50 protein-coding genes and 1 riboswitch are annotated in these 47,856 nt (G+C 67.4%); of the genes, 23 read left to right on the forward strand and 27 right to left on the reverse strand.

What is annotated here, in order from left to right; all coding sequences use genetic code 11:
* Positions 1 to 46: 46 nt before the first annotated feature.
* Positions 47 to 1,171, forward strand: coding sequence for a citrate synthase 2 (locus CRM90_RS20485; RefSeq protein WP_102808770.1), 1,125 nt, complete (start codon positions 47 to 49; stop codon positions 1,169 to 1,171).
* On the opposite strand, the gene CRM90_RS20490 is transcribed toward CRM90_RS20485, so the two are convergent.
* Positions 1,172 to 2,509 (reverse strand): MFS transporter, encoded by a 1,338-nt coding sequence (locus tag CRM90_RS20490; protein WP_102808771.1) that lies wholly within the window; start codon positions 2,507 to 2,509, stop codon positions 1,172 to 1,174. It lies immediately after the preceding gene.
* A 156-nt stretch (positions 2,510 to 2,665) separates the two neighbouring features.
* On the opposite strand from CRM90_RS20490, the gene CRM90_RS20495 reads away from it, so the two are divergent.
* On the forward strand, positions 2,666 to 3,115 hold the full coding sequence (locus CRM90_RS20495) for a VOC family protein (RefSeq protein ID WP_102808772.1): 450 nt from the start codon (positions 2,666 to 2,668) through the stop codon (positions 3,113 to 3,115).
* Between the two features lie 7 nt (positions 3,116 to 3,122).
* Complete coding sequence (locus CRM90_RS20500) at positions 3,123 to 3,596, forward strand: 5' nucleotidase, NT5C type (protein ID WP_233209421.1); 474 nt, start codon at positions 3,123 to 3,125, stop codon at positions 3,594 to 3,596.
* Here the strand turns inward: CRM90_RS20500 and CRM90_RS20505 are convergent.
* Both CRM90_RS20505 and CRM90_RS20510 read right to left on the reverse strand, forming a co-directional pair.
* Positions 3,593 to 5,278, reverse strand: coding sequence for an FAD-dependent oxidoreductase (locus CRM90_RS20505; protein ID WP_102808773.1), 1,686 nt, complete (start codon positions 5,276 to 5,278; stop codon positions 3,593 to 3,595). The two genes, CRM90_RS20500 and CRM90_RS20505, sit on opposite strands and share 4 nt — an antisense overlap.
* Before the next feature lie 18 nt (positions 5,279 to 5,296).
* A complete protein-coding gene (locus CRM90_RS20510; protein ID WP_102808774.1) occupies positions 5,297 to 6,313 on the reverse strand; it encodes an AurF N-oxygenase family protein in 1,017 nt (338 codons plus the stop codon).
* A gap of 158 nt (positions 6,314 to 6,471) precedes the next feature.
* Between CRM90_RS20510 and serC the strand changes: the two genes are divergently transcribed.
* Positions 6,472 to 7,590, forward strand: a complete 1,119-nt coding sequence (serC, locus tag CRM90_RS20515) for a phosphoserine transaminase (RefSeq protein WP_102808775.1) — start codon at positions 6,472 to 6,474, stop codon at positions 7,588 to 7,590.
* Between the two features lie 75 nt (positions 7,591 to 7,665).
* Complete coding sequence (gene sepH / locus CRM90_RS20520) at positions 7,666 to 8,460, forward strand: septation protein SepH (protein WP_102808776.1); 795 nt, start codon at positions 7,666 to 7,668, stop codon at positions 8,458 to 8,460.
* Positions 8,461 to 8,464: 4 nt separating this feature from the next.
* Here the strand turns inward: sepH and CRM90_RS20525 are convergent, their stop codons facing one another.
* From CRM90_RS20525 to CRM90_RS20535, 3 genes are all read right to left on the reverse strand, one after another.
* Positions 8,465 to 8,737, reverse strand: coding sequence for a DUF2537 domain-containing protein (locus CRM90_RS20525; protein WP_102808777.1), 273 nt, complete (start codon positions 8,735 to 8,737; stop codon positions 8,465 to 8,467).
* Between the two features lie 229 nt (positions 8,738 to 8,966).
* Positions 8,967 to 9,794, reverse strand: coding sequence for a TrmH family RNA methyltransferase (locus tag CRM90_RS20530; protein ID WP_199189972.1), 828 nt, complete (start codon positions 9,792 to 9,794; stop codon positions 8,967 to 8,969).
* On the reverse strand, positions 9,791 to 10,222 hold the full coding sequence (locus CRM90_RS20535) for an Rv0880 family HTH-type transcriptional regulator (protein ID WP_102808778.1): 432 nt from the start codon (positions 10,220 to 10,222) through the stop codon (positions 9,791 to 9,793). Before CRM90_RS20535 ends, CRM90_RS20530 begins: the two co-directional genes overlap by 4 nt.
* A 102-nt stretch (positions 10,223 to 10,324) precedes the next feature.
* Here CRM90_RS20535 and CRM90_RS20540 point away from each other — a divergent pair, with 102 nt between their 5' ends.
* Complete coding sequence (locus CRM90_RS20540) at positions 10,325 to 10,615, forward strand: DUF2530 domain-containing protein (RefSeq protein ID WP_102808779.1); 291 nt, start codon at positions 10,325 to 10,327, stop codon at positions 10,613 to 10,615.
* A gap of 25 nt (positions 10,616 to 10,640) precedes the next feature.
* Positions 10,641 to 11,093, forward strand: coding sequence for an SRPBCC family protein (locus CRM90_RS20545; RefSeq protein WP_102808780.1), 453 nt, complete (start codon positions 10,641 to 10,643; stop codon positions 11,091 to 11,093).
* On the opposite strand, the gene CRM90_RS20550 is transcribed toward CRM90_RS20545, so the two are convergent.
* Positions 11,090 to 12,058 carry a DUF3027 domain-containing protein gene (locus CRM90_RS20550; RefSeq protein ID WP_102808781.1) on the reverse strand — a complete coding sequence of 323 codons (969 nt, stop codon included), beginning with the start codon at positions 12,056 to 12,058 and terminating at the stop codon, positions 11,090 to 11,092. The two genes, CRM90_RS20545 and CRM90_RS20550, sit on opposite strands and share 4 nt — an antisense overlap.
* Positions 12,059 to 12,238: 180 nt before the next feature.
* On the opposite strand from CRM90_RS20550, the gene CRM90_RS20555 reads away from it, so the two are divergent.
* Entirely contained in the window at positions 12,239 to 13,819 is a 1,581-nt protein-coding gene (locus tag CRM90_RS20555) for an MFS transporter (RefSeq protein ID WP_102808782.1), read from the forward strand.
* Positions 13,816 to 14,307 carry a DUF2771 domain-containing protein gene (locus CRM90_RS20560; RefSeq protein ID WP_102808783.1) on the forward strand — a complete coding sequence of 164 codons (492 nt, stop codon included), beginning with the start codon at positions 13,816 to 13,818 and terminating at the stop codon, positions 14,305 to 14,307. The genes CRM90_RS20555 and CRM90_RS20560 overlap by 4 nt, the downstream gene beginning before the upstream one ends.
* Here the strand turns inward: CRM90_RS20560 and CRM90_RS20565 are convergent.
* Positions 14,284 to 15,213, reverse strand: coding sequence for an alpha/beta fold hydrolase (locus CRM90_RS20565; protein ID WP_353616986.1), 930 nt, complete (start codon positions 15,211 to 15,213; stop codon positions 14,284 to 14,286). The two genes, CRM90_RS20560 and CRM90_RS20565, sit on opposite strands and share 24 nt — an antisense overlap.
* 44 nt (positions 15,214 to 15,257) lie before the next feature.
* Here CRM90_RS20565 and CRM90_RS20570 point away from each other — a divergent pair, with 44 nt between their 5' ends.
* Positions 15,258 to 15,881 (forward strand): winged helix-turn-helix transcriptional regulator, encoded by a 624-nt coding sequence (locus CRM90_RS20570; RefSeq protein ID WP_102808823.1) that lies wholly within the window; start codon positions 15,258 to 15,260, stop codon positions 15,879 to 15,881.
* Here the strand turns inward: CRM90_RS20570 and CRM90_RS20575 are convergent.
* Complete coding sequence (locus CRM90_RS20575; RefSeq protein WP_199189974.1) at positions 15,878 to 16,885, reverse strand: glutathione S-transferase family protein; 1,008 nt, start codon at positions 16,883 to 16,885, stop codon at positions 15,878 to 15,880. The two genes, CRM90_RS20570 and CRM90_RS20575, sit on opposite strands and share 4 nt — an antisense overlap.
* 18 nt (positions 16,886 to 16,903) lie before the next feature.
* Positions 16,904 to 17,314 (reverse strand): cold-shock protein, encoded by a 411-nt coding sequence (locus tag CRM90_RS20580; protein WP_102808785.1) that lies wholly within the window; start codon positions 17,312 to 17,314, stop codon positions 16,904 to 16,906.
* Positions 17,315 to 17,462: 148 nt separating this feature from the next.
* Between CRM90_RS20580 and CRM90_RS20585 the strand changes: the two genes are divergently transcribed.
* The 4 genes from CRM90_RS20585 to CRM90_RS20600 all read left to right on the forward strand — a co-directional run bounded on the left by CRM90_RS20585 (position 17,463) and on the right by CRM90_RS20600 (position 21,204).
* The gene (locus CRM90_RS20585) at positions 17,463 to 17,855 is read left to right on the forward strand and encodes a YccF domain-containing protein (RefSeq protein ID WP_102808786.1); all 393 of its coding nucleotides are present in this window, start codon (positions 17,463 to 17,465) and stop codon (positions 17,853 to 17,855) included.
* Positions 17,852 to 18,913: a GTP 3',8-cyclase MoaA gene (moaA, locus tag CRM90_RS20590; RefSeq protein WP_102808787.1), complete on the forward strand. Its 1,062-nt coding sequence runs from the start codon at positions 17,852 to 17,854 to the stop codon at positions 18,911 to 18,913. Before CRM90_RS20585 ends, moaA begins: the two co-directional genes overlap by 4 nt.
* A 19-nt stretch (positions 18,914 to 18,932) precedes the next feature.
* Positions 18,933 to 19,175, forward strand: coding sequence for a MoaD/ThiS family protein (locus CRM90_RS20595; RefSeq protein WP_286145649.1), 243 nt, complete (start codon positions 18,933 to 18,935; stop codon positions 19,173 to 19,175).
* Positions 19,176 to 19,420: 245 nt separating this feature from the next.
* Positions 19,421 to 19,603, forward strand: a riboswitch (cyclic di-AMP (ydaO/yuaA leader).
* A gap of 11 nt (positions 19,604 to 19,614) precedes the next feature.
* Positions 19,615 to 21,204: a transglycosylase family protein gene (locus tag CRM90_RS20600; protein ID WP_102808789.1), complete on the forward strand. Its 1,590-nt coding sequence runs from the start codon at positions 19,615 to 19,617 to the stop codon at positions 21,202 to 21,204.
* A 4-nt stretch (positions 21,205 to 21,208) separates the two neighbouring features.
* Here the strand turns inward: CRM90_RS20600 and CRM90_RS20605 are convergent, their stop codons facing one another.
* From CRM90_RS20605 to CRM90_RS20620, 4 genes are read right to left on the reverse strand one after another with little or no spacing between them, the layout of a single operon-like run.
* On the reverse strand, positions 21,209 to 21,634 hold the full coding sequence (locus CRM90_RS20605; RefSeq protein ID WP_102808790.1) for a molybdenum cofactor biosynthesis protein MoaE: 426 nt from the start codon (positions 21,632 to 21,634) through the stop codon (positions 21,209 to 21,211).
* Entirely contained in the window at positions 21,634 to 22,110 is a 477-nt protein-coding gene (locus CRM90_RS20610; RefSeq protein WP_102808791.1) for a MogA/MoaB family molybdenum cofactor biosynthesis protein, read from the reverse strand. The genes CRM90_RS20605 and CRM90_RS20610 overlap by 1 nt, the downstream gene beginning before the upstream one ends.
* The gene (gene moaC / locus CRM90_RS20615; protein WP_102808792.1) at positions 22,107 to 22,595 is read right to left on the reverse strand and encodes a cyclic pyranopterin monophosphate synthase MoaC; all 489 of its coding nucleotides are present in this window, start codon (positions 22,593 to 22,595) and stop codon (positions 22,107 to 22,109) included. Before moaC ends, CRM90_RS20610 begins: the two co-directional genes overlap by 4 nt.
* A 3-nt stretch (positions 22,596 to 22,598) precedes the next feature.
* A complete protein-coding gene (locus tag CRM90_RS20620) occupies positions 22,599 to 22,781 on the reverse strand; it encodes a hypothetical protein (RefSeq protein WP_036341358.1) in 183 nt (60 codons plus the stop codon).
* Between the two features lie 65 nt (positions 22,782 to 22,846).
* On the opposite strand from CRM90_RS20620, the gene CRM90_RS20625 reads away from it, so the two are divergent.
* The 3 genes from CRM90_RS20625 (at position 22,847) to CRM90_RS20635 (ending at position 28,690) form a co-directional block, all read left to right on the forward strand.
* Positions 22,847 to 25,144, forward strand: a complete 2,298-nt coding sequence (locus tag CRM90_RS20625; protein WP_102808793.1) for a helicase-associated domain-containing protein — start codon at positions 22,847 to 22,849, stop codon at positions 25,142 to 25,144.
* A 9-nt stretch (positions 25,145 to 25,153) separates the two neighbouring features.
* Positions 25,154 to 26,803, forward strand: a complete 1,650-nt coding sequence (locus CRM90_RS20630) for a DNA repair helicase XPB (RefSeq protein WP_036341363.1) — start codon at positions 25,154 to 25,156, stop codon at positions 26,801 to 26,803.
* A gap of 159 nt (positions 26,804 to 26,962) precedes the next feature.
* Entirely contained in the window at positions 26,963 to 28,690 is a 1,728-nt protein-coding gene (locus tag CRM90_RS20635; RefSeq protein ID WP_142391411.1) for a PE-PPE domain-containing protein, read from the forward strand.
* 7 nt (positions 28,691 to 28,697) lie between these two features.
* Here the strand turns inward: CRM90_RS20635 and CRM90_RS20640 are convergent, their stop codons facing one another.
* From CRM90_RS20640 to CRM90_RS20655, 4 genes are all read right to left on the reverse strand, one after another.
* Positions 28,698 to 29,843, reverse strand: coding sequence for a thiolase family protein (locus tag CRM90_RS20640; RefSeq protein ID WP_102808824.1), 1,146 nt, complete (start codon positions 29,841 to 29,843; stop codon positions 28,698 to 28,700).
* A gap of 5 nt (positions 29,844 to 29,848) precedes the next feature.
* On the reverse strand, positions 29,849 to 30,280 hold the full coding sequence (locus CRM90_RS20645) for a Zn-ribbon domain-containing OB-fold protein (RefSeq protein ID WP_102808795.1): 432 nt from the start codon (positions 30,278 to 30,280) through the stop codon (positions 29,849 to 29,851).
* Positions 30,281 to 30,389: 109 nt separating this feature from the next.
* The gene (locus tag CRM90_RS20650; RefSeq protein WP_102808796.1) at positions 30,390 to 31,379 is read right to left on the reverse strand and encodes an LLM class F420-dependent oxidoreductase; all 990 of its coding nucleotides are present in this window, start codon (positions 31,377 to 31,379) and stop codon (positions 30,390 to 30,392) included.
* 616 nt (positions 31,380 to 31,995) lie between these two features.
* Positions 31,996 to 33,492 carry a class I adenylate-forming enzyme family protein gene (locus CRM90_RS20655; protein WP_102808797.1) on the reverse strand — a complete coding sequence of 499 codons (1,497 nt, stop codon included), beginning with the start codon at positions 33,490 to 33,492 and terminating at the stop codon, positions 31,996 to 31,998.
* Between the two features lie 160 nt (positions 33,493 to 33,652).
* Between CRM90_RS20655 and CRM90_RS20660 the strand changes: the two genes are divergently transcribed.
* Positions 33,653 to 34,543 (forward strand): DUF3060 domain-containing protein, encoded by an 891-nt coding sequence (locus CRM90_RS20660; RefSeq protein ID WP_142391412.1) that lies wholly within the window; start codon positions 33,653 to 33,655, stop codon positions 34,541 to 34,543.
* Between the two features lie 53 nt (positions 34,544 to 34,596).
* Here CRM90_RS20660 and CRM90_RS20665 read toward each other — a convergent pair whose 3' ends face one another.
* Positions 34,597 to 36,732: a 3-hydroxyacyl-CoA dehydrogenase NAD-binding domain-containing protein gene (locus tag CRM90_RS20665; protein ID WP_102808799.1), complete on the reverse strand. Its 2,136-nt coding sequence runs from the start codon at positions 36,730 to 36,732 to the stop codon at positions 34,597 to 34,599.
* A gap of 9 nt (positions 36,733 to 36,741) precedes the next feature.
* On the reverse strand, positions 36,742 to 37,953 hold the full coding sequence (locus CRM90_RS20670; RefSeq protein WP_102808800.1) for an acetyl-CoA C-acetyltransferase: 1,212 nt from the start codon (positions 37,951 to 37,953) through the stop codon (positions 36,742 to 36,744).
* A gap of 293 nt (positions 37,954 to 38,246) precedes the next feature.
* On the opposite strand from CRM90_RS20670, the gene CRM90_RS20675 reads away from it, so the two are divergent.
* A complete protein-coding gene (locus CRM90_RS20675) occupies positions 38,247 to 39,461 on the forward strand; it encodes a pyridoxal phosphate-dependent aminotransferase (RefSeq protein WP_102808801.1) in 1,215 nt (404 codons plus the stop codon).
* Positions 39,462 to 39,463: 2 nt separating this feature from the next.
* Here the strand turns inward: CRM90_RS20675 and CRM90_RS20680 are convergent, their stop codons facing one another.
* The 4 genes from CRM90_RS20680 to CRM90_RS20695 are packed head-to-tail and all read right to left on the reverse strand — an operon-like array spanning position 39,464 to position 41,985.
* On the reverse strand, positions 39,464 to 39,916 hold the full coding sequence (locus CRM90_RS20680; protein ID WP_102808802.1) for an SRPBCC family protein: 453 nt from the start codon (positions 39,914 to 39,916) through the stop codon (positions 39,464 to 39,466).
* 59 nt (positions 39,917 to 39,975) lie between these two features.
* A complete protein-coding gene (locus tag CRM90_RS20685) occupies positions 39,976 to 41,055 on the reverse strand; it encodes a CaiB/BaiF CoA transferase family protein (protein WP_102808803.1) in 1,080 nt (359 codons plus the stop codon).
* 14 nt (positions 41,056 to 41,069) lie between these two features.
* Positions 41,070 to 41,513 (reverse strand): SRPBCC family protein, encoded by a 444-nt coding sequence (locus CRM90_RS20690; protein WP_102808804.1) that lies wholly within the window; start codon positions 41,511 to 41,513, stop codon positions 41,070 to 41,072.
* A gap of 34 nt (positions 41,514 to 41,547) precedes the next feature.
* Complete coding sequence (locus CRM90_RS20695; protein WP_102808825.1) at positions 41,548 to 41,985, reverse strand: SRPBCC family protein; 438 nt, start codon at positions 41,983 to 41,985, stop codon at positions 41,548 to 41,550.
* A 91-nt stretch (positions 41,986 to 42,076) separates the two neighbouring features.
* Between CRM90_RS20695 and CRM90_RS20700 the strand changes: the two genes are divergently transcribed.
* Positions 42,077 to 42,430, forward strand: a complete 354-nt coding sequence (locus CRM90_RS20700; RefSeq protein WP_102808805.1) for a UBP-type zinc finger domain-containing protein — start codon at positions 42,077 to 42,079, stop codon at positions 42,428 to 42,430.
* 346 nt (positions 42,431 to 42,776) lie between these two features.
* On the opposite strand, the gene CRM90_RS20705 is transcribed toward CRM90_RS20700, so the two are convergent.
* Positions 42,777 to 43,169, reverse strand: coding sequence for a nuclear transport factor 2 family protein (locus CRM90_RS20705; RefSeq protein WP_102808806.1), 393 nt, complete (start codon positions 43,167 to 43,169; stop codon positions 42,777 to 42,779).
* Positions 43,170 to 43,201: 32 nt separating this feature from the next.
* Here CRM90_RS20705 and CRM90_RS20710 point away from each other — a divergent pair, with 32 nt between their 5' ends.
* Both CRM90_RS20710 and CRM90_RS20715 read left to right on the forward strand, forming a co-directional pair.
* On the forward strand, positions 43,202 to 44,182 hold the full coding sequence (locus CRM90_RS20710; RefSeq protein WP_102808807.1) for a cation diffusion facilitator family transporter: 981 nt from the start codon (positions 43,202 to 43,204) through the stop codon (positions 44,180 to 44,182).
* Positions 44,183 to 44,233: 51 nt separating this feature from the next.
* Positions 44,234 to 45,448, forward strand: coding sequence for an enhanced intracellular survival protein Eis (locus CRM90_RS20715; protein WP_286145650.1), 1,215 nt, complete (start codon positions 44,234 to 44,236; stop codon positions 45,446 to 45,448).
* Between the two features lie 9 nt (positions 45,449 to 45,457).
* On the opposite strand, the gene CRM90_RS20720 is transcribed toward CRM90_RS20715, so the two are convergent.
* Entirely contained in the window at positions 45,458 to 46,057 is a 600-nt protein-coding gene (locus tag CRM90_RS20720; protein ID WP_102808809.1) for a TetR/AcrR family transcriptional regulator, read from the reverse strand.
* Between the two features lie 73 nt (positions 46,058 to 46,130).
* On the opposite strand from CRM90_RS20720, the gene CRM90_RS20725 reads away from it, so the two are divergent.
* Positions 46,131 to 46,619: a DUF2834 domain-containing protein gene (locus tag CRM90_RS20725; RefSeq protein WP_102808810.1), complete on the forward strand. Its 489-nt coding sequence runs from the start codon at positions 46,131 to 46,133 to the stop codon at positions 46,617 to 46,619.
* Here the strand turns inward: CRM90_RS20725 and CRM90_RS20730 are convergent.
* Positions 46,592 to 47,683 carry an alkene reductase gene (locus CRM90_RS20730; RefSeq protein ID WP_102808811.1) on the reverse strand — a complete coding sequence of 364 codons (1,092 nt, stop codon included), beginning with the start codon at positions 47,681 to 47,683 and terminating at the stop codon, positions 46,592 to 46,594. The genes CRM90_RS20725 and CRM90_RS20730 overlap by 28 nt on opposite strands.
* Positions 47,684 to 47,856 lie beyond the last annotated feature (173 nt).

A 47,856-nucleotide genomic window follows, 5' to 3' on the forward strand; every position in this document is an offset into this window, starting at 1 on the left:
ACCGACCGGCAGCGACGGTCCGATTGCCGAGTGGGAGAATCCACCCATGACGGTGGTACCCGACGACTTCGTGCCCGGCCTCGAAGGGGTGGTGGCCTTCACCACCGAGATCGCCGAACCTGATCGGGACGGCGGCGCACTGCGCTATCGCGGTGTGGACATCGAGGATCTGGTCGGCAATGGCGTGACCTTCGGCGACGTGTGGGCGCTGCTGGTCGACGGCAGGTTCGGCAACGGTCTGCGCCCCGCCGAGCCGTTCCCGCTACCCATTCACACCGGCGACGTCCGGGTCGACGTTCAGGCCGGCCTGGCGATGCTGGCACCGATCTGGGGCTATGCGCCGCTGCTCGACATCGATGGCGAAACTGCCCGCGATCATCTCGCGAGGGCGTCGGTGATGGCGTTGTCCTACGTCGCCCAGTCCGCCCGCGGTATCTACCGGCCGGCGGTGCCTCAGCGCGTGATCGACGAATGCGCCACTGTCACAGAACGTTTCATGACCCGCTGGCAGGGCGAGCCGGATCCGCGGCACGTGGAAGCGATTGACGCCTACTGGGTGTCGGCGGCCGAACACGGGATGAACGCCTCCACGTTCACCGCGCGCGTGATCGCCTCGACCGGAGCGGATGTCGCGGCCGCGATGTCGGGCGCGATCGGCGCGATGAGCGGCCCGCTGCACGGCGGCGCTCCCGCCCGAGTGCTACCGATGATCGAGGACGTCGAACGCACCGGGGACGCCCGCGCGGTGGTCAAAGGCGTCTTGGACCGCAACGAGAAGCTGATGGGTTTCGGCCACCGGGTCTACCGGGCCGAGGACCCGCGGGCACGGGTGCTGCGGGCAACCGCCAAGCGGCTGCAGGCACCGCGGTACGAGGTGGCTGTCGCACTCGAGCAGGCGGCGCTGGCCGAGCTGCGCGAACGGCGTCCGGACCGGGCGATCGAGACCAACGTGGAGTTCTGGGCCGCGGTCATCCTGGACTTCGCCCAGGTGCCCGCCAAGATGATGCCCGCGATGTTCACCTGCGGTCGCACCGCCGGGTGGTGCGCCCACATCCTGGAGCAGAAGCAGCTCGGCAAGCTGGTCCGTCCCTCGGCGATCTACGTCGGTCCGGCCCCCAGGCCGCCGGACGCGGTGCAGGGCTGGGACGAGATCGCGCACCGACCCGTCTAGTCAGGCCCGGAACGCCGAACCCCGCTCCCGGTCCAGATACGTGTCGGCCTTGTTGCGCAGGAAGAACACGTACACCACCAGCGACACCGCGATGCAGACGGTGACATAGCCGATGAACAGCGGTACGTGCCCCTGTTCCTTGGCCGCCTGGTAGATCAGCGGGGCCGTCCCGCCGAAGATCGAGTTCGCCAGCGCGTACCCGACCCCCACCCCGAGCGCCCGCACCTGCGCCGGGAACAGCTCCGACTTCACCAGCGCGTTGATCGACGTGTATCCCGTCAGGATCACGTAGCCGACCGCGACCAACCCGAAAGACGCCAGTGGCGAACGTGTTTGGGGCAGGAACGTGATGAGGACATAGGTGTAGAGCACACCGCCGACACCAAAGAACACCAACATCGGCTTGCGGCCGATCCGGTCGCTGATGATCCCGCCCACCGGCTGAAGCACCATCAAGAAGATCAGCCCGGTCAGATTCACCCACGTCGCCGTCATACCCTCGCCCTTGTACGCGGTCTTGACGATCGCCGGCGCATTGACGCTGTAGGTGTAGAACGCCACCGTGCCGCCGAGAGTGATCAGGAAGCACAGCAGCAACGGCCGCCGGTACTGCGTCAACAAAGTCCGCATGGACCCGGCGCCGCTGTCCTGCCCGGCCTTGGCCGCTTCGATGACCTCCTCGGAGAGCGACTCGTCCATGGTGCGCCGCAGCCAGAACACCACCACCGCGGCGACGCCACCGATGGCGAACGCGATGCGCCAACCGAATTCGCGCATCTGGTCGTCATTGAGGAACGACTGCAGGATCAGCAGCGTGAACTGCGCCAGCACGTGCCCACCGATCAGCGTCACGTATTGGAAAGACGAGAAGAATCCGCGCCGCTCTCGCGTCGCCGCCTCCGACATGTACGTCGCCGACGTGCCGTACTCACCGCCGGTCGCGAAGCCCTGCACCAGCCGGGCGACGATCAGGACGATCGGCGCCGCCATCCCGATCAACGCTTGCGACGGGACGACCGAAATCATCAACGAGCACAGTGCCATCAGCGACACACTCACCGTCAGCGCGGCGCGCCGGCCATGCCGGTCGGCGTACCGGCCGAAGAACCAGGATCCGACGGGACGCATCACGAAGGTGATCGCGAATATCGCGTACACGTACACCGTCGAGTTCTTCTCGGACTCATCGAAGAACTGGCCCTCGAAATACGTTGCGAACACGGTGTAGACGTAGACGTCGTACCACTCGACCAAGTTGCCCGACGACCCTCGGATCGTGTTCCAGATCGCCCGCCGGGTCTGGGCGGCGCTCGACCGCGGCACTGTCGTGGTGGTCATCGTCGCCTCCCTGTGTCAGCCCGAACCGTACTCCACAGCTGGTGATTTCTGTCGGTACCCGGTGGTTGCATTCGAGGCGGCCGATGAGTTTTCCCCGGCCGCAGTGTCTACATCGGTGGCGGCCCGGCCGGCCGCTTCACACCACAGGAGGCTTCTATGGCGATCGAGTTCCAACCCGCACTGTCCCCGCACCTGGTCGTCGACGACGCGCCCGCGGCAATCGACTTCTACATCAAGGCGTTCGGCGCCACCGAGATCGGTCGGGTGCCCCGGCCCGACGGGAAACTGATCCATGCCGCGCTGCAGATCAACGGTGCCATGATCATGCTCAACGACGATTTTCCGGAGGCGTCGGGCGGCAAATCGATGACGCCGCCGGCGCTGGGCGGCTCCCCGGTGACCATCCATCTGACCGTCACCGACGTGGACGAGAAGTTCCAGCGTGCGCTCGACGCCGGCGCGACGGTGGTGATGCCGCTCGACGACCAGTTCTGGGGCGATCGGTACGGCATGATCCGGGACCCGTTCGGGCATCAGTGGTCGCTCGGACAACCGGTGCGTGAGGTCAGCTACGACGAGATCCAGCGGGCGATGAGCCAGGCATGATGGAGACGTGACCCAGGCTCGCCGCAAGATCCTCTACATCGACCTCGACAACACGATGGTCGACTTCGGCCATCGGATCGAGGGCCTCGATCAGGTCGTGGTGGACAAGTACCGCGGCCGGATGGACGAGGCGCCGGGCATCTTCGCATTGATGCGTTCGATGCCCGGCGCGATCGAGGCGTTCACCGAGTTGTCGGAGCTGTTCGACACCTACCTGCTGTCCACCGCGCCGTGGCGCAACCCGTCGGGGTGGCAGCACAAGATCGAATGGGTGCACGAACACCTTGGGGCCGAGGAGGATTCACCCGCGTACAAGCGACTCATCCTCACTCACCACAAGGACCTCAACCGCGGTGACTTCCTCGTCGACGACCGGCCCAACAACGGTGCCGAGCACTTCGAGGGTGAGTGGATCCCGTACGGCTCCGAGCGCTTCCCGGACTGGAATGCCGTGCTGAACTACCTGCGGGACAAGGCTTAACGCAACAGCCCGGCGAGCAGCCGCCTGGCCAGCGGCGGCTCCGGCGCCGCGGCGGCCACCGCGACCATCTCGGACACGTCGGTGAACTTCACCCGCGCCCGTCCCTCGGCGTCGCCGCGGGCCGTCTCCGCTGCGTCGATGGCACGCCAGCCGCGGGCGTCGACCACATCGGGCTGACGGGAGCGCACCAGCTTGTCCAGCGACGCCGGTCGCGCATCGGGGTTGCCGAGCAAGCCGGCGTTGAAGTCGTCCACCAGGTTCGAGACAGTCTGCATGGAACAGGATTTGTTGGTGCCGATGAAGCCGGTCGGTCCGCGTTTGATCCAGCCCGCCACGTACGCGCCGGCGATGGGCGAGCCGGTGACGGGATCGATGACACGCCCGTCCCGGTTGGGGACGACAGCGGAAGCCTCGTCGAACGGCAGGCCGGCGATCGGCGCGCCGCGGTATCCGATCGAGGTGAGCAGCAGTCCGGCCTCGATCTGCACCGGGTCTTCGGTTCCGGTGCAACGGAATTCGATACCGTCGACCCGTTCGGTACCGAGCACCCGGTGGGGCGTGAGCCGGTAGGCCAGCCGAATGCGCCTGCGGTCGATGCGGTCGGACGCGACCGGCAGTTTGGCCAAGATCTCGAGTTTGGCGACCGTGACCGCATCGGTGGCGGTGGCCAGGTCCTCCTGCACCAGGGCGTGGTCGGCGGCGTCGAGGACGACCTCGGCCGTCGACGTCAGCCCGATCAGCTCCGGCAGGGTGAACGCCGAGTCGACCGGACGCCGCCGCGCCGCGATGACGACTTCGCGCACGCCCGAGCTTCGCAGGGCACTCAGCGCGGCGTCCGAGATGTCGGTGCGGGCCAGGCCGTCGGGGTCGGCGGTCAGGATCCGAGCGACGTCGAGTGCCACATTGCCGTTGCCGATCACCACGACCCGTTCGTGGCGCAGGTCGACGGGCAGCCCGGCAAAATCCGGGTGACCGTTGATCCAGGCCACCGTCTCGGTGGCGGTGCCTGCCCCGGGCAGCTCCATGCCGGGGATGTCGAGCCTGCGGTCGTTCGGAGCGCCGACGGTGTACAGCACCGCGTGGTGGTGCTGTAGCAACTCTTCGTGACGGATGTGTTGTCCCACTTCGACATTGAGGTAGAAGGTGAAGCGTGGGTGACTGCTGATCCGCTCGAAGAGCCGCGTCACTCCCTTGGTGTGCTGGTGATCGGGAGCGACGCCGGCGCGGACGAGACCGAACGGCGTGGGCAGTTTGTCGAAGACGTTGACCCGCACGCCCTTCTGCGTCAGCAGCTCGTCGGCGGCGTAGATGCCCGCGGGCCCGGACCCGACGACGGCCACCGTCAGATCCCCACCGCCACGGCGCACCTGCGGCGCGGGCAGCACCGGGGCGAGCTTGGAGGTCGGCGGCACTTTCACCCCCGCGGGCCGCTCGGGATAGAACGCCGCGTTGAGTTCGACGAACGGCAGCTGCTGGTCGGTCAGTTTGCTGGCCGGCGCGATGGCACCGACCGGGCAGGCGCTGACGCACGCCCCGCAGTCCACGCATGCGACCGGATCGATGTAGAGCATCTCGGCGGTCGCGAAGCCCGGCTCGTCGGGGCTGGGGTGGATGCAGTTGACCGGGCAGGCGTAGACGCAGGACCCGTCGCTGCAGCACGACTGGGTGATCACATGGGGCACAGGCGTGAGTCCTTCGATTTACGCGGCAGCAACCACGTGCTGACGGGCCGGCTCGCTGCGGAAGCGGCTCGGCGTGCCGTCGATCCGGCAGATCCGCCACACCAGCTTCGCCAACGGATTCATCAGACCGGTGTCCTGGCACAGCATCCGGACATCGCCGAACATGTCGCGCAACATCTGTCGGGACTGAGGCGAGGAGAAGAAGATGTCCTTGCGCACCGAGCGCGGGATGTCGAATTCTTTCCAGAACGCCTTCGGCGGCACGATGATCGCCGAGCACAGCACCCGCATCACCACCGGCACATACAGCGACAGCCAGAACCGCTTGCGGCGCGGCAGGTGCGGCACCCGCTTGCGCAGGTACTCGTGCGCGAACGAGATGTGCCGGGCTTCCTCGGCGACGTGGATCGCCATCACGCGCTCCATGATCGGGTGCAGCGTCTTGCCTTCGCGCAGAACGTTTTTCTGGGTGTGGTCGATGGGCTCTTCACCGGCGAGGATGCCGAACCAGAACGGGATCGGCAGGGGGCCGGCCACCAGTGGGATCGCCGGCTGGACCCACTTGAGCAGGCGCGGCATGCCCGGCACGTCGGCGCCGATGTGGTTGACCATCTCCTGGAACATCATCGTGTGGTTGCACTCTTCGACCGCTTCATGCAGGCAGTACCGGTATTCCGGTGAGCCGTTGGGCGCCCAGAACGCGTACTCCATCAGACCCCGGATGAGGATCGACTCGAAGTGCAGTCCGACCTTGGCCACATTGGATTGACGCCACATGCCGATCTCGATCTGCCGCTCTTTGGACTGCGACTGATACCAGGGGTGCTGCCCGATCGGGTCGGTCGCGGGCAGGATCCAGCGCTCGTCGTTGGGTATGACAGCGAACTCGGGCGAATCCCAGTCGATGTCGGTGTACGGGTTGAAGTTCCGCCGAACTGAGCCTTCGGACAGCGTCATCAGCTTCTCGACATAGGCGGTGTCGTCCAGCACGTCCATGTTGCGGCGCCAGCGCTGGATGATCTTGGTTCTCGCCATGACAGTCTCCTCAATAGAGGTTTACATTTGGGCGGTTGTTGTACAAACGGTACCGCAGGTATCGCATACATGTCCATACCCGGTTTCGGGCTCGCTCAACGCCTCGGTGTGCACCCTCTGTTTCATGGGCGAACGCACGGCCTCCTAGGCTTGGGGGCATGGCTGATGAGTTGACAATCCCCGCCGATCTCAAGCCCGGCGACGGTCGCTTCGGCTGTGGCCCCTCGAAGGTGCGCCCCGCGCAGCTCGACGCGCTGGCCGCATCGGCCGCCTTGTTCGGCACCTCGCACCGCCAGGCGCCGGTGAAGAACCTGGTCGGCCGGGTCCGCGACGGTCTGCGTGAGTTCTTCTCGGTGCCCGACGGCTACGAGGTCATCCTGGGCAACGGCGGTGCGACCGCGTTCTGGGACGCCGCCGCGTTCGGGCTGATCGAGAAACGCTCTCTGCACCTCACGTACGGCGAGTTCTCCTCGAAGTTCGCCTCGGCTGCCACCGCCAACCCGTTCATCGACGACCCGATCGTCATCAAGGCGGACGCGGGCAGCGCACCCGAGCCGCAGTCCGACCCATCGGTCGACGCGATCGCCTGGGCGCACAACGAGACCTCGACCGGGGTGGCCGTGCCGGTGCGCCGCCCGGAGGGATCGGAGAACGCCCTGATCCTGATCGACGCGACCTCCGGGGCCGGCGGGCTGCCGGTCGACGTCAGCGACGTCGACGCCTACTACTTCGCGCCGCAGAAGAACTTCGCCAGTGACGGTGGCCTGTGGCTGGCCGTCGTCTCCCCCGCCGCGCTGTCCCGCATCGAGGCCATCGCCGGGTCGGGCCGTTGGGTGCCCGACTTCTTGTCACTGCCGATCGCGGTCGACAACAGCCTCAAGAACCAGACATACAACACCCCGGCGATCGGCACGCTGGTGCTGATGGCCGAGCAGGTCGATTGGATGAACAGCAACGGCGGGCTGGACTGGGCGGTCAAGCGCACCGCCGACTCGTCGCAGCGGCTGTACTCCTGGGCCGAGGCGTCGTCGTACGCCACCCCGTTCGTCAGCGATCCCGCGCTGCGGTCGCAGGTCGTCGGCACGATCGATTTCACCGACGAAGTCGACGCCGCGGCGGTGGCCAAGGTGCTGCGGGCCAACGGCATCGTCGATACCGAGCCGTACCGCAAGCTGGGCCGCAACCAGCTGCGGATCGCGATGTTCCCGGCGATCGAACCCGACGACGTCTCCGCGCTGACGCAGTGCGTCGACTGGGTCGTCGAACGCCTCGGCTGACTTCGTCGTCATCCCCGCGTGTCCTAACCGTAATCAAGCCGGGGCTGAGTTAAAGTCCGGGCGAAGGAGGTCGACATGCGAGAACTCAGGGTGATCGGACTCGATGTCGACGGCAGGCACATTATTTGCGAAGGTCCCGACCCGGCCGACAAGTTCACCCTGCAGGTCGACGACCGACTGCGTGCCGCGGTTCGCGGTGACCGGTCGCTGGGCCAGACCCTGAGGGACAAAGAGGTCAAAGGCGTGTTGCGGCCAAGGGATATTCAGGCGCGCATCCGTGCGGGTGCGTCCGTCGAGCAAGTTGCCGCGTCATCCGGCATGGACATCAGCAAGGTCGAGCGATTCGCCCACCCGGTGCTCTTGGAGCGCTCTCGGGCGGCCGAGCTGGCCGGCGCCGCGCATCCGGTGCTGGCCGACGGACCCGCGGTGACGACGCTGCTGGACACCGTCACCACCGCCCTGGTGGCACGGGGGCACAGCCTCGAGTCGACGTCGTGGGACGCCTGGCGCGGTGAAGACGGCCGCTGGGTGGTGCAGATGGCGTGGCAGGCCGGGCTCTCCGACAACGTCGCGCACTTCCGCTTCAGCCCCGGCGCCCACGGTGGAACCGTGTCGGCTCTGGACGACGCGGCCAGCGAGCTGATCGACCCGACATTCGAGCGTCCGCTGCGCCCGGTGGCCGTCGTGGCGCAGTTGGAGTTCGAGGAGCAGCAGCCGCAACCGGCTCCGGCCCCGGTCGAGGAAAAGCAGGCACCCGCTCCGGCCCCGGCTCCCGCCCCGGCGCCGAGAGCCAAACGCGCCAAGGCCAAGCCGTCGGTCCCCGGCTGGGAGGACGTGCTGCTCGGGGTGCGTTCCAGCGGCGAGCGCTGACCGACTACTGAGCGGCGGCCATCGCCAGCAGGGTGATCCACCCGCCTGCGACGCCGATACCGGCACCCAGGACGAACCACCGTCGGACCGGAATGCGCCGCCAGCCCCATAACGTCGGCGCCAGTCCGCCCACCGCGATCAGGTTCAGCACGATCGCCACCAGCGGATGCACCCGCACCATGCCGAGGCTGAGCACCACGATCGCGGCGCCCGTCACCGCGGCGACGAAAGCTGCCACGGTCAGACCGGTTCCCCACGGCGTCGTCTCTTCGTTCACCGGGTCGTCCCCCGGGTCGCTTCGCTCCTGCCCACCGGGTCAACTCCCCGGGTCGCTTCGCTCCTGCCCACCGGGTCAACTCCCCGGGTCGCTTCGCTCCTGCCCACCGGGTCAACTCCCCGGGTCGCTTCGCTCCTGCCCACCGGGTCAACTCCCCGGGTCGCTTCGCTCCTGCCCACCGGGTCAACTCCCCGGGTCGCTTCGCTCCTGCCCACCGGGTGAACTTTAGTCACCGCGCCCGCTCGTAGAACGCCAGCGCCGCAGCGGTCGCAACATTCAGCGAATCGGTACCCCGCGACATCGGGATGCGGACCCGGACATCGCTGGCCCGCATCGCCGTCTCGGTCAGACCGGGCCCCTCGGCGCCGACCAGCACCGCGACCCGGTTCTCCGCCAACCCGGCCATCGCCTCGGCCAGGGTCTGCGCCGCCGGATCGGGCGTCATGGCCAGCAGCCGGAATCCGCGCTCCCGCAACTCGGCGATATCGGCCGGCCACCGCTCGGCGCGAGCGAACGGCACCAGCAGGGCGTGCCCCATCGACACCCGCACCGCACGGCGATACAGCGGGTCGGCGCACCCGGAACCGAAGATGACCGCGTCCACGCCGAGCCCGGCAGCGTTGCGGAAGATCGAGCCGAGGTTCTCGTGGTCGTTGACGCCTTCGAGCACCGCGACCGTGCGCGCGTCGTCGAGCACTTCTGCCAACGTCAGCGCCGGTGGCCGGCGAGCCGCCGCGAGCACACCGCGGTTGAGGTGGAACCCGACCACCTCGGCCATCACCTCGGCGGTGGCGCGGTAGAACGGCGCCGGCACCCCGGACAGGTCGTCACCGAGTTCGGCCAGCCGGCGGTCGGTACCGAGGAACGCGTGCGGTGTGAACCGTGAGGCGATCATCCGCTGGGCCACCAGCACGCCTTCGGCGATCACCAATCCCTTGCCGCTGGGAAGGTCCGGTCGGCGGTCGACACTGTTGAGGTCGCGGAAGTCGTCGACGCGGGGATCACCCGGATCGGTGATATCGACGACTTCTATCGCGCCAAAAGCCTTCTCGCTCACGCGTCTTCGTCGACGAGGACGGTCATCAGGTCCGCGGCCCGCAGCAGGATGGCGCGGTCGTCGCTGTCCAGTGTCGCCAGCCGATTGCGCAGCCATTCCTGACTGGCCCTGCGCTCACTGTCGACCAGCGCCGCACCGGCGTCGGAAACCGCCACCAGAACCTGGCGCCCGTCGGAGGGATGCGACGTGCGCACCACCAGACCGAGATCGGCCAGTGATGCGATCACCCGGGTCATCGACGGCGGACGGACCCGTTCCCGGACCGCCAGCGCCCCCGGTGACATGGCCCCGTCCTTGGCGAGGGTCGCCAGAGCGGACAACTGCGACAGCGTGACCGGTGATTCAGGCCTGCGGAAGCGCAGTTGCCGCGCCAGACGCATGACAGCCAGCGACAAATCACTGGCCAGCCGAAGGTCGCCGTCTTTCACGTCACAAACCGTACGACACGACAACACCCCATAAATGACGAACCGGTCAATTCGGATAGCTGCATACGTAGCCGTCTCGCCTATCGGTTACCTTGGACCACAATGCCTTCCGATCAGCACGGACCGAGTCGAGAGCCGGTGGCCGAACCCGAGCCGCCTGCGCTGCCCGCGGCGTTGCTGGATCCGTGGCCGGTGATCATCGTCGGGGCCACCCTGTGGGCTCTGATGACGATCGCGGCGTTCACCGTCGCAGCGTGCGAGTCCTGGCGGCCGATCGCGCTCGCCGGGCTGGGTACCGGCGTCGTGGGCACGTCGGTATTCCTGTGGCAGCGCACCGCGGCACGGCGCGGCGCGCGAGGCGCGCAGACGGGCATCGAGCCACTCGCACAATAACCCAGTCCACGACGAAGGGAAAACAATGGCAGCGCCGCTGTTGCAAGCAGAAATCGAGATCAACGCCCCGGTCGGCAAGGTCTGGACCTTGCTGTCGGATCTGCGCAACATGCCCAAGTGGAGCCCGCAGTGCCGGCTGATGAAGCCGCTCGGTGCGGTGAAACCGGGCACCCGCACTTTCAATCTCAATCGGCGCAACAACCTGTTCTGGCCGACGACGTCGACGATCACCGAACTGATTCCGGAACAGAAGCTGGCGTTCCGGGTCAACGCCAACAACACCGTCTGGAGCTATGAGCTCGAGCCGACCGCCAGCGGCACCCGGGTCGTGGAGACCCGGCACGCCGAGAATGGCGTCAAAGCCGTGTCGACGATGACGGTGAACGCGGTGATGGGCGGCGTGCCCAACTTCGAGAAAGAGCTGGTCGACGGGATGAACCTGTCGCTGACGCGGATCAAGGCCGCCGCCGAAGGTTAGGCCTGCTCGCCCGGTTCGGACGCCTCGGGACTTTCGGGTGCCTCGGGTGCCTCCAGGCTTTCGGGTACCTGCGGTGTTTCCGAGACTTCCGGGGTCTCCGAGACTTCCGGTGTTCCGGGGGTCTCAGGGACTTCCGGCTCTTCCGGGGGCGCGGCGGTCGCCGGGGTTTCGGCGACGGTCGCGACGACCTCGACCACCTCGAGCACACCGTCGTCGTACGGGTCATACAGCGGCGATCCCGTGCCCGCCGGCTGCGGGGTGTCCGAGTGCGCGCCGCAGCCGTACTCGAAATCGACGACGTGGGAATCGGCGGCCATCTCGTTGCAGCACACCCCGAACATCGTGCCGAGTGCGCCGGCCAACGGAACCATGAAGCCGCAATCGCGGCACACCCGCTTCGTCGCGCGGGCCATCGGCGAATCGGGGCCATGATCGCCGTCGTGCCAGCGCTGCGCGGTCTCGTCGCGACCCAGCGCGCTGAGCACCTGGCGACGGCCGAAGCCGACCTCGACAGCGGTGTCGTCGATCAGCGGATCCCCGGTGGCGGTGTAGCCGGGAGCCAAGCGCGGGTCATCCTTGCCGGGAGCCAGCAGGTCACCGGGGCTCAGGTCGCCAGGCTTGATGCGTTCGTCCCACGGAACCCAGGCCGGAGCCAGCAACGCGGTCGGGCCGGGCACCAGCACGACCTCGCTGAGGGTGGCGTGATCGGCACCTTCATAGGCCGCGACCACCACCGCCCACTGCCAGCCCTGATAACCGGGCATCTTCGCCAAGAAGCGGTGCGTCGCCGCGGTCTCGTCCTCGAAGCTGACGCCGAGGTATTCGCCCACCGTGTCGCCGCTGTGTTCGACGATGGCCTGCCGTGCCTGCTCCACCGCACCGCTCAGTACGGCGGCAACCGCGTCCGACGGCGCGGCGGCCTGCGCCGGTGCCGTGGCTTCTTTCGCGTCAAGGGTGCTGTCCATCGTCACCAATCTTGCCTCACGGTCTATGTGTGCAGCCACACCGGTCAAGTGCGCGCCCGGCATGCCGGGATAGGGGACAATCGTGAGGTGTCTGAGAGCCGGCGTGACGAAACCCGCGCGAATCCGGCGTTCGGACCCGATCGCCGCTATTCGGCGGGCACATCCGGAGAACACCCGGGCATGGCCAACTATCCCAGCGACGGGGACGGCTACCGGCGCTCGGAGGCCACCCGCCGGTCCAACCCCACGCCCAGCTCCAACCGTTATCTGCCGCCGTTGGGCGAGCAGCGCACCCAGAAACCCTGGCCGCCGCCAGGATCGCCCAGCGCCGACGAACGGGTGACCCGCGGCCGCGGCGCCGCGAACCGCAGCCGCGAGATGGGTACGAAGGTGTATTCGATGGTGCACCGCGCGGCCACGGCCGACGGTGCCGACAAGTCCGGTCTGACCGCGCTGACCTGGCCGGTGGTCGCGAACTTCGCGGTGGACTCGGCGATGGCCGTCGCACTGGCCAACACGCTGTTCTTCGCCGCCGCCTCCGGCGAGAGCAAGGGCAAGGTCGCGCTGTACCTGCTGATCACGATCGCGCCGTTCGCGGTGATCGCACCGCTGATCGGGCCCGCGCTCGATCGCGTCCAGCACGGCAGGCGTGCGGCGCTCGCGATGTCGTTCATCCTTCGCGCTGCGCTGGCGTTCGTGCTGATCATGGACTACGACGGCGCCACCGGCAGTTACCCGTCGTGGGTGCTCTACCCGTGCGCGCTCGGAATGATGGTGCTGTCCAAGTCCTTCAGCGTGCTGCGCAGCGCGGTGACCCCCCGGGTCATGCCACCCACGATCGACCTGGTGCGGGTCAATTCGCGGCTGACGATGTTCGGTCTGATCGGGGGCACCATCGTCGGCGGCGGTATCGCGGCCGGTGCGGAATACCTGCTGACCAGCGTGTTCAAGCTGCCCGGCGCGCTATTCGTCGTCGTGTTCGTCGCCGTGGCGGGCGCCTCGTTGTCGATGCGGATCCCGCGCTGGGTGGAGGTCACCGAAGGCGAGGTGCCGGCCACCTTGACCTATCACGGCGAAAGCGGGCCTCAAGGCTGGATAGACGAGCCGGCCGCCAAGACCGGCAGACCACGACAACCGCTGGGCCGCAACATCATCACCTCGCTGTGGGGCAACTGCACGATCAAAGCCATGGTCGGATTCCTGTTCTTGTATCCGGCGTTCGTCGCCAAGGCGCACCAGGCCAGCGGCTGGGTACAGCTCGGCATGCTCGGCATGCTCGGCGCCGCCGCAGGCATCGGCAACTTCGCCGGTAATTTCACCGCGGCCCGGATGCGGCTTGGCCGGCCGGCGATGCTGGTGGTGCGATGCACGGTCGCGGTGACCGTCATGGCGATGGTGGCCGCGGTCACCGGCAACCTGATCGTCGCGGCGGTGGCCACGCTGGTCACCTCGGGTGCGACTGCGATCGCCAAGGCCTCACTGGACGCCTCGCTGCAGGACGACCTGCCTGAGGAGTCGCGAGCGTCGGCGTTCGGACGCTCCGAATCGGTGCTGCAGCTGGCGTGGGTGATGGGCGGCGCGATCGGAGTGCTGGTGTACACCGAGTTGTGGGTTGGCTTCACCGCGATCAGCGCGCTGCTGATTCTCGGCCTCGCCCAGACCATCGTCAGCTACCGCGGTAATTCACTGATCCCCGGTTTCGGCGGCAATCGCCCGGTGCTGGCCGAACCGGAGGGCGCATCGGCGGTGACGTACCAATGAACCGTTGGACCCGATGGCTTTTGGTGATCATCGTCGTGCTGGCGTCGGCCGGTGCCGGCGTGGCCGCGTGGGCATTGACCCGCGGCACCGAATCGGCCTTCCCCGAGATCAGCGCCTATTCGCACGGTCAGGCGGTGCGCGTCGGGCCATACGTCTACTGCAACGTGGTGAACCTCAACGATTGCCAGAACCCGCAGACCCAGGGCCAGCTTTCGGTCACCGAGCGCTACCCGGTGCAGCTCTCCGTTCCCACCGCGATCGGGCGGGCGCCATGGCAGTTGCTGCGCGTGTACGAAGACGAGCGGAATTCCACGACCACCATGTATCGGCCCAATACCGAACTGGCAGTGACGATTCCGACGGTCGATCCGCAACGCGGTCGGCTCACCGGCGTTGTCGTGCAGTTGGTCACCCTGGTCCAGGACCAGAACGGCGAGCTGCGCGATGCCCCGCATGCGGAGTGGTCAGTCCGTCTGGCCTGGCCCTAGCGTCGACGACGACGGCTGCGAACACCAGTCCCGGATCGCGGAAGCGAACTGCTCGGGGGCATCCGATTGCACGAAATGTCCTGCTCCGTCGGCAATCACAGTCCGGTGGTTGGGAAAGGTCCGCTCCCAGCGCCGTAGATCGCTCTCCCTGAACGCGATGTCGGCGTCACCCCAGATGATGAGCGTGGGGATGTCCGCGATCGCCGGTTGGCCGGCTTCCACCTCGGCGAGGAACGCGCGGCTGGCGGTGAGCTCGCGGGGGAAGATGGCCGACGCATCGCGCCGCGCCGGGCTGTCGAGAGCCTTCTGATAGTGGGCCATCTCGTCCCGGCTGGGCTTGGCCAGCCGGTGCCCCGCGGGAATCATCAGGTTGACGAACAGATTGAACTGCCGGATCAGCAGACGGCCGAGCGGTCCGCCCATGACATGCGACATGATCTGCACGTGCGGTGCATCCGTCGGCCAGGCCCAGGTGTTGCCCACGACCAGCCGGTCGAAGGCTTCGGGGTGTTTCTCGATCACCGACAGCCCGATCGGGCCGCCCCAGTCGTGCACCACCAGCGTCACGTGGGTCAGTTCGAGGGCGTCGACGAACGCACCGACGACCTCGGCGTGCTCGCTGGGTAGATACCGGTAACCCGCCGCCGCCGTCGACAGTCCGAATCCGGGGTAATCAATTGCTATGCAACGAAATTCGCGTCGCAGCGCCTTGATGACATCGCGGTAGACGAACGACCAGGTCGGGTTGCCGTGCAAGAACAGCAACGTGGGTCCCGAGCCTTCGTCGACGTAGTGAACGGTATGGCCGTCGATGTCGACGAACCGGCTCACGAATGGAAACAACTTGTCGTCGACCCACCCGGGCCGCCGCGCCACCGTCATGTCGATCCCCTCCTCCAGGGTCACTTGATATAATCAAGTAGACATTACTTTGGCAAGTGGAGACCGTGATGAGTCGAGACTACGGCCAGTACTGCGGACTGGCCCGGGCCCTGGACGTGATCGGCGATCGGTGGAATCTGCTGATCGTCCGTCAGCTTCTGGTCGCGCCCGCCCGCTACCGCGAACTGCGCGACGGGCTGCCGGGTATCGCGACCAACCTGCTGACCGACCGCCTCCGCGAACTGGAGCACGCCGGCGTCGTCGAGCGGCGACTGGCCGAGGACGGCAACGCGATCACCTACGCGCTCACCGATTGGGGCGCGCAACTTCGGGAACCCATCGAGGGGCTCGTCCGGTGGTCCACGCCGCTGATGATCCGCGGTGCCCAGGGCGACGAGTTCCGCATCGAGTGGCTACTGGTGGCCCTTCCCGCACTGTTCACCGGCCGGCGGCCGCCGACCCGATCGGCCACTGTGGGGATCGACATCGGCGGCGACACACTTCAGCTGCGCGCCAACCGATCCGGCGTGGCGGTAAGTCTGCCCGATGGCCGCTCATACGATGCCGTCCTGACCACCGAGGCACCGATCGTCCTCGGCCTCGCGACCGGACTGCTGACCCTCGATGATGTTGCGGTGCAAGTGGATATCGACGGCGACCGGGCTGCCGTGGAGACCGTCTTCGCGCGCTAACCCGCGCCGTGCCCGGCAGGCACCCGCTCCCCCTCCCGCGTCGGCCCCGGCGGCGTTCCGTCACCAAACGGTCTGCCCCCCAATTCTTCTCGACCGTGCGGCGTCAACCAGTTCGACAGGTCCGGACCCTTCGGCACCACACCGGTCGGATTGATGTCCGAATGCACGATGTAGTAGTGCTGCTTGATCTGGACGAAGTCGGTGGTATCGCCGAATCCCGGCGTCTGGAACAGATCTCGGGCGTAGGCCCACAGCACCGGCATCTCGGACAGCTTGGACCGGTTGCACTTGAAGTGGCCGTGGTAGACCGGATCAAAACGCGCCAGCGTGGTGAAAAGCCGCACGTCGGCCTCGGTGATGGTGTCCCCCACCAGATACCGCTGATCGGCCAGCCGCTCGGACAGCCAGTCCAGTGCGGTGAACAACCGGTCGTAGGCGCGTCCGTAGGATTCCTGCGAGCCGGCGAACCCGCAGCGGTACACCCCGTTGTTCACCTCGGTGTAAATCCGCTGGGCGACCTCGTCGATCTCGTCGCGCAGCGGCTCAGGGTACAGCTGCGGCGCACCCTCGCGGTGGTAGGCGGTCCATTCCGTGGAGAAGTCGAGCGTGATCTGGGCGAAATCGTTGGTGACCACCTGACCGGTGGGTACGTCAACGATCGCCGGGACCGTGATGCCCTTCGGATAATCCGGGAACCTCGCGAAGTAGGCGTCCTGCAGCCGCGGGATCTTCAGCACCGGGTCCACGCCACCGGTATCCAGATCGAAGGTCCAGCTGCGTTGGTCGTGCGTCGGCCCACAGAACCCGATGGACAGCGCGTCCTCCAGGCCCAGCAGGCGGCGCACGATGATCGTCCGGTTCGCCCACGGGCAGGCGCGCGCGACGATCAGCCGGTAGCGGTCGGGCTCGACGGGATATCCGTCAGCACCGTCGGCGGTGATCCTGGTGGTGATGTAGTTGGTATCGCGATTGAACTCGCCGCCTCCGGCGACATAGGCACCCACGACTCCAGTGTGCGCCAGTTACGCGTCGAGCTCCCGCGCGACCGCCTTGACCACTTCGGACACCCGCCGGGCCACCTTTCGGTCCGGGTAGCGACCCTTGCGCAGCTCGGGCTGAACCGCGCCCTCGAGCAAGGTGATCATGTCCTCGACCATGCCGTGCAGTTCGTCGGGAGTGTGCTTGCGCTCGATGGGCGTGGCCTCACGCCGGGTCCGGGTCAGACTCGGCGGCGGATCGATCAGCTTGACGCTCAACGCCTGTGGGCCACGGCGGCCGGACGCCAGCCCGAACTCCACCCGCTGGCCGGCCTTCAGACCTTCGACGCCCTCAGGCAGTGCCGACGCACGGACGTAGACGTCCTCGCCTTCCTCCTGGGACAGGAAGCCGAATCCCTTCTCGGCGTCGTACCACTTCACCTTGCCGGTCGGCACTGGTCTCACCTGCTTGTCTGACGGGGTTCATGACAACATGACGAAGCGTCCCGCCGGTGCAGGACGCGTGCCGGTGATCCTACTCGGGAAGACCTACGGCCAGCACCAGAGTTTAGTTCGGTAGGCTGGGCAAACCGCTGGAGGAGACATGCGCCTGATCCTGAACGTCGTCTGGTTGCTGTTCGGCGGGCTCTGGCTTGCCCTGGGCTATCTGCTGGCCGCGCTGGTCAGTTTCGTTCTGATCATCACCATTCCGTTCGGCTTCGCCTCGTTGCGGATCGCCAACTACGCGCTGTGGCCGTTCGGGCGGACCATCGTCGACAAGCCGGGCCCACGCCCTGGCGCACTGATCGGCAACGTCATCTGGATCGTGCTGTTCGGCGTATGGCTCGCCATCGGTCACCTGGTGAGCGCGGTGGCGATGGCGATCACGATCATCGGGATCCCGCTGGCGCTGGCCAACCTCAAACTCATCCCGGTCTCCCTGATGCCGCTGGGCAAGGAGATCGTGCCCGCCGATAGCGCGCGGGTGGCGGCATGACCGTCGTCGGGCTGGGAGTGCCTGCGATCCGCCGCGACGACGTGCCGGCGGCGGACATGCCGCGCAGCGGACCGCTGGTCGACACGTTCGGCCGGGTGGCCACCGATCTGCGGGTCTCGCTGACCGACCGGTGCAATCTGCGCTGTACCTATTGCATGCCCGCCGAGGGACTGGACTGGCTGCCCGGCGACGACCTGCTGACCCGCGACGAGCTGGTGCGGCTGCTCACGCTGGCGGTGACCCGGCTCGGCATCACCAGCGTCCGATTCACCGGTGGCGAGCCTCTGCTGTATCGCGGGCTCGAAGACGTGGTGTCCGCGGTGGCCACTCTGCGCCCGCGTCCTGAGATCGCGCTGACCACCAACGGGGTGGGTCTGGCCCGTCGCGCCCGGGCGCTGGCCGATGCCGGCGTGAACCGGGTCAACGTGTCGCTCGACAGCCTCGACGCGGAGCAGTTCGCGGCCATCACCCGGCGGGACCGCCTCTCCGATGTTCTCGACGGTCTGTCCGCGGCATCCGAGGCCGGTCTGGGGCCGGTCAAGGTCAACGCGGTCCTGGATGCCGTGAGCGGCCTCGACGACGCCGTCGATCTGTTGGAGTACTGCCTGCGCTACGGCTACCAATTACGCATCATCGAGCAGATGCCGCTCGACGCCGGTCACCTGTGGCGTCGGGACGCCAACCTGAGCGCCGACGAGATCTACGCGGCACTGGCCGAGCGCTTCACCCTCACCACGGATCCGGCGCCGCGCGGGTCGGCTCCGGCCCAGCTCTGGCAGGTCAACGGTGGCCCGGCGACGGTCGGGATCATCGCCTCGGTCTCACATGCGTTCTGCGCGGCCTGCGACCGAACCCGCCTGACCGCCGACGGGCAGATCCGGAACTGCCTGTTCGCGGCCGAGGAGACCGATCTGCGGGCGCTGCTGCGCACCGGCGCCGACGATGCGGTGCTGGAGTCGGCATGGCGTGCCGCGATGTGGCGCAAGGCGGCCGGCCACGGCATCAACGATCCAGATTTCGTCCAACCCCAACGGCCGATGAGTGCGATCGGGGGCTGAGGTGGCCGAATCAGTACAGGTGACTGTGCGTTTCTTCGCTGCGGCACGCGCCGCCGCGGGCACCGAGTCAGATCTGCTCAGCGTGCCGGCCGGAGCGACAGTCGCCGATGTGGTCGACGAATTAGCTTGTCGCAACGCGGAATTAGCGCGCGTGTTACAGCGCTGCTCATATCTGCGCGACGGAATCGCGGTGCGAAACAAGGCGACAGCCCTGCAATCCGGCCAGACCCTCGACGTGTTACCCCCGTTTGCCGGCGGTTGAGCGTGATTTACGTCACATCACGATCAGGTAACGAGATGGCCACGGTGCGGTTTAGTGCTGTAACTACCTGGGCGAACGTCGGGCCGTCTAGGCGCTTTAACCTTTTTTAAGGTTTGCCAGTACCAGAAACGCCCGGATTTGCAAAAGATGACGGGTCTCGCCGATCCCATTACCGTCTCTCGAAGGTCAGCCCCCTCAACCCGGGCAGACCCTCTTCGCTCTTAGCGCTGAGCTCCATCCAAGGAGCGGAGAGACCAACGAACACCATGGATGGAGGCGGGGGACCCACCGGTCCACCGATTAGGACTCGGAGCCACAAAGCTCCTTGGGGTGAAGCCGAAATCGTTTCCACCAGAGACGACGACGGCCGGGCGACCTCTCCAGCCCGAACCCGACAGCTGACCTCGCAGGCGCATTGAAGAGAGGAACACTTCGCCATATGAGTGGACGGCATCGCAAGCCCACTTCACCGTCAGTCAGCGTCGCCAAGATCGCGGTCACCGGTGCGGTCATCGGAGGCGGCAGCCTCGCCTTCGCCAGCCAGGCCCAAGCGGCCCCGGATGCCGAATGGGATCAGGTTGCCCGTTGTGAGTCCGGCGGAAACTGGGGCATCAACACCGGCAACGGTTACCAGGGTGGCCTGCAGTTCTCCCCCAGCACCTGGTCCGCCCATGGCGGCGGTCAGTACGCCCCCGCCGCGAACATGGCCAGCAAGGACCAGCAGATCGCCATCGCCGAGCGCGTCCTGGCGAGCCAGGGCCGCGGCGCCTGGCCGGTGTGCGGACGCGGCTTGTCGGGTGCGACCCCGCGCAATGTGGTGAACGAGCCCACTCCCGAAGACGCTCAGATTCAGCCCGCCGGCTTCGAGGCCCCCGCGCCGGACGCTCCGGCACCGGATGCTCCGGCAGATCTGCCGCCGGCACCCCAGGACATGCCGCCCGCGCCGCAGGACATGCCCCCGGCACCCCAGGACCTCCCCCCGGCACCCGCCGATCTGCCCCCGGCCCCGCAGGACATGCCGCCGGCCCCGCAGGATCTCCCCCCGGCACCCGCCGATCTCCCGCCGGCACCCCAAGACATGCCCCCGGCCCCGCAGGATCTCCCCCCGGCACCCCAAGACATGCCGCCGGCCCCGCAGGATCTCCCCCCGGCACCCGCCGATCTCCCGCCGGCACCCCAAGACATGCCCCCGGCCCCGCAGGATCTCCCCCCGGCACCCCAAGACATGCCGCCGGCCCCGCAGGATCTCCCCCCGGCACCCGCCGATCTCCCGCCGGCACCCCAAGACATGCCCCCGGCCCCGCAGGATCTCCCCCCGGCACCCCAAGACATGCCGCCGGCCCCGCAGGATCTCCCCCCGGCACCCGCCGATCTCCCGCCGGCACCCCAAGATCTGCCGCCGGCACCCGCCGATCTGCCGCCTGCTCCGCAACCGGACGTCGTCCCGGCCGCTCAGGAAGTCGCCCCGCCGGCCGCCGCGCCGGTGATCGACACCGCCCTGCAGGCGCCCGCCCCCGAGGCGCCGGCAAACCCTGACGAGCAGACCGTCACCGTCCAGGCGGCGTCGATTCACTTCGTCCCGCAGGCTCCGGCCGATCCCGCGGTTCCGCCGACCCTGCCGCCGGCCCCTGCCCCCGCCCCCGCGCCGGCCGATCCCGCCGCGGCGCCCGCCCCGGGCACCGACGCGGTTGCCGCCAGCCCGACAGGACAGCTGCCTGACGGTGTGCCGCACCTGTCGAGCCCGGAGAATCTGCCGCCGGGCACCAGCGATCAGCCGGAAGGCCCGCAGGACGGCCCGAATGTCACGTACCTCAAGGAACTGTGGCACGCCATCCAGACGCAGCAGGTCAGCAAGGGCGACGCGCTCCTGGCCCTGACCCAGCGTCCGATGAACACCCCGGTGACCAACGATCCGAGCATGGGCACCCCGCCCGGTGATCCGAACGCGCCCGCGCCGGCCCCGGCGCCGGCACCGGCCGATCCGAACGCGCCGCTGGTTCCGGCCCCCGCACCGGCTCCGGCTCAGTAAGCGATCACGCCGAGTTCACCCACTCGTCGGTTCCGTCGGCGAAAAACTGGTGCTTCCACACCGGTAGCCGCTCTTTGACGGTGTCGACGAGCAGGGCGCACGCCTGGAACGCCGCCTGCCGGTGGTCGGCCGCCACGGCGGCTACCAGCGCGGCGTCTCCGATGTGCAGCACGCCGACTCGGTGGCTGGCGGCGATCGCCCGCACACCGGTGGCTTTCCCGGCCACCTCGGCAACCGCCTCGAACAAGGTCTGCTCGGCCAGTGGATGCGCGGAGTACTCCAGCCGCACCACGTCGCGGCCGCCGTCGTGGTTTCGCACCACCCCGGAGAAGCCCACCACCGCGCCGGCGGCCTCGTCGGCGACCAGCTCTTCGTGCTCGGTAAGCGAGATCGGACCCTCGACGAGCGCGGCCCGCAGAATGCGTGTCATCAGCGGTGGTCCCCTCCGGACAGTTGGTCCAACGCGTGGTCGAGCACATCGGCGAGCACCGACAGGCCGTCGCGCACCCCGCCCGTCGAGCCGGGCAGGTTGATCACCAGTGTGCGGCCCGCGACACCGCACACCCCGCGAGACAGCACCGATGTCGGCACCGTCGGCAGACCGGACCGGCGGATGGCGTCGGCCAGGCCGGGGATCTGGTAGTCGAGAACGCCGAGGGTCGCCTCCGGGGTGGCGTCGGTCGGTGAAATTCCGGTGCCACCGGAGGTGATGACGACGTCGGCTCCCGCGTCGATCGCCATGCGCAACGCGTCCCCGACGGCGCTCCCGTCCACCACCACGCTGGCGTCGGGTACATCGAAGCCGCGCTCGGCGAGCCAGGCGACGACGATCGGGCCGGTCCGGTCTTCGTAGACACCGGTCGCCGCCCGGGTGGAGGCGATCACGACCCGTGCGGACCGCGTCATGGCTCGCGCACCCACAGGCCGGTCTTACCGCCCTCCTTGCGCAGTACCCGGATGTCCTCGAGGCGCGCGGCGGGGTCGACGGCCTTGATCATGTCGTACAGCGTCAGGGCGGCGACGCTCACGGCGGTCAGCGCCTCCATCTCGACCCCGGTGCGGTCGGTGGTGCGCACCGAGGCGGTCACGCCGACGACGGTGTCACCGATCGCGAACTCGATGTCGACCCCGGTCAGGGCGAGGTGGTGGCACAGCGGGATCAGATCGGATGTGCGCTTGGCGGCCAGGATCCCGGCCACCCGCGCGGTCGCGAGGGCGTCGCCCTTGGGCAGGCCGCCCGCCGTGATCAGCTCGACCACCTCGGCGGTGGTGTGAACGCATCCGGCCGCCACCGCGGTGCGCGTGGTGGCGGCCTTGTCGGTGACATCGACCATGTGCGCCGCACCGTGCTCGTCGAGGTGCGAGAGGCGGCGCTGCGGTCCGTCGGTCACCGGTTACTTGTTGACGACGGTGACCGGGTGCAGGTACGGCAGGTCAGAGGCCGGCAACGGGAACGTGATGTCGCCGAACGGGGACAGCGCGCCGGTCCGGTCGGCAGCCAGCTCGCTCACGGCGTGGTCGTCGGGGTCGCTGGTCGGCCAGCCATTGTCGACATACCTTGTCTTCTTCTCAGCCACGGCAACATTCTGTCATCTACCGGCCCGGCTTGTGCACACAGGCGGCTGTTTTACGCTGGTCAACAATGAGTGCACAGTCCGGGCGGCCGGCGAGCAGGAGCGAAGCGACCCGGGAAGACAGCCCTGGTGTGCCGCTCGGCGCCTGGCTGGCCGATCTGCCTGACGACCGGTTGATCCGCCTGCTGGAACTGCGACCGGATCTTGCCCAGCCTGCCCCCGGCAGCATCGCCGCGCTGGCCGCCCGGGCGGTGGCCCGGCAATCGGTCAAGGCCGCCACCGACGAGCTGGACTACCTGCGGCTCGCCGTTCTCGACGCCCTGATCGTGCTGCACGCCGAGACCGCGGCCACTCCGGTGGCCAAATTGGTCGCCCTCGTCGGCGATCGCGCCGACGAGAAGTCGATCTTGTCCGCCCTTGACGACCTGCGTGAGCGCGCGCTGGTGTGGGGCGACAGCGAGGTGCGGGTGTCGGCCGAGGCGGCCGCGGGACTGCCCTGGTATCCCGGGCAGGCGATCGGGGAGGACTCCTCCCGCACGGCCGCGGAGATCTCCGCCGCGATCGACGCCCTCGACGACCCCCAGCTCGAATTGCTGGACCGGCTGCTGATGGGGTCCCCGGTGGGCCGCACCCGTGACGCCGCACCGGGCGCGCCGGCCGACCGGCCCGTGCCGCGGCTGCTGGCGGCCGGACTGCTGCGGCAGCTTGACGCCGAGACGGTGATCCTGCCGCGGCAGGTCGGTCAGGTGCTGCGCGGTGAGGAGCCGGGTCCGGTGAGTCTGGCCGCACCCGACCCGGTGTCCGGCACCACCACCATCGCCGACGTCGACGCCGCCGCGGCAGGCGCCGTCCTCGACTTGATCCGCGAGATCGAATTGGTCATCGAAACCCTCTCTGCTGCACCGGTTCCCGAGCTGCGTAGCGGCGGGCTGGGGGTACGCGAAGCCAAGCGGCTGACCAAACTGACCGGAATCGACGAACAACGCCTCGGGCTGGTCCTCGAGATCAGCTCGGCGGCGGGCCTGATCGCCAGCGGCACGCCCGACCCGGAACCCCAGGATGGCGCGAGCCCGTACTGGACGCCGACGGTGGCCGCGGACCGATTCATGGAGACGCCCACCGCTGCCCGCTGGTATCTGCTGGCCAGCAGCTGGCTGGACCTGCCGTCGCGCCCGGGCCTGATCGGCAGCCGCGGCCCCGATGGCAAACCCTATGCCGCACTGTCTGATTCGCTGTACTCGACGGCCGCCCCGCTGGATCGCCGACTGCTGCTGGAACTGCTCGCCGAGCTGCCACCGGGCTCCGGCGTGGACGCGCCGCACGCCTCGCGGGCCTTGATCTGGCGCAGGCCGCGGTGGGCGGCCCGGCTGCAGCCCGAACCCGTCGCGCATCTGCTCGACGAGGCGCACGCCGTGGGCCTGATCGGCCGAGGCGCGCTGAGCACGCCGGCGCGGGTGCTGCTCGCAGGCGATGAGGACGCCGCGATCGACGCGATGAGCACGGCGCTGCCCGCACCGATCGACCATTTCTTGGTGCAGGCCGACCTCACCGTTGTGGTGCCCGGGCCGCTGCAGCGCGACCTTGCCGACGAACTGGCGGCGGTGGCCGCGGTGGAATCGGCCGGTGCCGCCATGGTGTACCGGGTCAGCGAAGCCTCGATCCGGCACGCCCTGGACACCGGGCGTACCGCGGGCGGGCTTCACACCTTCTTCGAGCGGCACTCGAAAACCCCTGTCCCCCAGGGCTTGACGTATCTGATCAACGATGTCGCCCGTCGGCACGGCCAGCTGCGGGTCGGGATGGCGTCGTCGTTCCTGCGCTGCGAGGACCCGACACTGCTCGCCCATGCGGTCGCCGCGCCGGCTTTGGACCACCTGGAGGTGCGGCTGCTGGCGCCCACGGTGGCGGTCTCACAGGCCCCGATCGGTGATGTGCTCGCGGCGTTGCGCGCGGCGGGTTTCGCGCCGGCCGCCGAGGATTCCTCGGGGGCGATCGTCGATCTGCGGCAGCGCGGTGCGCGGGTGTCCACACCGCAACACCGTCGGCCGTTCCGCGCGTTGCCCAAGCCGAGCACGGACACCCTGGCCTCGGTGGTGGCCGTGCTGCGGCGAATGGATTCGACCACCCCGTTCGCCAACGTCCGCCTGGATCCGGCGGTGTCGATGGCCCTGTTGCAGCAGGCAGCCATGGAACAAAAAGACGTGGTGATCGGTTATGTCGACGCGGCCGGGGTGGCCACCCAGCGGGTGGTACGCCCGCTCACCGTCAGCGGAGGTCAGCTGATGGCCTGGGATCCCGCTCAGGGCCGCCCGCGGGAGTTCGCGGTGCATCGCGTGACGTCGGTGATGTCGGCCGACGCTGGATAATGGAGCGTTATGACAGACGGCCCCCTCATCGTGCAGTCCGACAAGACCGTGCTGCTCGAAGTCGACCACGAGCTTGCCGGTGCGGCCCGGTCCGCGATCGCCCCGTTCGCGGAGCTCGAACGCGCCCCGGAGCACATCCACACCTACCGCATCACTCCGCTGGCGTTGTGGAATGCCCGCGCCGCCGGTCATGACGCCGAGCAGGTGGTCGATGCGCTGGTCAGCTTCTCGCGTTATGCCGTGCCGCAGCCGCTGCTGGTGGACATCGTCGACACGATGGCACGATACGGCCGACTGCAGCTGGTGAAGCATCCCGCGCACGGCCTGACGCTGGTCAGCCTCGACCGGGCGGTGCTCGAAGAGGTGTTGCGCAACAAGAAGATCAACCCGATGCTCGGCGCGCGGATCGATGACGACACCGTGATCGTCCATCCCAGTGAGCGCGGCCGGATCAAGCAGATGCTGCTCAAAATCGGTTGGCCGGCCGAGGACCTGGCCGGCTACGTCGACGGCGAGGCCCACCCGATCGACCTCGACCAGGACGGCTGGGAACTGCGCGACTACCAGCAGATGGCCGCCGATTCGTTCTGGGACGGCGGCTCGGGTGTGGTGGTCCTGCCGTGCGGCGCGGGTAAGACGCTGGTGGGCGCGGCGGCGATGGCCAAAGCCGGTGCGACGACGCTGATCCTGGTCACCAACACCGTCGCCGGCCGGCAGTGGAAGCGTGAGCTGATCGCGCGGACGTCGCTGACCGAGGAGGAGATCGGCGAGTACTCCGGTGAGCGCAAGGAGATCCGGCCCGTCACCATCGCCACGTATCAGGTGATCACCCGCCGCACCAAGGGCGAGTACAAACATCTGGAGCTGTTCGACAGCCGGGACTGGGGCCTGATCATCTACGACGAGGTCCACCTGCTGCCCGCACCGGTGTTCCGGATGACCGCCGACCTGCAGTCCCGCCGGCGGCTGGGTCTGACGGCGACGCTGATCCGCGAGGACGGCCGGGAGGGCGACGTGTTCAGCCTGATCGGTCCCAAGCGCTACGACGCACCGTGGAAGGACATCGAGGCTCAGGGCTGGATCGCCCCGGCGGAGTGCATCGAGGTGCGCGTGACGATGACCGACAACGAGCGGATGTTGTACGCGGTCGCCGAACCGGACGAGCGCTACAAGCTCTGCTCGACCGCGCACTCGAAGATCGCGGTGGTGAAGTCCATCCTGGCCAAGCATGACGGAGAGCCGACGCTGGTAATCGGTGCCTACCTGGACCAGCTCGACGAGCTCGGCACCGAGTTGGGTGCTCCGGTGATCCAGGGTTCGACGAAGAACGCCGAGCGCGAAGAACTCTTCGACGCCTTCCGCCGCGGCGAGGTCAAGACCCTGGTGGTGTCCAAGGTGGCGAACTTCTCCATCGACCTGCCGGAAGCCTCAGTGGCCGTTCAGGTTTCGGGAACCTTCGGCTCACGCCAGGAAGAGGCCCAGCGGCTGGGCCGGCTGCTTCGTCCCAAGCACGACGGCGGCGGGGCGGTGTTCTATTCCGTGGTCTCCCGCGACAGCCTGGATGCCGAGTACGCCGCGCACCGGCAGCGGTTCCTGGCCGAGCAGGGCTACGGCTACATCATCAAGGACGCCGACGACTTGCTCGGCCCGGCCCTCTGAGCGCGCTTCACCAAACGTTGCCCGTCATACCCGACAGCAACAATTCGTCGTCCGTTGACCTGCGCGCTGCGATCGCGAAACGAATGTGACAGCGAACCTCGCGGCGACGGGTTAGTCTTCGCCAGGACACGTGGTCGGGTGACAAACAAGGGGTAGAGCGTGCGCGCAGCGGGCTTCATCGGGCGAGTTGGCGGGTTGGCGGTTGCGCTGGGAGTGGGTGCCGCGGCGTTCGGCGGTGCGACAGCCTGGGCGGACGGTACCGACTCGGGGGGCTCCTCGGCCCATGCCGGCTCCGCCCGGTCCGGGTCCAGTCAGACCGCCGCGGGCCCTGCCAAGCACACTGCCCCGAAGGCCGCGTCCGGGCGGTCACGTCCATCGTCGACGGTTCGGGCCCAATCGATCACCTCGGTGCCGACCGCCACCGCGACACCGACGGCGCAGTCGGATCCGTCGGCACCGCAGACGCCGCCGGCCGGTTCGCCGCTGGAGCTGGCGGCGTTGGCCTACAGCCGTCGCGACACCGGCATCTCGGCCCGCCCAGCCGCGACGACGTCGCTGGCGCCGGAAGCCTTGGTGCAGGCCGCCGCCGCGCAGAACACCGCGGTGATCATGGGGCCCAGCGGTGTTCCGATCCCCAAGCCGAGCTACATCCAGAGCGTCTTCAATCTTTACATCGCGCCCTCGAACCCGGGTTCCATCCCGTTCCAATTGGACACCCCCGAAGGGTTGTACCCGATCACCGGGGTGAAGAGCCTGCCGTTGAATGTGTCTGTGCAGCAGGGTATTCGAATACTCGCCGCAACAATCGCCGAGCAGGTCGCGGCCGGGAACACCGCCACGGTGTTCGGTTACTCGCAGAGCGCGATCATCTCCTCGCTGATCATGAGTCAGCTGCCCTCGAATACGCCGGTGAACTTCGTGCTGGTCGGCAACGAGATGAACCCCAACGGCGGCTTCCTGTCGCGGTTCCCTGGGTTGAAACTGCCCAGCCTCGGACTGGACTTTTACGGCGCAACCCCCGAAAACGCCTTCCCGCTGACCAATTACACGCTGGAATACGACGGGTTCGCCGATTTCCCGCGGTACCCGCTCAACTTCTTGGCCGACCTCAACGCCGGCCTCGGCATCGTGTTCGTCCACACCAAATACGCTCAACTCACCCAGGCGCAGGTCGATGCGGCGATCGCGTTGCCGACCACCGATCCGAGCCAGAAGTACTACATCATCCCGACCGAGAACCTGCCGCTGCTGGAACCTCTTCGGCTGTTGCCGGTGATCGGCACACCCATCGCCGATCTGCTGCAACCCGCGTTGAAGGTCATCGTCAATCTCGGCTACGGCGACCCCAGGTACGGCTGGTCCAACGAGGGGTACGCCAACGTGGCTGCGCCATTCGGGTTCATTCCGAACGTCAACTGGGGTGAAGTCGGACAACTCTTCATGGCCGGTGTCGCACAAGGCATCACCGACTTCGTGGCCGACGTCAGCCCGGGCGGTGTGATGCATTCCGAACTCGCGGCCCTGCGGATGCCGACGCTCACCCCGGCGGCTCTGCCCACCCCCACGGACGTCATCACCGATGTACAGAAGGCCATTTCCACTCTCGCCGCGGTCATTTCGAATGCCGCGGCGTCAGGGTATGCGGCTCTGCTTCCGACCGCCGACATTGTCAACGCGCTGACGACCATGCTGCCCGCGTACGACGTGAACCTGTTCCTGGACGGGATCAAGCAGTCGATCAGCGGTGATCCGATCACCGGGCTGATCAACGCCATCGGCCGGCCACTCGCGGCGAACGTCGGCCTCATCACCACGGCCGGCCTGATCGAGGTGCTGGTGATCTTGCAGGCCGTCGAAGGCGCCTTCGGCAAGCAAACCGACGTGTAACCGCCTACTAGAGCGAAAGTATTGTCGCCGAGGCGGTTCCGGGCGCGCCGTACACCTGCGCCAAGCCCACCCGCGGGCTGCCCGGCACCTGACGCTCGCCCGCCTCGCCGCGCAGCTGGCGCACCAACTCGTGCATCTGCCGCAGACCCGACGCACCGATCGGCTCACCATTGGCGATCAGGCCACCATCGGTGTTGATCGGCAGCGGGCCGTGGATCTCGGTGGCCCCGTCGGCCAGCAGCTTCTCCTGCTCGCCGTCGGCGCACAGACCGGTCTCGGCCATGTGGATGATCTCCGCACCGGCATCGGTGTCCTGCAGCTGCGCGATGTCGATGTCCTCGGGACCGATCCCGGCCTCCTCGTAGGCCGCCTTGGCGGCGTAGACGGTCGGCGACACATCCTCGTCGAGCGGGGCCGAGGTGCCGTGCACCTCGTAGGCGCCGAAGGTCCGGGTACGAATCTCACTGGCGCGCACGTAGACCGGCTTGTCGGTGAAGCGGTGCGCGATGTCGGCGCGGCACATGATGACCGCGGCGGCGCCCTCGTCGGGAGCGCAGAACATGTACTGCCGCAGCGGGTAGTTCAGCACCGGCGACGCCATGATCTCCTCCACGGAGATCTCCTTGCGACGGAAGGCATTCGGATTCATTGCACCGTTGCGGAAGTTCTTGTTGGCCACCCGTGCCAGCGTCTCCTCGGAGATGCCGTGATCGTGGATGTACCGGTTGGCCTTGATACCGAAGAACTTCGTGGTGACGAACTGCCCGTTCTCGGCATACCACTGGGGCAGCGCCAGCTTGGCCGGGTCGTCGGTGAACGCGCCGCGAGGGTGCTTGTCCAGGCCCACCGCGATGCCGATGTCGTATTTGCCGAGCCGGATCGTGTCCGCGGTCTGCTGGATCGCGCTTGCCGCGGTGGCGCAGGCATTGAAGACGTTGGTGAACGTGATGCCGGTTAGGCCGACCAGGCGCGTCACGGCATCGGGATTGGACACCTCATAGCTGCCGCCGAACCCGAACTGGATGTCCTTCCACTGCGCACCCGAATCCTGCAGTGCCAGCTCGATCGCCTCGGCACCCATCTGCATGGCGGTCTTGTCGAACCGGCCGAACGGATGCAGGCCGACACCGATGATTGCAACGTCATTGCTCATGCCGCTCACGCCCCCACCGGTGCGAAGGCGAACGTGACGACCTCATTGCCGTCGGCGTCGGTCGCGAACGGGATCATCGTGAGTTCGACGTCCATGCCCCACTTCAGTTTCTCCGGGTCGTTCTCGGTGAGCCGAGCTTCGACGCGCACCACGGCTTCTTCCCCCTGGCCGAGTTGCACCAGGCCGACGCCGAACGGCACGAAATCCTTGCCGGTGGGGCCGATGTAGGGGGCACCGGGCGGGAAGCCCTGCGTGGTCCAGGCGACCAAGGTGCCCCGCCGCGGCAGCTTGACCTCGTTCATGCCGCCCGCGCTGCACCGCGGGCACCGGTCCTGGCTCGGAAAGACCACGGCCGAACAGCTGGCACATTCACTGCCGATCAGCTGCGGGTTGTCAGCGGGCCAAGTGGAGATTTCGGGCGCCAGGGCCTTTTGCATAGCGGCATCCTTCGTAGTCCAAATCGGTAGCCGGATGGTACAACACTGTTGGCCACGAATGGAAACCGCATTCTCATTTGGATGCACGCCCTTCTCGGACACCCCGAGCTCAGATGAGCGCGGGCATCACCTCACGCTCGAACAGTTCGATTCCGGACCGGTCGTAGGCCGCCTCCGGGAAGTAGCAGATGGCGTACTCGCAGCCCAGGTCGCGCAGCGCCGTCAGGCTCTCGATCACCTGCTCGGGCGTACCCGCAGCCGATCCCGGCGCACTGACCGTCGTCATCATCGCGTCGGCGGCCGCATCACCGCAGACGCCGGCCAGCCGGTCGCGGACTCGCTTGACCCGCGCCGTGACGTCGTCGGCCGACGTGCCGAGGATCGCGTTGACGTTGGCCGAGCGGACGATGGCGCCGAAGTCCGTTCCAACCTCGCGGCAGTGCTCGGCGAGCACCTGCGACTTGTGCGCGAACCCGTCCGGCTCGGAGGTGAAGTTGGTGTACTGCGCGTACTTCGCCGCGATCTTGAGCGTCACCTTCTCGCCACCGCCGGCGATCCACAGCGGAATCCCGCTCTCTTGCAAGGGCTTCGGCGCAACGATCGCCCCGTCGACCTGATACTGCTTGCCCGCGAAGCTCACTTTCCCGTCGCGCCACGCGTCTCGCATGATCTGGACACCCTCGTCGAGCCGGGCCAACCGCACGCCGGCGGAGGGGAAGCCGTAGCCGTAGGCCCGCCATTCATGCTCGTACCAGCCGCCGCCGATGCCCATCTGCACGCGGCCGCCGGAGATGATGTCGGTGGTGGCGGCGACCTTGGCCAGGTAGACGGGGTTGCGATAGCTCATCGCCGTGCACATCTGGCCGAGCTTGATCCGGGAAGTGGTCGCCGCGTACGCCGCCATCAGCGTCCACGCCTCGTGAGTGGCCTCATCGGTCGGGATCGGCACGGTATGAAAGTGGTCGTAGACCCAGAGCGAATCCCATGGACCCGCATCGGCGTGATCGGCCAGATCACGCATTACCTGCCAGTGCTTTTCAGTGGGAATGCCGGCCAGATCCAGTCGCCAGCCCTGCGGTATGAACAATCCGAAGCGCATGGGCCCGACTCTACGGACGAGCGCGCCACCCGACCAGAGCGCAATCGGCGGCAACCGGGAGGGCTCGGTCGTGTCCGTGACGATGACGTGCGACCGGCACAGCTATCCCGGTCCGGGCGGAGGAGTTAGGGCCCCTGGACGGCAATCGGCCCCTCCCATACGGGAGGGGCCAACGCTCCCCCTTGCCTCCTCATTCCCCTGGCGTAATGCCCATCACACCGCAAAAACTAGCTGAGAGCAAGCTGAGACGACGCAATACAGCAAAAATTCTTGATCGCGCAGGCAAATGAATCGCGAACATCGGTTCCGCTATCCACTTTGGACATATCGCCAGATCAGGCAGCGTCAATGGAAACCGTGTTCGCGGCAAATGGTGCGCCGAGTGCCGAATAGGGCAATTCGCTCAGCAACTGAGGTTACGATTCGGCATACGCACGAACGCATAGGAATTTGCTCTTACTGACTGATCCGACATTTATCCCAGCTCACTGGCATACGAAAGTTCAGGTAGCGGATTTGCGATCTTGCAGCGGGGTGCCGGCGGCGTGACCCGGCCACCGCGCGAGCTGTCGGCACACTGTCGTGCGTGCTGGCAATGCCGCGGTTCGGCTCCCGCCTACCCCGCGCCGCCGGAGTACATCGCGGCTATGTCACGAAGCGAAACTTTGAGCGACTGGTTGCGCGGAAGTTCGGCGACGACAACCACCTCGACGGGCACATGATGCTTGGGCAGCGCATCGCGGACCAAGGCCACGAGGTCGGCAGGGTCGGGTGCCGGGGCACCGGGAAACGCCTCCACCGCCGCGAACGGCACCTCGCCGAGCCGGGGATCGGGCACGCCGACGACGGCGGCGTCGCGCACCGACGGGTGACCCACCAAGACGCGGCGAACGGTCTCCGGCAGGACCTTGAACCCGCCGCGATTGATCGCCCCGTCGGCGCGACCATGCAGGGTGATGAACCCGTCGGCATCGATGGAGGCGAGGTCGTTGGTGCGGATCCAGTCCGGACTGATGGATGGGATCCTGGCTTCCAGAACACCCTGCCCGCCGGTCTGCACCTCGCTGTCGCCGGTCGGGTCGACGATGCGGACCTCGGTGTTGGGCATCACCCGACCTGAGCTTGCGCGCTTGGCAGCCCCGAACTCGCGATACAGATCTGGCGTCCAGGTGCACACCGAGCCGGCGAATTCGGTTGCGCCATAAGCCAACAGGACGGGAACGCCGTACCGCTGCTCGAACGCGTCACGGGTTTCGGGGTCCAGCGGCCCTGCGGCGCTGATCACGTAGTCGAGCGAGGCGATGTCCTCGCCCGGCAGGTCGGCGTCCAGCAGCATGCGTACCGCGGCCGGCTGCAGACCGCAGCGACGGATGCCGTAGGTCTTCACCACCCGCACCCAGTCGGCGACGCTGAACTTCTCCAGAAGAGCGATCCGCTTGCCGAGGTAGGCGCCGGTGATCAGCTGGCACACCCCGCCAATCCCGCCGAGCGGCCAGTACATCAACTCAGGTGGTTCGTCGGCGGAGGCGCCGGTGATCGCCACGCTGGACACGGTGTGTTCCAGCACCGACGCCGGGATCGGGTGCCGCTTGGGCGGCCCGGTGGTGCCGCTGGTGAGCACCTGCAGACCGGTAGAGCCGTCCCGGCCGGCGGAGTGCAGCCGCGCCGACGCCCGGTCGATTCCGGCCACGAGTTCCACAGTGGGCGGTGTCAGTGACACCGCGATGCCGGCGGTGCCTGCGCGCCGGGCGGCGGCGATCACCGGATCGGTCCAGTCCTCCCGGTCGGCGACGACCGCGGCCGGCTCCAGCTGTTCGATGTCCCGCCCGATCGCCTCGGGCGACTGGAACGAATAGATCATCGGCACCCATCGGCCGCCGCCGAGCAGTCCGATCACGGCTGCCGCATGCGGTGGACGGTTGCGGGCCACCACCGCCACGGTCGCGCCGTCCGCGACGCCGGCCAGTCGCAGCGCATCGTCGATGGCACAGGCATATGCGGCGATCTCGTCACCGGTGTACCAGCGGCCGTTGAACTCGATGCACGGCGCGCCGCCGTAGCCGGCCAGGCTGGCGGCCAGCCTTCTGCTGATCGTTGCGGCGCCGTCGCTCACGCACCCCACGCTAACCGACGGGGTTCACAGGAGACCCCCAGCTGAACGACACACAGCCGCTCCACAGGTATGCCACGATCTGCCCGTGCCGCCCTCCGACTACCCCGGTTACCGCATCGACCGGCTTGCCGCGGCCCCGCGCCGGGTGCCTGCGAGCTTCGTGCTCGCGGAGCTGTTGCCATTCCGCTGGTGGTACCTCTGGGGCATGTTCATGATCGCGGTCGCATTGATCGCGCTGTGGGCCGCTGCGCCACTAGCCTTTTCGATCACCGCAGTGGCTGCACTGATGCTGATCTACGCCTACCAGCTTTCCGGCACCGCGCAGCGGCTTGCTCTGCTGAAGTGGGGTGAGGTAGCCGTGGTCACCGGCGTCGAAACTCTCACGCGAGGAACCTATTACAGCGGAACCACCTGGTACAACGCCTACCTTCCCATCGCCAGCGGCTGGAGCGTGCAGCGGCCCCGCTATAGCGGGCCGAGCACCAAAACGAAAGTCAGCTATCGGCTAGGCGACTATGACGGCACGATCGTGGTGCGCGGCCGCGAGTACACCGACGGCGTGGTGCTGGCCGATCCGCGCAAGCCGGGCAGGGCATTATGCGTCACCTCGTTTGCCTACGATCTGGACCGCGACGAGTCCGGCAACTGGGTCGGGCGGCTGCGGCCCCGGCTGGTCGTCGGCATGATCACCTGGATACTGGTGATGACCGGTTGGCTGGCGCTGGCGGGCTTAGTCGCGGTGACAGCAAGGCAGCACAGTGACTCGGCGCCCAGCGCAACCCCCGATCACGGGGTCGACCTCGTCGGCAACGCCCAGATGGGCACCTACGCCTGCGCCGGCGGCGATATAGACATCGTTGGCAACGATAATGCGGTCACCGTTACCGGTCATTGCCGAAAGGTACGGGTCTCCGGCGACGACAACGTGGTCACCCTCGAGACCACGGACGGCGTCCGAGTCTCGGGTGCGCACAACGTCGTGACCTATCGGAGCGGCTCGCCCGCGATCACCAACTTTGACGACTCCAACCAGGTGATCCACAAGAGTTGACGCGAAAGGCCCGGCGAGACTTGGTCTCTCCGGGCCCTCGCGTACTGGACGATTTAGAGCAGCGACGCCGGCGGGTTGAACCGCTCGCCGTACTTCTCCGCCAGTTCCTTGGCGCGCGCCACGAACCCGGCCTTACCGCCGTGCGGATAGCCGACGATCAGCTGCGCGGCGCCACCGGTCCACGGCGGGAAGCCGATGCCCATGATCGAGCCGATGTTGGCGTCGGCCGTCGTCGTGATCACGCCTTCGTCGAAGCACTTCTGGGTTTCCAGCGCCTCGGCGAACAGCATCCGGTCGATCATGTCCTGCAGCGGCGGGGTCGAGGTGCCCGAGGAGAAGGTCTCCCGCAGCCCCGGCCACAGCTGAGTGCGCTTGCCGTCGACGTACTCGTAGAAACCGGCACCGGAAAGCCTTGAGGGACGGCCGAGTTCGATCATCTTCTCGACCACGGCCTCGGCCGGGTGCGCCTCATAGGTGCCACCGGCTTCTTCGATGCCCTTGCGCGAAGCGACTGCGATCTTGTGCATGAGCTCGAGATTGAGCTCGTCGGACAGCTGCAGCGGCGGGGCCGGGTAGCCGGCCTGGGTGCCCGCGTGCTCGATCGACGCCGGCTCGACGCCCTCGCCGAGCATCGCCAGCGCTTCGTTGACGAAGGTGCCGATGACCCGGCTGGTGTAGAAGCCGCGGCTGTCGTTGACCACGATCGGGGTCTTGCCGATCGCCAGCGTGTAGTCGAACACCCGGGCCAGCGCCTCGTCAGATGTCTTCTCGCCCTTGATGATCTCCACGAGCGGCATCTTGTCGACCGGCGAGAAGAAGTGGATCCCGATGAAGTCCTCCTGGCGCTTCACCCCGGCGGCAAGACCGGTGATCGGCATCGTGGAGGTGTTGGAACCGAGGATCGCGTTGGGCTCGACGATGTCCTCGATCTCCTGGAACACCTTGTGCTTGAGTTCCTGGTTCTCGAACACCGCCTCGATGACGAAGTCGACGCCCTTGAAGTCGGCGGGATCGGCCGTCGGGGTGATCCGGCCCAGCAGGGCGTCGGACCGTTCCTGGGTGGTCTTGCCGCGCTCGAGGGCCTTGGCCTCCAACTTCTCGGAGTAGCCCTTGCCCTTCTGGGCCGCCTCGAGGGTGACGTCCTTGAGCACCACATCGAAGCCGGCCTTGGCCGACACGTAGGCGATGCCCGCACCCATCATGCCCGCACCGAGCACGCCGATCTTGGTGATCGGGGTCTTGCCGATGCCCTCGGGCCGCGATCCACCGGAGTTGATGGCCTGCAGGTCGAAGAAGAACGCCTGAATCATGTTCTTCGCGATCGGACCGGTGACCAGCTCGGTGAAGTACCGGCTTTCGATGCGGCTGGCGGTGTCGAAGTCCACCTGCGCGCCCTCGACCGCGGCGGACAGGATGGCCCGCGGAGCGGGCATCGGTGCGCCCTTGAGCTGCTTGCGCAACAGTGAGGGGAACGACGGCAGGATCGCCGCCAGCGCCGGGCTGGCCGGGGTGCCGCCAGGCATCTTGTAGCCCTTGGCATCCCACGGCTGGGTGTGCGCCTCGGGGTTGGCCTTGATCCAGGCCTTGGCGGCGGGCACCAATTCCTCGACGCTGGAGACGAGTTCGTCGACCAGGCCGTTGTCCTTGGCGGCGGCCGGCTTGAACCGGGTGCCCTGGGACAGCACGTTGACGAAGCCGTTCTGGATGCCGAGCATGCGGGTCACGCGGGTGACGCCGCCGCCGCCGGGCAGCAGGCCGAGGGTGACCTCGGGCAGGCCGATCTGAACACCCTTCACGTCGGCGACGATGCGGTGGTGACAGGCCAGGGCGATCTCCAGGCCACCGCCGAGGGCGGCGCCGTTGATCGCGGCGACGACCGGCTTGCCCAGGGTCTCCAGGGCGCGCAGGTCGCGCTTGATGTCCTCGACCTCGGCGAAGATCTCACCGGCGTTCTCCGGACCGGCGGTGATCATGCTCTTGAGGTCACCACCGGCGAAGAAGGTCTTCTTGCCGCTGGTGATCACCACGCCGGTGACCGAATCCTTTTCTGCAACAAGACGTTCGACAGCCTTGTGCATGGACTCTTTGTAGTGCTCGTTCATCACGTTGGCCGAACCGGTCGGGTCGTCCATCGTCAGCGTGACGATGCCGTCGGCATCCTTGTCCCACGCAATCGTGTTCTCTGCCATGACTTTTCCTTAAACCCTCTCGATGATGGTGGCGACACCCATGCCGCCGCCGATGCACAGCGTGATGAGCGCGCGCTTGGCGCCACGGCGCTCGAGCTCGTCGACCATGGTGCCGGTGATCATGGCGCCGGTGGCACCCAGCGGGTGGCCCATCGCGATCGCGCCGCCGTTGACGTTGAGCTTCTCGCTCGGGATGTTCAGGTCCTTCTGGAACTTCAGCACCACCGACGCGAAGGCCTCGTTGAGCTCGAACAGGTCGATGTCGTCGACGGTCAGGCCGGCCCGGTCGAGCACCTTGCGGGTGGCCGGGGTGGGTCCGGTCAGCATGATCGTCGCGTCCGCGCCGCTGGTGGCGGTGGCCACGATGCGCGCCCGCGGGGTCAGGCCCTGAGACTTGCCTGCGGCTTCGCTACCGACGAGCACCAGTGCGGCGCCGTCGACGATGCCGGAGCTGTTGCCGCCGGTGTGGACGTGATTGATCTTCTCGACCCAGTGGTACTTCTGCAGCGCCACGTCGTCGAAACCGGCCATCGCGGCCAGTCCCTCGAAGGCGGACTTGAGCTTGCCCAGGCTCTCCACAGTGGTGCCGGGGCGCATGTGCTCGTCATGGTCGAGGATCAGCAGACCGTTCTGGTCCTTGACCGGGACCACGGACTTGGCGAAGTAGCCGCCCGACCACGCCGCGGCGGCGCGCTCCTGGGACTGTGCGGCGTAGGCGTCGACGTCCTCGCGGGAGAAGCCCTCGATCGTGGCGATCAGGTCGGCGCCGATGCCCTGCGGCACGATGTAGTTGTCGAACACGGTGGCGGGGTCGGTGAACATCGCACCACCGTCGGAGCCCATCGGGACGCGGCTCATCGACTCGACGCCACCGGCGAGCACCAGGTCGTCCCAGCCGGAGCGCACCTTCTGCGCTGCGGTGTTCACGGCTTCGAGGCCGGACGCGCAGAAACGGTTCAGCTGGACGCCGCCGACGGTGTCGGGCATGCCGGCCGCGATCACCGCGGTGCGGGCGATGTCGGCGCCCTGGTCGCCGACCGGGGAGACGCAGCCCAGGATGACGTCGCTGATCAGGTTCTCGTCGAGGTCGGGGAAGCGCGAGCGCAGTTCCTCGATTAGCCCGACCACGAGGTTCAGCGGCTTGACTTCGTTGAGCGATCCGCCGCGCTGCTTACCGCGCGGGGTTCGGATGGCCTCGTAGATGAAGGCTTCTTCGGACATGTGTGTTTTCTCCAGGTCCTGTTCGGAATTGGGCGTGACGATCGTTCGACAGTCGTCCTCTGCACGCGAAGCCTACCAAGGCCGCCCAACCGGATGGTTGGGCGGTCGCTCAGGTCAGGCCGGGAACAGGGTCGACAGGTCACCAACGGAGATCCCGCCGGTGTCGGGTTTGTAGATCATCATCCCGGGGTTCATCTCCGAGGGGATCAGTTCGGCGACCACCTGGATCTGGGCCTCGGCCGATCGAAATTGACGAAACCGCTGATACCGGGCCTCCGACTAAGCTCCGCACCATGACGGGTCCCCATGTCGCCGGCCGGCCGACGACGGTCTCGAGGTTGCAGCCGTACGCGGTGACGATCTTCGCCGAGATGTCGGCGCTGGCCGCCCGGATCGGTGCGGTGAACCTCGGCCAGGGCTTCCCGGACGAGGACGGCCCGGCCGCAATGCTGGCGGCCGCGCAGAAGGCGATCGAAGAGGGTGTCAATCAATACCCGCCCGGAATGGGCATCGCCCCGCTGCGCGAGGCGATCGCCGCCCAGCGCAAGCGGCGCTACGACGTCGACTACGACCCGGAGACCGAGGTGCTGGTCACCGTCGGCGCCACCGAGGCGATCGCGGCCGCCATCCTCGGTCTGGTCGAACCGGGCTCCGATGTGCTGTTGATCGAGCCGTTCTACGACTCCTACTCCCCTGTCATCGCGATGGCCGGCAGCCGTCGGGTGCCGGTGCCGCTGGTGCCCGACGGCCGCGGCTTCGCCCTCGACGTCGACGCCCTGCGTGCCGCGGTCACGCCGAACACCCGGGCGCTGATCGTGAACTCCCCGCACAACCCCACCGGCATGGTGCTCGCGGACCGCGACCTGCGGGCGCTGGCGGCACTCGCTGTCGACGCCGACCTGTTGGTGATCACCGATGAGGTCTACGAGCATCTGGTCTTCGACGACAAGCGGCACCTGCCGCTGGCGGCCTACCCCGGGATGGCCGAGCGCACGCTGACGATCTCCAGTGCCGCCAAGATGTTCAACTGCACCGGCTGGAAGATCGGCTGGGTGTGCGGCAGGCCGGATCTGATTGCCGGGGTGCGGGCGGCCAAGCAGTATCTGAGTTATGTGGGCGGCGCACCGTTCCAGCCTGCGGTGGCCTATGCGCTGAATTTCGAAGAGGCCTGGGTGAGTGCTCTGCGAGATTCGTTGCAAGCCAAGCGGGATCGACTGTCGACGGCGTTGACCGAATTAGGCTTCGGCGTGCACGACAGTGCGGGTACCTACTTTCTGTGCGCCAACCCGCGGCCGCTGGGATATTCCGACAGCACCCAGTTCTGCGCCGAGTTGCCGACCAAAGCCGGGGTCGCGGCGATCCCGATGTCGGCGTTCTGCGATCCGCACTCTCCCCACATCGGCGAGTGGAATCACTTGGTGCGCTTCGCTTTCTGTAAACGCGACGACACCCTCGACGAGGCGATCCGCCGGCTCGGCGCACTAGCGGGCGGCCGCGACCTCTCCTAGCTCTACTCGCGTTGCAGCGAACCCTTGCCGCTGAGCACGAAGCCGCGCAGGCCTTCGGTCGCGGCGATCAGCACCGCCTTCTTCGCGCGCTTGACCAGGAAGTGCGGCAACGGTGTGGACGGTTCCAGGGTGAGATCGAACCGGACCCGAGTCGCCTCGCCCTCGGGACGCAGGGTGTATTCGCCGTGCTGGGCATGCTGCTGCGCGGTCCGGTCGGCGTCCCAGACCACCCAGTCCCGTCCCCAGTGGTATTCGACGACTTCGTGGTCGATGATCCCGAGCACTTTGACGGTGACCTCGACCCGCCGCGGCCGTCCGTCGGGATAGCGATCCACGACATGGACATGCTTGTGTACCGACGACCACGTCGGCGCCGCCTCGATATCGGCGATGGCATCGAGGATGGCCTCCGGCGGGGCGTCGATCACGATCTCGCGCGATGCCCGTACCGCCACAATCAGCAAACTTAGTTACTCGACGAGCCCGCTGTGTCGGCTTTCGCCCAGTTGAACCATTACCAATCTATGTCGGCCAGCGATGTGGTGGTTTGCGGCGGTTGCTTCACCGGCCCGGCGGCACTGCGGGAGAACCGAGGCGCCGGAGCTGCCTGCTCGGTGCCATCGACGTTAATAACGGTGCGGCGCGCAAGAAGATGCTCGTTGCACGCGGCCTCGGTCCAGCTCAGCACCGGCGTGACGCATGCGTCGGTGCCGGCGAAGATCGTGGTCCACTCCGCTCGGGTCTTTCCGGCGAAGGTCGTCGCGAAGAGCTCCCGCATCTCGGGGTAGCGGTCCCGCTCGAATTGGCCGGGCACCTCCTGCGCCGGCAACCCGAGCCCGGCCAGCAATTGCGCGAAGAATTGGGGCTCGATCGACCCAACCGCCATGTACCCGCCGTCGGAGGTCTCGTAGGTGCGGTAAAACGGTGCTCCCCCGTCGAGCAGGAAGGACTCGCGCTGGTCCGCCAGTGACCCGGTCGCCTTCATCGTCCACATCATCTGCGCCAGCACGCTGACCCCGTCGACCATCGCCGCGTCGATCACCTGACCCTGGCCCGACTTCTCCCGTTCGTAGAGGGCGGCGACGATGCCGATCAGCACCAGCATCGAGCCGCCGCCGAAGTCGGCGACGAGGTTCAGCGGTGCCACCGGCGGGCGGTCCCGGTAGCCGATCGCGCTCAGCGCGCCGGTCTGCGACAGGTAGTTGATGTCGTGGCCGGCGGTCGACGCCAGCGGCCCGGTCTGACCCCATCCGGTGATGCGGGCGAAGATCAGCCGCGGGTTGACCGCGGCGCAGTCGTCGGGCCCGATCCCGAGACGTTCACAGGTGCCGGGCCGAAAGCAGTCCAGAAGAACGTCGGCCTTGGCCGCCAAGTCGAGCAGCGCGTCAGGTTGGTTCTTGACGTCCAGGTCCACCACCCGCTTGCCGCGGTGCATGAGGTCGACGTTCTCGGCGGGCATCGTCAGTCCGCCCGGGCGTCGCACTCTGACCACGTCAGCACCCAGGTCGGCCAGGATCATGCCGGCGTGCGGGCCCGGGCCGATGCCGCCGAGTTCGATCACTCTCACCCCGGCCAGGGGTCCGGTATTCGTCACGACTGAAAGGTAGCTCAGCCGTTCTTCTTGGACTTCAGAACCTGCGTGCGCAGTCCGTCGGTCGCGGTCTCCATCAGACCTTTGGCGCCGCGCTTGATCACGAATCCGGGCAGCGGAATCAGCGGGTCGACCGTCAGCTCGAACCTAACCCGGGTCGACTCGCCGTCAGCGGTCAGCGTGTACCGACCCTCTTGTGCGCGTTGCTGTTTGGAGCTGGCCAGGGTCCAACTGACCCCGTCGGGATGGACGGCATAATCGAGCACCTGGTCGTCGTTGATGCCGACGACCTTGACCGTCTGGCGTGACTTACTCGGGCGCCCCTCGGCGTCTCGCTCGAGCACCTCGACCTTCTGGTGCGCCTGCGACCATGTCGGCAGCGACTCCAGGTCGAACAGCACAGCGAGGATCTCCTCGGGCGTCGCCTCGATGGTGACCTCGCGGGTTTCGGTGACGGCCATGTCCGCACCATTGCCCGCGGGAACGATTCCGAAACTATCCCTTGACCTTCAGCACCTGCTTGCGCAGGCCGTCGGTGGCGGTCTCCATCGCGCCCTTGATCGTGCGCTTGACCACGAAGCCGGGCAGCGGCACCGCGAGGTCGATCGACAGGTCGAAGCGCAGCTTGGTCTTGTCGCCGTCGGGCGTCAGCGTGTACTTGGCGTCCTGCGAACGCAATTGGCCGGCCTTGACCAGCGTCCAGCTCACCTCGTTGTCGGCCCAGGTGTACTCGACGATCTGCTCGTCGGTCAGACCCGCCGCCTTGATCTTCATCTTCACCTTGTGTGGCCTGCCGTCGTCATAGGCCTCCAGCACCTCGGCGCTCTGATACTGCGGCGACCAGCTGGGTGTCGATTCGACATCGGCGATGACATCGAGGATCGCTTCGGGACTGGCCTCGATCACGACTTCGCGGGAATCTTTGACTGCCATGGCGTGACCATAGTTGGTGCCGGCGATTTTCACCTGGGTTCTCCCGTGAGGGCCAACTGTTTTCGCGCCGGGGTCCCCTAAGCTCACAGACATGGCTGATGCGGTAGATCCGTCGGTTCCGCCGAGTAGCACCGGATGCGTCGAATGCGATGCCGCCGGCGGCTGGTGGGTGCACCTGCGGCGCTGTGCCGCCTGCGGGCACGTCGGGTGTTGCGACGATTCGCTGATGCGGCACGCCGCCGCGCACTGGCGGTCGAGCGGGCACCCGATCATCAGGTCGTTCGAGCCCGGCGAGGATTGGTTCTGGGACTACCAGACCAACCAGTACTACGACGGTCCGGAGCTGGCCCCGCCGGAGAGCAGGCCGTCCGAGGAGACCACCCCGGGTCCGCGCGGCCGGGTTCCGAGCGACTGGGTGGAGATCCTGCGCAACCGCGCCGACTGAGTCAGCGCGTCGACCCCGCCGCGGGGCCGCACGCACACGGTCGCATAGACATCGTCGCGGGAGGCCAGCGCCTCGTCGCCGACGACGACTCGTTTTTTGCGCAGCACCGAGCGGCCACACGCGACGAATGCAACCGGCGTCGCCCCGCCGTTCGCGGACACCTGAACCGAGTCGGAGAATCGGGCGCCGAGCTCGCCCGCCTCGAAATGCACGGTGTAGCGGATGGTGAAAAGCCAAGTGCCGTCAGGACGCAATTCACCGCGGACGATCAGAGAGTCGTCGCCGATCCTTGCCATGCCTCATAGTGCTCCGCCGCTGTGGCGGATGTGCGGAACCACGCCGAGCGTTACGCCAATCCGGCCGCGGCCATTTCCTTTTCAAATTCCACGGCCATCAGCTCGGCGAATTTCGTGACGGCCTTCAGCGGCCGCAGCATCACCGTGAACTCGTCGATGAGCCCGTCCTCGCGAACATGCAGGAAGTCGCAGCCGTTGATCTCGAGGTCGCCGACCTTGGCGACGAACACCAGCGCGTGGTCGGCTTGGCCTTCGCCGCCGATCTCCTTCACATAGGTGAGGTCGGCGAACACTCGCGATACCGCCCGCAGGATGACACCGATCTGGTCGCGGCCCTGGTAGGGCTTGTGTGCGATCGGGCTGCGGAAGACCACGTCCTCGGCGCAGAGAGCGGGCAGGGCATCGAAATCGCCGGCTTCGACGGCGACGCGGAACGCATGCATGTGGTCAGCATGCCACGGGTACACCAGCGGGAATGACGGCGACGAAGAACCTGCTGGGCGAAGACGCGGCCGGCGCAGTGCAGGGTGAGAGCGCGAAGACTGTGGCCATCGCGTTCGGCGCCAACCTGATCGTCGCGGTGGCCAAGACGCTGGCGGGCGTGGTGTCCGGGTCGGCGTCGATGGCGGCCGAGGCCGCGCACTCCTGGGCGGATACCGGTAACCAGGCGTTTCTGATGATCGCGAATCGCCGTGCCGGCCGGGCCGCGGACCGCACGCGCCCGCTCGGCTACGGCCGGGAGGCGTACGTCTGGTCGCTGCTGGCGGCTGTCGGACTGTTCGTGGTCGGCGGGACGGTGTCGGTGTGGCGCGGGGTCAACGAACTGCTCGATGATCGCCCAGCCGACGAGCACTACCTGGTGGCCTATGTGGTGCTGGGGATCGCGCTGATCATGGAGGGCCTTTCGTGGACGCAGGCGGTACGACAGCTGCGCAGCGATGCCCACGCGATGGACCGCGAAGTGCTCGAGTACGCCATGCAGACGTCCGATCCCACGGTGCGCGCGGTGTTTGCCGAGGACACCGCCGCGCTGATCGGCATCGTGCTGGCAGGCGCCGGTATCGGTCTGCATCAGCTGACCGGGGTGGCGGCCTGGGATGCGGTCGGCTCGATCCTGGTGGGCCTGTTGCTCGGCGTGGTGGCGGTGCTGCTGATCGACCGGAATCGCCGGTTCCTGACCGGGGAGCCGGGGACACCACAGCTGCGCGACGCCGTGGTCGCACGGATCGAAGCGCTCGACGATGTGGCGTCGGTTCGCTTTATCAGGCTCGAATTCGTCGGTCCGCGACAGCTTTTCGTGGTGGCGAGTGTGGACCTGGTCGGGGATCAGATCGAGTCGAGGATCGCGCACACCCTGCGCGAGCTGGAACGCAAACTCGAAGCCAACCCGCACATCGTCGATTCCGTGTTGACGATCGCCGAGCCTGCCGACCTGGACGACACCGTCAAGCCCTGACCCGGGAAAATCCGAATGCGATTCGAGACCGGATGTGACAGCGTCGCAGGAGTGTCCAGCCCGATTTCGGTATCACCCGATGTGACGTTGCGATTCGCTGCCGACGACGACTGGCCGGCGATGAGCCGGCTGGCGGCCACCTGCTTCGGCTCCTCCCGCAGCCCCGACACGGTGGCGGTCTGGCGATCCATGACCGCGCACGACGGCGTGGTGATCGCCTGCGACGGCGACGATCTCGTCGGCATGGCGCTGCCGTTGGATCTGGAGCTGACCGTGCCCGGTGGTGAACTGGTCCGGACCGCCGGCATCACCTGGGTGTCGGTGGCCCCGACGCACCGTCGTCGCGGGGTACTGCGAGCGATGTTCGTCGAATTGCACAACTGGATTGCGCAGGCCGGGTATCCCATGGCCGGGCTGCTGGCCAGTGAAGCCACCATCTATGGCCGGTTCGGCTACGGCCCGGCCACCGACGAGCTCAACGTGTCGGTCGATCGCCGCGGCGCCGACATGCACCGCACTGTTCCGCGCGTCGGCGGGGTGCGGGTGGTGGACCCGGCCGCGCACCGCGACCAGCTCGCCGACATCTATGAGCGATGGCGCAGGCGCACACCCGGCGGATTGCACACCCCCGCGGCGCTGTGGGACGAGGTCCTGGAAGATCGCGAATCCGCCCGACACGGGCGTAGCCCGCTGTTCACCCTGCTGCACGACGACGGGTTCGTCATATACCGAACCCGGGTTGGGGACACCAAGACGGTGGAGGTCACCAAGTTCACCGCGGTCACCCGGGACGCGTACATCGCGCTGTGGCAGACCCTGCTCGGACTGGATCTGATGACGACCATCTCGGTGAGCACTCATCCAGCGGATCCGCTGCGCTATCTGCTGGTCGACCCGCGACGGGTGCGGACGGTCGGCGTCGAGGATGCGCTGTGGCTGCGGATCATCGACATCCCCACCGCGTTGGAGTCGCGTGCCTATCCCCACGATGTCACTGCTGTAGTGGAGGTATCCGACGAACTGCTCGGCGGCGGAGGGCGCTATCTGCTGAGCGTTACCGACGGGAGAGCCCGTTGCGTACCCAGCGATGCGCCAGCCGATGTGCGCCTTGACCTTTCGGTACTGGGCAGCATCTATCTGGGGGCGCACCGGCCGTCGGCGTTCGCGGGGGCACACCGGCTGAACTGTGCGGAACCGACACTGCTTGCCGATTTGGATCTCGCGTTCGGGTGGGACGTTCCCGCTGAGCTCGGCTACGGATTCTGACCGACACCGTCACTCGTCGATGATGCCCTTGCGCAACGACTCCAGTGCGGTGCGGCACAACCGGCCCAATTCGGCCAGCGATGTGTCCTCGCCGACCATCCAGAGCTCCATTGCGCCGAACACCGCGGCGGCGATGCACCGTGCTGTCACGATGACGCGCAGACGCTCGTCGGGAGTGGTGGCCGGGGCGCTCTGCGAAAGCTGGTCGACGATGGCGTCGGCGAATTCGGCCTCCACCTGCCGGGTGTGGCGCACGATTCGGCCGGCGTCGAGTTCCCTGGCCCGCAGCGCGGCGATCTGCGCGACGGCTTCCGGGTCATAGGGCGAGGCGTCGATGGCAGATTGCACCGATTCGATGATCGACTCCCCGGGCGAGCGGGCCTGCAAGGCCGCCCGGAACCACTCCAGGCCGACGTCGTAGTCGGCGAACAGCAGGTCGTGCTTCGACGTGAAGTGCCGGTAGAACGTGCGCAGTGACACTCCGGCGTCGTCAGCGATCTGCTCAGCGGAGGTGTCCTCGACACCCTGGGCCAGAAAACGCACGAGCGCGGCACGGCGCAGGGCGTCGCGCGTGCGCTCGCTGCGCGCTGTCTGAGCAGGGCGAACCACGGAGGTAACCTACCTCAAAAAGAATTGTCAAAATTGACAAAACGATTACCGACTTCACTACAGTTACGGAGCCATGACGCTCCTCGTTCATGCAGTGCTGGCCGTCCTCGTCATCGCATGGATCATCGGATCCAATTCGGCGGTGTTCCGCCGGCCGGCCACTGGTCCCGCCGTCAGTGCGCTCGAGATCCTGTACTACCTGGTCGGCATCGCGTCGGTGGCGCTGGGCTGGTACTTCAACATCCAGTTCGTGCATCAGTACGCCGACGGCTCGGGCAATGTCTTCACCGGCGCGGGCAGCTGGTGGCAGTTCATCACCCTGGGCTACGACAACCCCGCAGCGGCGTCAGCCAGCCAGGACTACACGATCGGCAACGTGATCCTGCTGCCGTTGTTCACGATCGGCGACGGGTACCGGCGCGGCATCCGCCGGCCGTGGCTGTTCTTCGTCTCCAGCCTGTTCACCAGCTTCGCGTTCGCGTGGGCGTTCTATCTGGCCACCGTCGAACGCCAGCGGCTGCACGAGAAGTCAGCTCAGGCAGTCGGCGCCAGCGTCGGGTAGTCGACGTAGCCGGCCGGGCCCGGGGAGTAGAACGTCGCCACGTCGGGCTCGGTCAGCTCGGCACCGGTGCGTAGCCGTTCGATGAGGTCGGGGTTGGCCAGGTATGCCCGGCCGACCGCGGCCGCACTGATGGCACCCCAGTCGGCGAGGTTCTCCAGTTCGCAGAAGCTGGTGTCCACTTCGCGGCCGGTGTTCAGGACGAACGGTCCGAACCACAGTGCCCGCACGATTCCGAACTCGGGCGCGTCCGGGTTGATCAGGACGTGCAGGTACGCCAGCCCCAGCGGCGAAATGCGTTCCAGCAGAGCCTCATAGGCCGAGACGGTGTCGACTTCGTTGACGTCACCGGCTCCGTTTCCGGGCGAGATGCGCAGCCCGACCCGGTCGGCGCCGATCTCGGCGGCCACGGCCTCGACGACCTCCGCGGTCAACCGTGCGCGGTTCTCCGGTGTGCCGCCGTACCGATCGGTGCGGGTGTTGGTGGCATCGGCCAGGAATTGGTGCAGCAGATAGCCGTTGGCCGAGTGGATTTCGACGCCGTCGAGACCGGCATCGACCGCGCGGCGGGCGGCGGCGCGGAATTGCGCGACCACTCCGGCGATTTCGTCGGTGTCCAAGGCCCGTGGCACCGGCAGCGGCTTCTTGCCGCCCGGCGTGTGGGCGAGCATTTGCGCCGCGATCGCCGACGGCGCCACCGACTCGGCGCCGTTGATGTCCGGGTGCGCCATGCGGCCGACATGCCAGATCTGCATGAACATCAACCCGTCCTGCGCGTGCACGGCCGAGGCCACCTCGGCCCACTTCTCCTGGTGGCTGTCGGTGTAGATGCCCGGGGTGTTGACGTAGGCCCCGTTGCCCACCTGGGAGACAGCGGTGGCTTCGGTGATGATCAGCCCGGCCGACGCCCGCTGGGCGTAGTACTCGACCTGCAGGTCGCTCGGCGTGCCGTCCGACTCGGCGCGTGAGCGCGTCAGCGGCGCCATGAAAAGGCGATTCCGCGCGGTGTTCGCCCCAATGGTGATCGGCTGGAGCAGGGCTGAGTCGTCGGTCAGCGTGAACGTCATGCTTGCCTACAAGCCCCGCGCGGCCTTATTCATTCCCTGGCGTCACGGATCCTCGTCGTTCGGCAGGAAACGTTCAGGGTGGTGGTAGTCGTTGACCCCGCCGATCAGCATCGGTAGATGTGGCGGTGGGATCCATTCGGTGTCGCCGTTGGGGAGTTTGCGGGTCGTCCAGC

The organism is Mycobacterium sp. ENV421, assembly GCF_002887815.1.
Classification (GTDB): Bacteria; Actinomycetota; Actinomycetes; order Mycobacteriales; family Mycobacteriaceae; genus Mycobacterium.

Coding starts and splice junctions, on each gene's coding strand:
- CRM90_RS20490 (WP_102808771.1), bottom strand. CDS start 2,509: ATGACCACCACGACAGTGCCGCGGTCGAGCGCCGCCCAGACCCGGCGG.
- CRM90_RS20640 (WP_102808824.1), bottom strand. CDS start 29,843: ATGAGCAATGACGTTGCAATCATCGGTGTCGGCCTGCATCCGTTCGGC.
- CRM90_RS20555 (WP_102808782.1), top strand. CDS start 12,239: ATGGCCAACTATCCCAGCGACGGGGACGGCTACCGGCGCTCGGAGGCC.
- CRM90_RS20610 (WP_102808791.1), bottom strand. CDS start 22,110: ATGACGCGGTCCGCACGGGTCGTGATCGCCTCCACCCGGGCGGCGACC.
- CRM90_RS20700 (WP_102808805.1), top strand. CDS start 42,077: ATGGCTGATGCGGTAGATCCGTCGGTTCCGCCGAGTAGCACCGGATGC.
- CRM90_RS20710 (WP_102808807.1), top strand. CDS start 43,202: ATGACGGCGACGAAGAACCTGCTGGGCGAAGACGCGGCCGGCGCAGTG.
- CRM90_RS20585 (WP_102808786.1), top strand. CDS start 17,463: ATGCGCCTGATCCTGAACGTCGTCTGGTTGCTGTTCGGCGGGCTCTGG.
- CRM90_RS20625 (WP_102808793.1), top strand. CDS start 22,847: ATGAGTGCACAGTCCGGGCGGCCGGCGAGCAGGAGCGAAGCGACCCGG.
- sepH (WP_102808776.1), top strand. CDS start 7,666: ATGCGAGAACTCAGGGTGATCGGACTCGATGTCGACGGCAGGCACATT.
- CRM90_RS20670 (WP_102808800.1), bottom strand. CDS start 37,953: ATGTCCGAAGAAGCCTTCATCTACGAGGCCATCCGAACCCCGCGCGGT.
- CRM90_RS20645 (WP_102808795.1), bottom strand. CDS start 30,280: ATGCAAAAGGCCCTGGCGCCCGAAATCTCCACTTGGCCCGCTGACAAC.
- CRM90_RS20560 (WP_102808783.1), top strand. CDS start 13,816: ATGAACCGTTGGACCCGATGGCTTTTGGTGATCATCGTCGTGCTGGCG.
- CRM90_RS20605 (WP_102808790.1), bottom strand. CDS start 21,634: ATGACACGCATTCTGCGGGCCGCGCTCGTCGAGGGTCCGATCTCGCTT.
- CRM90_RS20540 (WP_102808779.1), top strand. CDS start 10,325: ATGCCTTCCGATCAGCACGGACCGAGTCGAGAGCCGGTGGCCGAACCC.
- CRM90_RS20705 (WP_102808806.1), bottom strand. CDS start 43,169: ATGCATGCGTTCCGCGTCGCCGTCGAAGCCGGCGATTTCGATGCCCTG.
- CRM90_RS20650 (WP_102808796.1), bottom strand. CDS start 31,379: ATGCGCTTCGGATTGTTCATACCGCAGGGCTGGCGACTGGATCTGGCC.
- moaA (WP_102808787.1), top strand. CDS start 17,852: ATGACCGTCGTCGGGCTGGGAGTGCCTGCGATCCGCCGCGACGACGTG.
- CRM90_RS20690 (WP_102808804.1), bottom strand. CDS start 41,513: ATGGCCGTCACCGAAACCCGCGAGGTCACCATCGAGGCGACGCCCGAG.
- CRM90_RS20485 (WP_102808770.1), top strand. CDS start 47: ATGACGGTGGTACCCGACGACTTCGTGCCCGGCCTCGAAGGGGTGGTG.
- CRM90_RS20630 (WP_036341363.1), top strand. CDS start 25,154: ATGACAGACGGCCCCCTCATCGTGCAGTCCGACAAGACCGTGCTGCTC.
- CRM90_RS20600 (WP_102808789.1), top strand. CDS start 19,615: ATGAGTGGACGGCATCGCAAGCCCACTTCACCGTCAGTCAGCGTCGCC.
- CRM90_RS20550 (WP_102808781.1), bottom strand. CDS start 12,058: ATGGACAGCACCCTTGACGCGAAAGAAGCCACGGCACCGGCGCAGGCC.
- serC (WP_102808775.1), top strand. CDS start 6,472: ATGGCTGATGAGTTGACAATCCCCGCCGATCTCAAGCCCGGCGACGGT.
- CRM90_RS20730 (WP_102808811.1), bottom strand. CDS start 47,683: ATGACGTTCACGCTGACCGACGACTCAGCCCTGCTCCAGCCGATCACC.
- CRM90_RS20665 (WP_102808799.1), bottom strand. CDS start 36,732: ATGGCAGAGAACACGATTGCGTGGGACAAGGATGCCGACGGCATCGTC.
- CRM90_RS20675 (WP_102808801.1), top strand. CDS start 38,247: ATGACGGGTCCCCATGTCGCCGGCCGGCCGACGACGGTCTCGAGGTTG.
- CRM90_RS20570 (WP_102808823.1), top strand. CDS start 15,258: ATGAGTCGAGACTACGGCCAGTACTGCGGACTGGCCCGGGCCCTGGAC.
- CRM90_RS20495 (WP_102808772.1), top strand. CDS start 2,666: ATGGCGATCGAGTTCCAACCCGCACTGTCCCCGCACCTGGTCGTCGAC.
- CRM90_RS20545 (WP_102808780.1), top strand. CDS start 10,641: ATGGCAGCGCCGCTGTTGCAAGCAGAAATCGAGATCAACGCCCCGGTC.
- CRM90_RS20510 (WP_102808774.1), bottom strand. CDS start 6,313: ATGGCGAGAACCAAGATCATCCAGCGCTGGCGCCGCAACATGGACGTG.
- CRM90_RS20725 (WP_102808810.1), top strand. CDS start 46,131: ATGACGCTCCTCGTTCATGCAGTGCTGGCCGTCCTCGTCATCGCATGG.
- CRM90_RS20695 (WP_102808825.1), bottom strand. CDS start 41,985: ATGGCAGTCAAAGATTCCCGCGAAGTCGTGATCGAGGCCAGTCCCGAA.